The sequence below is a fragment of the Methylobacterium sp. GXF4 genome (assembly GCF_000272495.1).
Lineage (GTDB): Bacteria > Pseudomonadota > Alphaproteobacteria > Rhizobiales > Beijerinckiaceae > Methylobacterium > Methylobacterium brachiatum.
In genome coordinates this window covers 1-41,764 of record NZ_AKFK01000004.1, presented here as the reverse complement: position 1 = coordinate 41,764, position 41,764 = coordinate 1, and the positions used below count along the sequence as shown (strand labels likewise).

The following is a 41,764-nucleotide window of genomic DNA, read 5'->3' as shown; positions in this document are numbered from 1 at the left end:
GGGGGGCCGCCGCTCTCCTGCCAGGTGAGGCGCAGGCGCGGCATGCCGGACTCCGTCGTGACGAGAGACCACGAGACCCGCACGCGTCCGCCCGGTGCCGAGAGCGCGCCGTATTTGGCGGCGTTCGTGGTCAGCTCGTGGATCGTCATGCCCAAAGCCAGGACATGGCGCGGGGATAGCGCGACGTCCGGCCCGTCGAGGCCGATCTGGTCGCCGCCGGTGCGGTAGGGGCTCAGCTCGCTCTCCAGCACCTCGCTCAGGGAGGCGCCGCTCCAATCCTCGCGGGTCAGGAGGTCGTGGGTCTTCGACAGGGCCAAGATCCGCGCTTCGAGGACGCCTTCGGCGCCGCGGGACTGGCGAGCCAGGGCCTGCACGGTGGCCAGCGTGTTCTTCACCCGGTGGTTCAGCTCGTGCAACATCGTGACCTGCTGCTCCTGCAGGGCGCGGCCGCGGCGGATCTCGGCATGCAGCTCGTCGGTGTTGCGCTGGAGCGTGGAGGCCATCGTGTCGAGCTTGCGCCCGAGGCGGCCGAACTCCGTCATGCCGCGCAGGCCCGTGCGAGCGGAGAGATCGCCGTCCTGCCAAGCCGCCGCGACCCGGAGCAAGCGATCGATCGGGCGGCGGATGAACATCCGTCCGGCCAGGAGCGCCGCGGCCAGCGCCAGGACCGCGCCGAGGGCGATCAGCACCAGGCCACGGCGGGTGGCGGCATCGATATCCGCGAAGGCCGCCGCGCTGTCGCGCCCGACCATGAGGCGCACCCCGGCAAGCGCCCCGTCCGGCATCGCGGTAGCGATGATCCGGGTTCGGCCGTCGATATCCTCGGCGATGCGCACCGCGCCGTCCCGGGCCGTCCGCAGCGCGACGCGCTCCGGCGGGATCGGCTTGCCGATCCAGTCCGCTCCGTCCGGGCGGCGCGCGATGATCAGGCCGTCGCGGTCCATCACCGTGATGGCCGTCTCGGCCTGGTGCAGGGTCTGCTCCAGATGGTCGGACAGCCAGTCGAGATCCACGGCGGCCAGGAGGACCCCGGTGGCGGGGCCGTCGCTCTCGTCCCGGCCGGCCACCACCCGAGCGAAGTGGATCGAGGGCAGCTTCGACACGGTGCCCAGCGCGTAACCGCCGACCGCGAAGCCGCCCGCCTCCAGGGCGCGGCGGTGATAGGCGCGGGCGCCGGTCGAATAGGCTCCCGGCTCCGAGCCGGCGCTGTCGCAGATCACGGTGCCGTCGGGATCCGTGAGCGCGAGCAGGATGACGTGCGGAAGCCGGGCGGCGGACCGCTTCAGGTAGGCCGTGCAGGCGGCGGGGTCGCGCACCTGGACGGAGCTATCCCCGGAGATGAGGTCGAGGGCCTGCCGCATCCGCTCCGAGAGCTGGGCGAAATCCTCCGCGGCGCCGCGGACGGTGGCGAGCGCGTCGGCGCGCACCGCCGCATCGCGGCTCGCGCGCAGGGCGACCTCATTGTAGCCCTGGATCGCCAGCGCCGGGGTCAGCGCCAGCAGCACCAGCAGCAGGATGCGGGTGGTGAGCGACATCGGCGGTCAGTCGAGGCCCGCGATCATCGCGCGCACCCGGGCGGCCAGTGCCTCGACCGGAAACGGCTTGGTCATCATGCGCATGCCGGGCTCGAGATGGCCGTTGCCGAAGGTCGCGTTCTCGGCATAGCCGGTGATGAACAGCACCTTCAGGTCCGGCCGGTCCGGGCGGGCGGCATCGACCATCTGCCGGCCGTTGAGGCCGCCGGGCAAGCCGACATCGCTGATCAGCAGGTCGATCCGCCCAGGCGCGCGCAGCACGGCGAGGCCCGCCTCGGCATCCGCGGCCTGGAGCGCGGTGTATCCGAGGTCGCCCAGAACCTCGACGATCAGGTCGCGCACCACCGGATCGTCCTCCACCACGAGCACGGTCTCGCCACGCTCGGCCCGGTGCAGCTCGACGAGGCCGGATTCGCCCGTCTCGGGCGGCGCGGCACCGTGGTAACGCGGCAGATAGAGCTTGACCGTCGTGCCGCAACCCGGCTCTGAGTAGATCCGGACATGCCCGTCGGATTGCTTGGCGAAGCCGTAGATCATCGACAGGCCGAGGCCGGTACCCTGGCCGAGGGGCTTGGTGGTGAAGAACGGGTCGAAGGCCCTGGCGGCGATCTCGGGGCTCATGCCGGTCCCGGTATCGCTGACGCTGACGCAGACATACGCGCCTTCGTTCACCCCCGCGTTCTGGCGCGTATAGGCCCGGTCGAGCTGCGCGTTTCCGGTCTCGATCACGAGACGGCCGCCCTCGGGCATCGCGTCCCGGGCGTTGATCGCGAGGTTGAGCAGGGCGTTCTCGAGCTGGTGCGGGTCGCACAGGGTCAGCCACAGGCCGCCGGCCGTGACGATCTCGAGATGGATCCGCTCGCCCAGCGTGCGCCGCAGCAGGTCCTCCATGCCGGTGATCAGCGGGTTGGCGGCGGTCGGCTGCGGCTCCAGCGGCTGGCGCCGGGCGAAGGCGAGGAGGCGGTGGGTCAGCGCCGAGGCACGGTTGGCCGACGACAGGGCCGCCCGGGCGTAGCGCTCGATCGCGTCGGTGCGGCCCTGCTGGATGCGAGTCTGCATCAGGTCGAGGGAGCCGACGATGCCGGTCAGCAGGTTGTTGAAGTCGTGCGCGATACCGCCGGTGAGCTGGCCGATCGCCTCCATCTTCTGGGCCTGCAGCAATTGCTCCTCGACCCGGCGCTGCTCGGTGAGGTCCCGCCCGACGATGTAGAACAACCCGGTGCCGGGATCGGGCACCGCCGTCCACATCACGACGCGGCGCTCGCCCGCCCGGGTCAGGACGCGGTCGACGAAGCCCATCACCGTCTCGCCGGCCGACAGGCGGCCCACCACGTCGGCCATCTCGACGTGGTCCGCCGGATCGACGATGTCCAGGAACGGCCGGCCGAGCAGCTCCGCCTCGCTCCAGCCGAGCATGTGCGTCCAGGCCGGATTGACGGTCTTGAGGAAGCCGTCGAGGCCCGCCGTCCCCATCAGGTCGTTGGTCGTCTCCCACAGCCGGTCGCGCTCGCGGGTCCGCTGGGTGACCTCGGAGAGGAGCGCGGCCTCGACCCGCTTGCGGTCGGTGATGTCCTGCACGAAGACGTGGAAGCCGTCGATCGCCCCGTCGGGCCCCCGCCGGGGCAGGTAGCGGATCTCGGCGTCGCGGTGGCGCCCGTCCTGGTGAGGCCAGGGGATCTCGAACCGGACGGCCTCGCCGGCGCGGGCGCGCTCGACATAGGGGCGCCGCAGCTCGAAGGCGGCGGGCCCGAGCAGCACGCGCACGTCCCGCCCCACGATCTCCGCGGCCGGACGGAAGAACCAGTCCTGATACGCCGCATTGGCGAAGCGGTAGATGTAGTCCCAGTCGATGAAGGCGATGAGCACCGGCAGCGCATCGGTGATGAGGCGCAGCTCGCGCTGGTTGGCCTCGGCCCGCTGCTCGGCGGATTTGTGGTCGGTGATGTCGCGCACCGCCCCGACGAAGCGGATCGGTTGCCCCCCGGCATCGCGCTCGATCGCGCCCCGGCGGGCGATCCAGCGTTCCGCGCCGTCATCCGCCCGCCGGATCCGATAGGCGACGTCGGCATCGGTCAGGCCGGCGCCGCGGTCCGCCCACTGGGAGACGAAGCCGGCATCCTCCGGGATGACGAGGCGGGCGACCGCGTCGACCGGCAGCGTCTCCTGCTCGGCCAGCCCGTACAGGCGGAAGAAATGCGGCGTGGCGTGGATGATGTTCCGGTCCAGATCGATGGAGAACACGCCGACGCCGCCGGCCTCCTGCGCCCGGCGCAGGCGCATCTCGGAGGTGCGCAGCGCCGCCTCGGCCCGGACCTGGGCACCGATCTCGGTGTTGACGCCGAACCAGCGCACCACCCGGCCGGAGGCGTCGCGCAGCGGCACGATCCGCGTCAGGAACGGCCGGAACACGCCGTCGGCCCCGCGCAGGGGGAAGACCATCTCGAACGGCTCGCCGGTGGCGATCGAGGCGGCCCAGACCGCCGTCACCCGCGGCAGCGCCTCCGGGTCGTGGACGCTCTGCCAGCCCCAGCCGGCCATGGCCGCCTGCGTGGTCCCGCAGTAATCGAGCCAGCGCCTGTTGTACCAGTAGAGATAGCCGTCGCTGCGGGCGAGCCAGCACAGGATCGGGAGGTGGTCGGCGAGCCGGCGGAACTCGGAATCGTCGATCCGCGCCGGATCGGGCTCGGGCAGGATCGCGTCGATCCGGGCGGGCGCTTGCCAGAACGCACGCGCGAAGGCGGTCTCGTCCCGCGGCGGCGCCTCGGTCGCGGCCTCCGCCCGGGCCGTCGCGAGCGCGGAGCGCAGGCGGGCGACTTCGTCCTCAAGGGCGCGGTTGCGGCGCCGGAGAGCCTCTGCCTCATCCGCGCTCAGGGTGCCGCTCACGGCCTGCGAGCCGTGCGGAATCGCCCGGGCACGGCCCGCGACACCGTGAGAATGCAATCGAAGGCTGTACGCCGGCTCATCTCGGCCTTGTTGCAGAACCGGCCGACGCTCGCCAGCCCGAACGCGGGCTCGGACTCGTTTCGCGGGCGGCCTTAATGTTCGCGGCTGCGCGTGGCCCCGGCCACGGGGCGCAGATGCAGGAAGCTGCGCTCGCCGGTGGCGGCCTCGGCCACGTGCTGGATCGTGTCGAGCAACTCGGTGACGGCCTGGGGCGCGGCCGGGCGGAACTGCGCCTTCGGCTCGACCCAGCGCTTCTGCGTGCGCCTCGCGGCGATCTGCGCCTCGCTCAGCGCATCGAAATCCCGGCGTCGAGTCATGGCTCAGCCCTCCGCCCGGGACTGTGTCGGCCCATGGTTGACGAAAGGTTAACAGGGTCTCGTCGTCCGAGGACGCAGGGGCGAGGGGAGGGCCGGGGCGCACGCGCCCTAGAGCGGGCCGGCCCGAGCCGCCAAGGTGCGCGCCAGCTTGAGCAGCACAGCACGGATATGCGCACGAAGCGGAGTGTCGTCGTCCATGCGTCGATCAACGGCGCAACCGCCGAAAACGTTTCACGATCATGCCGTTGGTGCGCGTCGCTGCGCCAAAGCTCGACCGTGAGGAGAGCCCGCACGGCCGCCGGCCGATCCGGCCGTGACGCCGCGATCAAAGAACCCGCCGCGGCAGGGCCGGGCGGGTCAAAGGTGATCTCGTCTCGGAGAAGGCCCGACGCTAGACGCCGCGCCCCGTGAGCGCATCCCCCATCCGAGGGACACAAGCCACACGATTTGGCGATCTCGATCCGGTGCGCGCGATCGCGCGCGCCGCGGCAGCCGGGAAGCCCGCCGCCCCTCAGCCCCCGAACGCCCGCGGCGGGAGGCCCGCCACGCCGACATCGAGTTCGAACAGGGCCCCCGCGGACGGCTCGTGCTCGGCACCCCGGGACGCCGACGTGACGAACAGCCGGTCGAGCCCGGGCCCCGCGAAGGCGCAGCTCGTGATGTTGGTGGCCGGCAACGAGATCGCCCGCACGAGACGCCCCTCCGGATCCACCCGGCTGATCCGGCCCGCCCCCCAATGGGCGATCCAGAGGCAGCCCTCGGCATCCGTGGTCATCCCGTCGGGCCAGCCCCAGGCCTCCGGAAAGCGCAGGAATTCGCGCTTGCCCGTTAGGGTGCCGTCGGCGGCGAGATCGAAGGCGAAGACGGTCCGGGCGGCGCTGTCGCTGTGATAGAGGATCCGGCCGTCATGGCTGAAGGTCGGACCGTTGGCGACGCCGTAATCGCCGTCCATCCGCTGCCAGGTCAGGTCGGGATCGAGCCGGTGCAGGGCGCCGGAGATCGCGGTCTCGGCCTGGTGCATGCTCCCCGCCCAGATCCGGCCGGCATAGTCGACCTTGGCGTCGTTCAGGCGGTTGTCCGGATAGTCCGGCTCCGGATTTCCGATCGGCGTGACCTGGTCCGCCTCCAGATCGAACACCGCGAAGCCGCTCTTCAGGCCGATCACGAAGTCGCGCCGGCCGGCCCGGGGGATGATCCAGCCGATCGGCTCCGGGAACGGGCGCGTGCCGGTCGCGCCGCTCGCGAGGTCGAGCCAGCGCAGGGCGGGCGCCTCGATATCGACCCAGAACAGCCGCCCCCGTTCCGGCACCCAGACGGGTCCCTCGCCGAGCCGGTCGCGCTCGGCGCGGGCGACGACGCGAAACTGTGCCTCCATGGGATCGCCTTCTCTCGAGTGCCGGCCTCCGGAGCGGCTAATGGTCCGGCGGCCGGCGGGCGCGTGACATCAACGACTTGAAGCGACTTCTTGGAGCGCCTTCCGATGGCGGCGCGATCGGGAGCCGCTCCGGCCCGCCGCCCCACGCCGCATCGCGGGTGGCGGCCGATCAGGCGCGGTCGGAGGCGCCCCGACCCGGCCGGCTGCCCCACAAAGCGAAGAACAGGACGTAGAGCTCGCAGGCGGCGGTGATCAGGAAGGAATGCTGCAGGCCGAACCGGTCGGCGGCCCAGCCCTGCACCACCACCAGGGAGCCCCCGGCGATCGCCATGATCAGCAAGCCCGCGCCTTCCTCGGTCAGCGGGCCGAGGCCGCGGATGCCCAGGGTGAAGATCGTCGGGAACATGACCGCGTGGAACAGCCCCACGGAGATCAGCGCCCACATCGCCAGCGGCCCCGTCGCGAAGGTCGCCACCAGCATCACCGTGAAGGCCGCGATGGCGGCGCCGGCCAGGACGGTCTCGGCGGACCGCCCCTGCATCAGGTAGCTGCCGACGAAGCGGCCGACCATCATCCCACCCCAGAGCAGGAACAGGTAGCGCGACGCCTCCGTATGCGTGAGGTTGCCGATCTCCGGCTGCGAGACGAAGTTGATGAACAGGTTCGACACGCCGATCTCGGCGATCAGGTAGATGAAGATCGCCGGCACGCCGAATACGAGGTTGCGGTGGCGCCAGAGCGACAGGCCCGCGCGCTCGGCCTTGGCGGCGCGCTTCGTGGCGCCTCCCGCACCGATGGCGGGCAGCGGGAAGCGGGCGATCACCACGGCGAGCACGACGAGGATCGCCGCCACGATCAGGTAGGGGAGCTGCACGGACTGCGCATCGGCGAGCCGCTCGGCCGGGCTGAGGGTGGCGCCGGCCGCGACGTTGCCCGAGGCGGAGCGGCCGAGGATCAGGTAGCCGCCGAACAAAGGCGCCAGGGTCGTGCCGAACGAGTTGAACGCCTGGACGAGGTTGAGGCGCGCCGGGGCGGTCTCCGGCGGCCCGACCACAGCCACGTAGGGGTTGGCGGCGACCTGAAGCAGGGTGATGCCGCTCGCGATCACGAACAGGGCGGTGAGCGTGATCGCGTACGAGACCTGATGGGAGGCCAGGACCATGCCGAGCGTGCCCAGCGCCATGATGCCAAGGCCCACCACCAGCGCGCGCTGGTAGCCGATGCGCTCGATCAGCTTCGCCGCCGGGATCGAGGCCACGAAATACGCGATGAACCACACCGACTCGATCAGCGTGGTCTGCGTATAATCGAGGTCGAACACGCTCCGGAGATGAGGGAGCAGCGTGTTGTTGATGACCGTGATAAAGCCCCACATGAAGAAGAGGCTTGCGAGCAGCGAGAGGGCGGGGCGGTAGCTGCCCTGATCGCGCGTCGCGGTCCCCGCCGCGGGCGCTCCCATGCTCGCGATCGGTCCTGCCATCAAACGTTTCCCCTCATCGAGGCCGCCTTGCCGGGCCCCTTGTTGTGGAATTCATTTGTATGAGTATATAGCGGAATTGCGGACGTCAACCGTGGCACCCGCGAGGGCCGGCGCACGGTCGGCCAGGCGGGAGCGAGCGTCTTGAGGGGGGAGCGGATGCGTGGAGTCGGAGCTGTCGCGCTGGGCGCCTGCGCGGCGAACCCTGCGGTCGCCCAGGCATCCGAGCCGGTCCGGACCGTGTTCGGCACCCTGCCGGACGGCCGCACAGTCGAAGAGGTGACGCTCACCAACGGCAAGGGCGTCACCGCCCGGGTGATCTCCTGGGGCGCCCTGCTGCGGACCCTCGAAGTCCCGGACCGCGCCGGAAAGCCCGCCGACATCGTCCTCGGCTACAAGGATCTCGCCAGCTACCTGGACAAGCCCAACTATTTCGGGGCCAGCATCGGCCGCTACGCGAACCGGATCCGGGCCGGCCGCTTCACCCTCGACGGCCAGACCTACACGCTCGCGACCAATGACGGTCCGAACACCCTGCACGGCGGCACCGCCGGCTTCGACAAGCGACTCTGGACCATCACCGAGGTCAAGGGCGGCGCCACGCCGTCGGTCACCCTGCGTTACGTCAGCCCCGACGGCGAGGAGGGCTTTCCCGGTACGCTCACGGTCACGGCGACCTACGCGCTGGACGCCGCCAACACGCTGACCGTCACCTATCAGGCGACTACCGACAAGCCGACCATCGTCAACCTGACCAACCACAGCTTCTTCAATCTCGCCGGCGAAGGTTCGGGCCGATCGGTCCTCGATCAGACACTGACCATCCCGGCCGAGCGCTACACACCGGTCGACGCCACACAGATCCCGATGGGCGAGCATGTCCCGGTGGCGGGCACGCCGTTCGACTTCCGCACACCGACGGTGATCGGGGCGCGCATCCGCGACGGCCGCGACATCCAGATCGTGCGCGGGCGCGGCTACGATCACAACTGGGTCGTGACCGATAAGCCCACCGCCGAGCCACACCTCGTGGCCCGGGTCGAGGATCCCGCATCGGGCCGGGTCCTCGAGGTCGCCAGCAACCAGCCCGGCGTCCAGTTCTATACCGGCAACTTCATCGACGCGACCGTCGTGGGCAAATCCGGGCTCGTTTACCGGCAATCGGATGCCCTCGCGATCGAGCCCGAGCTGTTCCCCGACACGCCGAACCAGCCGGCCTTCGGCTCGGCCCGGCTCGACCCGGGCGCGACCTACCGGAACGTCATCACCTACCGCTTCTCCACCAGCTCCGCCCACCGGACCCACGAGAAATGACCGATCACCCGAAGACCCGGCCCCTGCGTTCGCGCGCCTGGTTCGACAACCCCGACAATATCGACATGACGGCGCTCTACCTGGAGCGCTACCTGAACTTCGGGCTGAGCCTGGAGGAGCTGCGTTCGGGCCGGCCGATCATCGGCATCGCCCAGACCGGGTCCGACCTGTCGCCGTGCAACCGGCACCACCTCGTCCTGGCGGAGCGCGTGCGCGAGGGCATCCGCGAGGCCGGCGGCATCGTGCTCGAATTCCCGGTCCATCCGATTCAGGAGACCGGCAAGCGGCCCACCGCCGGCCTCGACCGCAACCTCGCCTATCTCGGCCTGGTCGAGCTCCTGTACGGGTACCCCCTCGACGGCGTGGTCCTGACCACCGGTTGCGATAAGACCACCCCAGCCTGCCTGATGGCGGCCGCCACCGTGAACATCCCGGCCATCGCCCTGTCGGTCGGCCCGATGCTCAACGGCTGGTACAAGGGCCAGCGCACCGGTTCCGGGACCATCGTGTGGCGCGCGCGCCAGATGCTGGCCGCCGGGGAGATCGACCACGAGGGCTTCATCAAGCTGGTCACCTCGTCCGCCCCCTCCACCGGCTACTGCAACACGATGGGTACGGCGACGACCATGAACGCCCTCGCGGAGGCGCTCGGCATGATGCTGCCGGGCTCGGCGGCGATCCCGGCGCCCTACCGCGACCGGCAGGAAGTCGCCTACCGCACCGGCAAACGCATCGTCGAGATGGTGGCGGAGGACCTCAAGCCGACCGACATCCTGACCCGCGAGGCGTTCCTCAACGCGATCGTCCTCAACTCGGCGATCGGCGGCTCCACCAACGCCCCGATCCACCTGGCCGCTCTCGCCCGCCATGCGGGGGTCGAGCTCGACATCGCCGATTGGCAGACCCACGGCCTCGACGTGCCGCTCCTGGTCAACCTGCAGCCGGCGGGCGAGTATCTCGGCGAGGATTATTACCGCGCGGGCGGCCTCCCGGCGGTGGCCGCGCAGCTGATGCGGCGCGGGCTGCTCCACGAGAACGCCCTGACGGTGAACGGCCGCACCATCGGCGACAATTGCCGCGACGCGGTGATCGAGGACGAGGATGTGATCCGGCCGATCGACCGGCCGCTGAAGGAGGCCGCGGGCTTCCTGGTGCTGCGCGGCAACCTGTTCGACGCGGCGATCATGAAGACCAGCGTGATCGGCGAGGAGTTCCGCGAGCGCTACCTGTCGAACCCCGAGGATCCGGAGGCGTTCGAGGGCCGGGCCGTGGTATTCGACGGTCCGGAGGATTACCACCACCGGATCGACGACCCGGCGCTGGCGGTCGACGAGAACAGCATCCTGATCATGCGCGGCGCCGGCCCGGTGGGCTATCCGGGTGCGGCGGAAGTGGTGAACATGCGCCCGCCCGCCTACCTGATCCGCTCCGGCGTGCACGCGCTGCCCTGCCTGGGCGACGGGCGGCAATCCGGCACCTCGGCCTCGCCCTCGATCCTCAACGCCTCGCCCGAGGCGGCGGTGGGCGGCGGCCTCGCGCTGCTGCGCACCGGCGACCGGGTGCGGATCGACCTGAAGCGCGGCACCGCCGACATGCTGCTCGATGCGGACGAGATCGAGCGCCGGCGCAAGGCCCTGGAGGAAGCCGGGGGATACGCCTATCCGGCGTCCCAGACCCCGTGGCAGGCGATCCAGCGCGCAACCGTCGGGCAGATGCACACCGGCGCGATCCTGGAGGGCGCCGAGCGCTTCCAGCGGATTGCTCAGACCAACGGCGTCCCGCGGGACAACCACTGACGGGAAGCCCCGCCGCCATCCCGGCGGCGGGGCTCACGCTTTCAGCGAGAGCTCGGTGTCGGCGAGTGCGAGGCGGACGAGTTCGGTCATCGCCGCCCGCGCCGCCGCGGGATCCCCGGCGACGATCGCCTCGTACAGGATCCGGTGGTCCGGCATCGGGTCACGAGGCAGGGCGCTGCGACGCTGCTTGAAGATCGTCGTCCAAGTCACGGCAGCGGCAATGGAACTCGACAGGGCCATCAGCGGCCCGTTGCGGGCCGCTTCCAGGATCGTGTTGTGGAACGACTGGTCGGCGGCCCGCCCGATCTCGGTGGCGAGGCCGTAGCGGCCCATCTCCTCCAGGGCGTGCCCCATCCGGGAGATGTCGAGCCCCGAGCGCCGCTCGGCCGCCAGGGCCGCCGCCGCCGGCTCGACGATCATCCGCAGCTCGAACAGGTCCCGGATGAACGTTTCGCTGGGCTCCGCCTCGAAGGCCCAGGCGAGGATGTCGGGGTCGAGCAGGTTCCAGCGGCTGCGCTGGGTCACCCGGGTCCCGTGCGGGGCCGGCTCTCGACCAGCCCCTTGGCGCTCAGGATCCGCACCGCCTCGCGATAGGCGGTGCGCGAGACCTTCAACTGCTCCGAGAATTCGATCTCGCCGGGCAGCACGTCTCCCGGCGCGTACCGGCCGGCCAGGATCGCGACGCCGAGATCGCGGGCGACCGAGCCGTGAATCCGGCGCGAGCCCGAGGCCAGCGGCAGCTTGATATCCTCGTACCCAGGATCCCCCCTCACCCGACACCTCCAGTCCGAGCCGCCAGGACGGGGCAGGATCGCCGCGATCGTACCTGGAAGTTGTAGGAGCGCAAGCGCCGACACCCGCAGGCATCATAGTGCCGCGACGCTTGCAGCCACTGCACAACTGCTCTAAGTTATTTGTATGAGTAAAGAGCTGAGTGCGAACGCGGAGATCCGCGGCACGATCCTGATCGGCGCCGAGGATGCGACCACGACCGATACGTTCCGGGCCGTCGATCCCGCAAGCGGGGCGGCGCTGGAGCCAGCCTTCTCGGCCGCCGGGCCGGCGCAGGTCGAGGCCGCCTGCGCGCTTGCGGATGCGGCGTTCCCGAGCTTTTCCGAATCGACGCCCGAGCTGCGCGCCGGCTTCCTGGAGACCGTCGCCCAGGCCGTGGGCGATCTCGGCGATTCGCTGATCGAGCGGGCCATGGCCGAGACCGGGCTGCCGCGGGCCCGGCTCGAGGGGGAGCGCGCCCGCACCATCGGCCAGCTGCGTCTGTTCGCGCATGTCGTCCGCGCGGGCGACTGGGTCCAGGCCACGATCGATCCGGCGCAGCCCAAGCGCACGCCTCTGCCGCGCCCCGATCTGCGCCGGCGCCACGTCGCCCTCGGCCCGGTTGCCGTGTTCGGCGCCAGCAACTTCCCGCTGGCCTTCTCGGTAGCCGGGGGTGACACCGCCTCGGCGCTCGCCGCCGGCTGCCCGGTCGTGGTCAAGGGCCACCCGGCCCATCCCGGAACCGGCGAGCTGGTGGCCCGGGCGGTCCGGGCGGCCGTCGCGGCCAGCGACCTGCATCCGGGCGTGTTCTCCTATCTACCGGGGCCGTCGAACGTCCTCGGGACGGCGCTCGTCGCCGATGCGCGGATCAAGGCGGTGGGCTTCACCGGCTCGCGCGGGGGCGGCCTCGCCCTGATGCGGGTGGCGGCGGGACGCCCCGAGCCGATCCCGGTCTATGCCGAGATGAGCGCGGTCAATCCCGTCCTGCTGCTGCCCGGCGCCTTGCGGGCGCGGAGCACCGCGCTGGCGACCGGCTTCGTCCAGTCCCTGACGATGGGGGCGGGGCAGTTCTGCACCAATCCGGGCCTGCTGATCGGCATCGCCGGTTCAGATCTCGACGCCTTCGCGGAGGCAGCTGCGGCGGCGATCCGCGAGAGCGCGCCCCACGCGATGCTGACCGCCGACATCCGCACCCGCTTCGAGCGCGGCGTCGCCGAGATGGCGGCCCGTCCGGGCGTGACCGTGGCGGCGCGTGGGGCGACGGCCGGCCCGGGCGGCGCGCCCGCGGCCCTGCTGCGCACCGACGGGGCGCGGTTCCTGGCGGATGCCGGCCTCACGGAGGAGATGTTCGGCCCCGCCGCGATCCTGGTGGCGGCCGCGGATCTCGACGAGGTCAAGCGCATCGTCGCGGCGCTCCCGGGCCAGCTCACCGCGACGCTGCATCTCGACCGCGCCGACGAGCACATCGCCGCCGGCCTGGTCCCGGCGCTCGCCCGCAAGGCCGGCCGGATCCTGGCCAATGGCTGGCCCACCGGCGTGGAGGTGGCGCCCGCGATGGTCCATGGCGGGCCGTTCCCGGCGACGTCCGATGGGCGCAGCACCTCGGTCGGCACCCTGGCGATCGAGCGGTTCCTGCGACCGGTCTGCTACCAGGACCTGCCCGACGCGCTGCTGCCGCAGCCCCTGCGCCCGGACAATCCCTGGCATCTCACCCGCAGGGTCGACGGCACCATCAGCCCGGCCTTCGACCGCTGACGCGCCGGCGCGCGGCACACCTGATTTCGAGCCGGCCCGATGAAGGCCGGCCCTGGGAGAACCGAGATGGGGCAATCACTCCTACAATTCCGCGCCCCGGACGGGCGGCGGGGTGTCGCGATCCTGCAGGGGGGCGAGGCGCGGGTCGTGGTCGGCGCGGACAGCGTCCTCAACTTGGCCCGGCGGGCCCTGGCGGCGGGCGACAGCCTGGCCGAGACGGCAAACCGGCTCGGCCTGGGGGACACCGTGGATCTCGACGCCGTGCGGCTGCTGCCGCCGGTCGATCATCCGGATCCCGCGCATCTGCTGCTCAGCGGCACCGGCCTGACGCATCTCGGCTCCGCGGAGGGTCGCGACAAGATGCACCGCGCCGCGGCGGCGGACCCGGCCCCGACCGATTCCATGCGGATGTTCCAGATGGGCGTGGAGGGCGGCAAGCCCGCCCCCGGCGAGACCGGGGTCCAGCCCGAATGGTTCTACAAGGGCGACGGCGACGCGATCGTCGGCACCGGCGAGCCGCTCCTGTCGCCCGCCTTCGCCCTCGACGGCAGCGAGGAGCCGGAGATCGCCGGCCTCTACCTGATCGACGCGGACGGTACGCCGGTGCGCCTCGGCTTCGCCCTGGCGAACGAGTTCTCGGACCATGTGACCGAGCGCGGCAACTACCTGTGGCTCGCCCATTCGAAGCTCCGTCCGGCGGCGCTCGGCCCGGAACTGTGGCTGGGGGCTCTGCCCGCCGACGTGCGCGGCTCCAGCCGCATCCGGCGCGACGGCGCCGTGCTGTGGGAGAAGCCGTTCCTCTCGGGTGAGGCGAACATGTCCCACACGATCGAGAACCTCGAGCGGCACCACTTCAAATACCCCCAGTTCCGCCGCCCCGGCGACCTGCACGTCCACTTCTTCGGCACCGCGACCCTGTCGTTCAGCGACGGCGTCACGGCGCGGCCCGGGGACGTGTTCGAGATCGAGGCGGCCCCCTTCACCCTGCCGCTGCGCAATCCTCTGGCGGTGGCGCCCGCCCGCGACCTGTCCGTGAAGGTTCTCTGAGATGTCGGCTTCGAACGGGACGATCCGCATCGGTCTGGTCGGCGTCGGCAAGATCGCCCGCGACCAGCACCTGCCGGTCATCGGCGCTTCGCCGGACTACACCCTGACCGCCGTGGCGAGCCGCGAAGGCCGCTTCGAGGGCGTGCCGAACTACCGCACGCTGACCGAGATGCTGGCGGGGCAGCCCGACCTGGACGCGGTCGCCCTTTGCCAGCCGCCGCAGGTGCGCTTCTCCGCCGCCCTCGAGGCGATCGAGGCCGGCCGGCACGTCTTCCTGGAGAAGCCCCCCGGGGCGACCCTGGCGGAGGTCGGGATCCTGGTCGAGGCCGCGCGGGCGCGGGGCGTCAGCCTGTTCGCCAGCTGGCACTCCCGCTACGCCCCCGGCGTCGAGCCGGCGCGCCAGTGGCTGTCGGGCCGCCGGATCCGGTCGGTGGCGATCGCCTGGATGGAGGATGTCCGGCACTGGCATCCGAACCAGGCCTGGATCTGGCAGGCCGGGGGCATGGGCGTGTTCGATCCGGGGATCAACGCCCTGTCGATCGCCACCCACATCCTGCCGCCCTTCTTCCTCACCGGCGCGACCCTCTCGGTCCCGGAGAACCGGCAGGCGCCGATCGCCGCCGACTTGAGCTTCGCCGACGCCGCCGGCACCTCGATCCAGGCGGTGTTCGACTGGCGCCAGACCGGCCCGCAGACCTGGGACATCCGCGTCGACACCGAGGACGGCTTGCTGGTGCTCTCGGAAGGCGGCGGCGTCCTCACCATCGACGGCAAGCCGCAGCCGCTGCCGCCGGAGGCCGAATATCGCGGCCTCTACGACCGTTTCGCCGCCCTCGTCCGATCCGGCACGAGCGACGTCGACCTGAACCCGCTGATCCACGTCGCCGACGCTTTCCTGCGCGGCGAGCGCCGCACCGTGGAGGCCTTCACGGACTGACCGGAGGGATCCCGGCGGAACACCAACGCGACAGAGCCAATCAGGGCCGCGCGTTACTAAGGGGGAGTCACTGTTATGGGAAAGTACACGCGATGGGCGGCGCTCGCATTGTGCGCCGCGACACTCTCGGGGGGCATCCGCTCGGCCGAGGCTCAGGATGCGGACGCGCCTGACGGCGGGCCGAGCTTGGTGAACCCGGGCCCGAAGGCGAGCCCGGCCGCGAAGGCCAAGTATCGGGCGAATCGCGCGCGGCGGCGGACCATCCGCGAGTCGCGGAGCGCGGCCGGCGCCAGCAGCGCGGCGGCCTCGATCGACGTGCAGGGCAGCAGCGCGACACCGCCCGGCCTGCCGCCGGGGACGTTCTATCTCGGCAACGGGATCAGCATGATCCTGAACTACACCGGCGAATTCGCCGCGAACCCGTCCGGCGGCATCCGGCAGGGATCGGCCTATGCCGGCCAAGTCGTGTTCGGTCTCGACGCCGACCTCGGCCGGCTCGCCGGGATCGACGGCGGCTCGTTCCACACCATCGTGACCCAGCGTCACGGCCGCAGCCTTGCGCAAGACCGCATCGGCTTCGACGGAAGCGTGCAGGAGATCTACGGCGGCGGCCAGACGGCACACCTCACCTCGGTCTCCTACGAGCAGAAGCTGTTCGACAACCGCCTCGACATCGAGGTCGGCCGCCTATTGGCCAATCCGAACTTCCTTGGCTCGCCGCTCTATTGTAATTTCCAAAACAACGCAACCTGCGGCGCACCGAAATCGATCTTCAAGCTGACAAACTTCACCTATTGGCCGATCTCAACCTGGGGCGCCCATGCCAAGGCCTGGCTCACCGACAAGGTGTTTGTCCATGCCGGCGTCTACGAGGTGAATCCCCGCGACCAGCAGGCCAACCAGAACGGCATCGACTGGTCGACCCGGGGCGCCACCGGCGTCCTGATCCCGGTGGAGGCGGGCTACTCGACCAATTTCGGCAACGACCCGCTCCCGCGCAACTACAGTGTCGGCGTGGTCTTCGATCAGTCCGATTATAAGGATCCGGTCTACGACGTGCGCGGCGGCCTGCGCGTGTTCAGCGATCTCGACCCGCTGACGCGGTTCGGTCGGTCGGCGGTCTATGCCCGGTTCGACCAGATGGTGTGGCGTCCGGATCCGACCAGCGCGCAAGGCCTGTCGGTGTTCGGCGTCGCGTTGGGCGGCACCGGTGGGCGGCAGATCCAGGATTACTTCCTGGAGGGCGGCGCCGTCCTGACCGGCACCTTCCCGGGCCGGCCCTACGACACCCTTGGGTTCGTGTTCGCCATGGAGAAGCTCTCGCCCCTCGGCTCGGCCGGGATCCGGGCGGCCCGGGCTTCCTACGGGCTGAGCAGCCGCAACGTCGACACGCTGCAGACCATCCTCGAGCTGAGCTACGGCATCCAGCTCACCCCGGCGGTGCGGCTGATGCCGAACCTGCAATACGTGATCGGCCCGGATCAGACCCGCTTCCCGCTCCGGCCGAAGCCGATCCCGGACGCCTTCGTCATCGGCGCGAAGCTCTCGGTCGACCTGTTCACGCTGGGCGGCCTGGCCAAGGGCCCGGGGAGCCTCTGACCCCAGGCGCATCACGACACCGCCCGCGACTCCGCCCTCGGCGGGCGCGCGGGCGGATGTGGCAGCCGATCGGCGCGCGCGGAAGCCTCCGCGCGCGCCGATCCCGTTTCAGCGGAGCGCGCTCTGCGCGGGCAAGGAGGGGAGGGCCGGAATATCCGACGCCCCGGCCCGCGCGTGGAACCACGCCCCCGGTCGCAGGTTGTCCAGCAGATTGTAGCTGTTCTAATTCGCAAGAGAGAACGGCACGCCGCCGAACCGACACGGAGCATCCGACATGGCCAGCGCGAACTGCGAGAGCTGCAAGTTCTTCGACGAGCACAAGGGCAACGGCGCGAGCGCCCAGGGCGATGCCGGCCTGTGCCGCTTCAACCCGCCGGTCAGCCAGCCGGCTCCGGAATCCAAGGGCCTGTGGCCGGTCGTCGCGACCAACGATTGGTGCGGCCACTTCACGGCCGAGATGACCGCAGCCGAGTAAGCCCAGCGGCCCTCACCGTCGCGGCGCAGAGGCCGCGGCGATGGTGAGGCCGAAGGCGACCCTTTCGACGCCGTCGGACGATCAGGGCCAGCCGCCGAGGCTGGCCCTTTTTCGTGCGCCCGATCCCGGGCGCGCGCCCAGGATGAGGCGCGGGAGCGCCCGAGCGCGATCAGCGGAATCGGGCCCGACAGCAGGGCCGGCCCGACAGCACGATCGATCTCCGAACAGACCCATCGGGGGCATACGGTTCTCTCTCGAAGCCGAGCGATGGAGCGAACCCGCGTCGGAAGCGGGCCGCGCATCCTATCGGGCGGCCATTCGCCGGCGGAGCGCGCAAAACGCGAGATGAAATCACGCTTCCAATCGGCGTTTGCGAGGAGAACATTTTTCTATTCGCGCCGAATTCGAAAAGCGGTTTCATTGACGTTGTGCAGTGCAGCCAGCAATTCTAGCGGCCTATTCGGATAACCGGTCGCGTCACTGCCGCTCGTCATCGAGCAGGACGGCCGGCATTGTCGCAAGGCTTCTGCAATGACACGACCGAGACTCGTCGGGCTGAGCGCGAATGTTCAGCGCCCGTCCAAGACCCGCACGCTGGTCGACGCGGTGCTGCACGAGGCCTGCGCCCAGGCGACGTTCGACGGGCGCATCTTCGATTTCGTCGATGCCGGCACCGGGCTCGGGGCCGCCTGGACCCGCGATCAGCTGCCGCTGCCGGCCCGCCGGGTGCTCGACGCGATCGAGCAGGCGGACGGGCTCGTGGTCGGCTCGCCGGTCTACAAGGGCGCCTATACCGGCCTGTTCAAGCACCTGTTCGATCTGGTCGATCCCAATGCGCTGGCCGGCAAGCCCGTGGCCATCGTGGCCACCGGCGGCGGCGCCCGCCATGCCCTGGTGGTCGAGCACGCCTTCCGGCCGCTCTTCGGCTTCTTCGGCGCCCTGCAGATCCCGACCGCGGTCTACGCGTCCGACGCGGATTTCAGCGACGGCGTGCTGGTCGAGGCCGGGGTGCGCGCCCGCGCCGCGGAGGCCGGCGCCCAGCTCGCCGCCCTGCTGCTGCACCGGGCGGCCGCGACGACCGGCCCGGCCGAACTCGCCGCCGCCGAGTGAGCCCGGCGATGCTCGACCGCCGCACCTTCCTGGCCGCGTCCCTTGCGGCCGTTCCGGCTCTCCGGGGCGCTCGCGCGGCCGAGCCCGGCCTGCTGCGCATCGGCTACCAGAAGAACGGCATCCTGGTGGTGGCCAAGCAGCAGGGGATCATCGAGCGGCGCCTGGACTCCCTGGGCCACCGGGTGCGCTGGGTCGAGTTCTCGTTCGGTCCGCCCCTGGCCGAGGCCCTGTCCGTCGATGGGCTGGATTTCGGCCTGCTCGGCGACGCGCCGCCGATCTTCGCCCAGGCCGGGCGCTCCAACCTCGTCTACGTGGCGGCCCAGGAAGGGGGCGGTTCCGGCGCCGGGATCCTCCTGCCCAAGGGCTCGACCCTGCGCAGCCTCGCCGACCTGAAGGGCAGGCGCGTCGCCTTCGCCAAGGCGACGAGCGCGCACAACCTCACGGTGGCGGCCCTGGAGAAGGCGGGGCTGAGCTACACCGATATCGAGCCGGTCCTGCTGGCGCCGGCCGATGCCGCGGCGGCCTTCGCCCGCGGCAGCATCGACGCCTGGACGACCTGGGACCCCTATCTCGCCATCGCCGAGGAGCAGGACGGCGTGCGCGTGCTGGCCCTGGCCAGCGAGATCACCCCGCAGAACAATTTCCTCGTCGCGAACCGGGCCTTCGCGGAGGCGCACGGCCCGGTGCTCACCGCGGCGATCGACGCGCTGGGCGAGGTCGCGGCTTGGTGCCGGCAGAACCGCGGCGACGTCGCCGCAATCCTGTCGCAGGGCACCGGCGTGCCGCTGCCGGCCACCCGCCGGGCGGTGGACCGCAACGATTTCGTGATCGGCCCGATGACCCCGCGCGTCACCGCCGAGCAGCAGGCCATCGCCGACCGGTTCTACGCCCTGAAGCTGATCCCGAAGCCGATCCACGTCGCCGACGCGGTCTGGACGGCACCCGCCCGCAATGGCTGAGCGCATGCCCGATCGTCCGTCCTCCCCAAGCCCGTTCGGGCTCGCGCCGACCCGTCGCCGCCTCCTGTCCGCGGGGCTCGGCCTCGCGGCGGCCAGTACCCTGCGCCCGGCCCTGGCCGCGGGCGGCACCGTCCGGGTCGGCTACCAGAAATACGGCTCCCTCGTCCTGCTGAAGGGTCGCGGCACCCTCGAGACGGCGCTCCAGCCCCTCGGCTACACGGTGGCGTGGTCGGAATTCCCGTCCGGGCCGCCGCTGATGGAGGCCCTGAATGCCGGGGCGGTGGATTTCGGCTCGGCCGGCGAGGCGCCCCCGATCTTCGCGCAGGCCGCGAGCGCGGAGCTGCGCTACGTCGCCACCGAGCCGCCGGCTCCCCGGGGCGAGGCGATCCTGGTGCCCAAGGACAGCCCGGTCCGCAGCGTCGCCGACCTGCGCGGTCGGACGCTGGCCCTGAACAAGGGCTCGAACGTCCACTTCCTGGTGGTGCGGGCGCTGGAGCAGGCCGGCCTGCCCTACGACGCGGTGAAGTTCGCCTTCCTGGCCCCGGCCGACGCCAACGCCGCCTTCGTGCGCGGATCGGTCGATGCCTGGGCGATCTGGGATCCCTATCTCGCCGCCGCCGAGCGGGCCACCGGCGCCCGGGTGCTGGCGGACGCGCAGGGCCTCGCGCCCAACCGCCAATTCTACCTGTCCCGCCGCGGCTTCACCGATGCCAATTCGGAGATCGTCGCGATTGTCCTCAAGGCGATCGGGGAGGTCGATACCTGGGCGGCCGGCCATGCCGAGACCGTGGCGGCGGAACTTGCGCCCTCCGTGGGCATTCCAGCCCCCGTGCTCCGCGTCGCCCTCGACCGCTTGTCCTACGGGGTGACACCCCTGGATGCCGCGGCGGTGGCCGACCAGCAGCGGGTGGCCGACGCCTTCCATAGCCTCGGCCTGCTGCCGAAGCCGATCCGCGTGGCCGACGCGGTCTGGACGCAGCCCGAGCGCCGGGCGGAGAACCGATAATGCGACCGACTGCCCTCGACCGCCTGCGCGACACCGCCGTGCCCTGGCTCCTGCCGGTCGCGATCCTGCTGGGCTGGCAGGCCGCGGTCTCCGCCGGCCTCGTCTCCAACCGGTTCATGCCGGCGCCCCTGGACGTGGTCCGGGCCGGCTGGGAGGCCGGGCGCACCGGTGAGCTCTGGACCAATCTCTGGGTCAGCACCCTGCGGGCCCTGTCGGGCTTCGCGGTGGGCGGCGGCATCGGCTTCGCGCTGGGCCTCGCCAACGGTCTCTCCCGCCTGTCGGAACAGCTGACCGACACCTCGGTGCAGATGGTGCGCAACGTGCCCCATCTGTCGCTGATCCCGCTGGTGATCCTGTGGTTCGGGATCGGTGAGGAGGCCAAGCTGTTCCTGGTGGCGCTCGGCGTGTTCTTCCCGATCTACGCCAACACCCTGCACGGCATCCGCTCGGTGGACCCCGCGCTGGTGGAGATGGGCCGCGTCTACGGCATGTCGCGGACCGAGCTGTTCACCAAGGTGGTGCTGCCCGGCGCCCTGCCGTCGATCTTCGTCGGCCTGCGCTACGCGCTCGGCATCATGTGGCTGACGCTGATCGTCGCCGAGACGATCTCCGCCTCGTCGGGGCTCGGCTACATGGCCATGCAGGCCCGCGAGTTCATGCTGGTCGACGTCGTGGTGCTGGCGATCCTGATCTACGCCGCCCTGGGCAAGCTCGCGGACGCGCTGACGCGCCAGCTCGAGCGCGCCTGCCTCGCCTGGAACCCCGCCTACAGGAGCGCCTGATGCTGCTCGACGCCCTTCGCCGCGAGGCCCCGACCGATCTCGTCCCGGAGACCCGGGTCGCCGACGCGCCCCCCGCGCCGGCGCCTCGACCGGCGGACACCACCGCCCGCGGCATCGCCGTGACGGCCCGCGACCTGCGCAAGAGCTTCGACGGCCACGCCGTCATCGAGGGGCTCGACCTGTACCTGCCGGCCGGCGGCTTCACCGCCGTGGTCGGGCGCTCCGGCTGCGGCAAGAGCACCCTGCTGCGGCTGATCCTCGGGCTGGAGACGCCCACCGGCGGCCGGATCGTGCTGGAAGGGCCGCAGGCCGGCCCGCGTCGGAGCGAGCCGCCGAAGCGGATCATGTTCCAGGAGCCGCGCCTGCTGCCCTGGGCCCGGGTCGTCGACAACGTCGCGGTCGGCCTCTCCGGCCACGGCTCCCGGGCCGAGCGCCGGGAGCGGGCGCTGGCCGCCCTGGCCGAGGTCGGCCTGGCCGACAAGGCGGGACAATGGCCCGCGACCCTCTCGGGCGGCCAGCGTCAGCGCGTGGCGCTCGCCCGGGCGCTGGTGAGCCGGCCGGGCCTGCTGGCGCTCGACGAGCCCCTCGGCGCCCTCGACGCGCTGACCCGCATCGGCATGCAGGACCTGATCGAGCGGATCTGGCTGTCGCAGGGCTTCACCGCGCTGCTCGTCACCCACGACGTCGCCGAGGCGGTGGCGCTCGCCGACCGCATCCTGGTGGTCGAGGCCGGCCGCATCGCCCTCGACCTGCGGGTCGACGTGCCGCGCCCGCGCCGGCGCGGCGATCCGGATCTGGCGCGCCTCGAAGGGCGTATCCTCGATCATCTGCTCGGCGCGCAGCCGACCCTCTGACCGCGGGCCGCCGTTTCCCGGAAGCGGCGGCCTGCCCTAGCTCTTGGTGATCGCCGGATGCGAGAAGTCGGATCCGGCTTTTCCGCATCCGGCTCACGGCCGCAATGGAGACCCCGATGACCGCGACGAATGACGGGCGCGCCGACGTCCTCTGGTTCCTGCCGACCCACGGCGATGGCCGCTATCTCGGCGCCCAGGAAGGGGCCCGCGAAGTCTCGATCGACTACCTCCGGCAGATCGCCCAGGGCGCCGACGAGCTCGGCTATTACGGCGTGCTGCTGCCGACCGGGCGCTCCTGCGAGGATTCCTGGATCGTCGCCTCGGCGCTGGCGCCGCTCACCAAGCGGCTGCGCTTCCTGGTGGCGGTGCGGCCCGGCCTGATGGAGCCGTCCGCGGCGGCCCGCATGACCGCGACGCTCGACCGGGTCTCGGACGGGCGCCTCCTGATCAACGTCGTCACCGGCGGCGATCCGGTGGAGCTGGCCGGCGACGGCGTGTTCCTGTCCCACGACGAGCGCTACGCCGTCACCGACGAGTTCCTGACGATCTGGCGCGGCCTGCTCTCGGGCGAGACCGTGACCTTCCAGGGCAAGCACCTGCGCACCGAGAACGGCCGGGTGATCTTCCCGCCGGTGCAGAAGCCCTATCCGCCGCTCTACTTCGGCGGCTCGTCGCCGGCCGGGATGGAGGTCGCGGCCGAGCATTGCGACGTCTACCTCACCTGGGGCGAGCCCCCGGCCCAGGTCGCGGAGAAGATCGCCGCCGCCCGTCAGGCCGCGGAGGCCAAGGGCAAGACCTTCTCGTACGGCATCCGCCTGCACGTGATCGCCCGGGAGACCGAGGCCGAGGCCTGGGACGCCGCGGAGAAGCTGATCTCGAAGCTCGACGACGCCACCATCGCCAAGGCGCAGGAGACCCTGAAGCGGCAGGATTCGGTCGGCCAGAGCCGCATGATGGCGCTGCACGGCGGCAACCGCGACAAGCTCGTGGTCTCGCCCAACCTCTGGGCCGGGGTCGGGCTGGTGCGCGGCGGCGCCGGCACGGCGCTCGTCGGCTCGGCCGACCAGGTCGCCGACCGGATGAAGGAATATATCGACCTCGGGATCGACCGGTTCATCCTCTCGGGCTACCCGCATCTCGAGGAGGCCTACCGCTTCGCCGAGCTGGTCTTCCCGAAGCTGCCCCTGCGCGCCACCACGGGCCGGCCCACGGGCAACGCCCGCAACGATGGCCCGTTCGGCGAGATCATCGCCAACGATCTCGTGCCCGCCCGTCGCGTCGGGGCGCACTGAGACAGCGTCCCGACCTGCCGCGTCTGCGCGGGAATGGCCGCGTCATCGATCGGATGGCGGGCGGGAAACCGGGTTTCCGGAGGGCAGGACGCCCTTCGGCGGCGCTCGGGGCGTGCAGCCCCGAGCGCCGGGCGACGCCCTGACGCAGGGTTCCACCCGGCCATAGCAGGAGGGCCATGACCTTCTGAAACCAGGACTTTCCCGGCCGAAGTCGCCCGTGGACAGCGGGAAGAGCGGGGATGGCGCAGGTTCGGCACATCCGCGCCAAAGTCACGCCATCCTTGGCGCCCAGGTGCCGCGCCTATCACCGCGCGGCCCGCTCGCGCGATCACCGGATAGCGACAAGGACATCCATGACCTCGACCAAGGCGGTCCTCCTGACCATCGGCCTGTGCCTCGGCCCGGTTGCCGCACATGCCGAGCAATCCCCGGCCCGCGAGGCGCTCAAGCAGTACTGCACCGGCGACTACATGGATTATTGCAGCGCCTACGCGCCCGGCGGCCCCGAGGTCGAGGCCTGCTTCAAGGCGAACATGAAGAACCTGTCGCCCGGCTGCTCCGCGGCGATCACCGCCTACAAGCAGGAGAAGCGGGCGACCAAGCGCGTCAGCGAAGTGCGCTGAGGCCGCCGCTGCCGCACCTGTCGGGTCGGCATCCCCTCCTTGCATAGCGAAGCACCCCGGCGTGGCGCAGCACTCGGGCGTGTCGCGCTGCCATGGGTCTCTGCGCGCCGCGCGTGATGACGGCGACCGTGAAATTCTTTGAGCCCGTCGCGATGGCCCCGTGAGCGGCGAGTATTGAGATATTCTCCGCCGATCCTGTGAATGCGATCGCAATAATGCACGACATGCGTCGGTTATGAATAAAGTTCGACTTATGTCGAAGATATAGCTGTTCAATTTTAGTTTGTAAGCATTGTAAATAATTCCAAAACATCGGGATCGTGACATTCCTGCACTTTCCGAGATCGGGCGCGGCCTTAGCCTCCGCGGTGCCGAAAATCGGAGATTGCCTCGTGTCCACTGCACGTTGTTTCGCGAAGAATCCTCTCACGCGCGCGCTCGTCCTGGCCGTTCTGGCGGCGAGCGTGGCCGCCTGCGCGACCACGCCGCCGGCTCAGCCGGTGCCGCTGATCAAGAAGGGCTGAGCACCGCGTCCCGACGGGCACAGGTTCTCCCTCGGGACGACAACCACGCGCCGCCCCGGATCCGGGGCGGCGCCCTCGGCCGGCCTCACCGCACGGCGATCCCCAGCGGGGCGCCGCGGCAATTGAGATGGGCCGGATTGGTGGAGACCACCCCGGCATTGCAGCCGCCCTGCAGGCCGACATAGAGCGGCGTCCCGCCCGCACCGGCGCTCGCCAGGTAGCCGATCGGCCGCGTGCCGGCGTCGAGATGGCGCGGGTTGTTGGTGACCAGGCCGGCATCGAGCCCGGCCGCGGTGCCGGCATAGACCGGCGTGTCGGCGGGCGAGGAGGGCTGCGCCAGGGTGGCGCCGATCGGGGCCGTGGCGCAGCCCTTGTAGCCCGGGTCGATCGTCACCTCGCCGGCATTGCAGCCCTGCTGCGTCCCGACATAGAGCGCCACGCCCGGAGCCCGCGCGGCCGGCGGGGCCGCCGCCTGAGGTGCCGGGGCCGGGTCGGCGGGGAGGGGAGGCGCCCGCCCGCCGGTGAGTGCCGCCCGCAGGGCGACGAGGCCGGCCCGGACATCCTGCAGGGTGCCGACCACCACGTAGCAGGTGTAGCTGTGCGCACCTGCCGGGACGTTGTTCTCCCGGAAGACGCAGTTCCACTTCACCGTGGCGTTGCCCGGCCCCGGCAGGGTCGCGAAGTTGAACCGGCCGTACCCGGCATTCGGCACGGTCGCCTGGGGGAGGGCGGGGCTGTAGACGCCCATCGCCCGGGAGCCGTCGGGAGTGGCCAGGATCACCGGCACGCCCTGCTCGCCGGGCCCAGCCGAGAGCGGCGCGGACTGGCCCGTCGCCGGGTCGAGGTTCCAGAACGCCGTGAAGTCCGGCGGCATGTAGGCGGTCGCCGCCTCGAAGGTCGCCGATTCGTGGGGTTGCGCCGTGATGTAGGTGGCGCGGTACGCTATGGCGTTGGCCACGCCCGCCGCGCCCAGGGTGACGGTCTTGGCCAGGACGTCGTCCGAACGAGGCCCGGCATGGGGCCCGGGGCCCTTCGGGCAACTGCCGGTGACGCGGCCCGGCTCGATCCAGTAGGCCATCTGCGACCGCGTCTGGAGCGTGTCCGGACCCCGCTTCAGCTCCGTCAGCAGGGTCGTGCTGCGCGGGCCCGTGCCGTCGGAATCGCTGCCCGCCTCGGTCGGGTTCAGGCACTCGCCGTAGCCGTCGTAGGACGAGGCCGATTGCAGCTCCCGGCCGTGGTCGTGGGCGTTGATGAACTCGGTGCCGCCCCAGGTCAGGCTGTCGATCGCGCCGCCGGTCCGGGACGAGACGCCGACCGTGATCGGGGATCCGTTGAACACCCGGCTGATCGTCGCCCGGCCGCCGGGCTCGGGCCAGGCGATCGACGGCGCATCCTCGGCCTGCGCGGCCCCGGCGAGGCCGACGAGCAGGAGCGCGGCGCGCAGGGGACGGGGCAGGGGGGTCGAGGCGGACATCGGCGGCTCCTGTGAGGCGCCGGCTTAGAGCATGAGGCGGGGGAGGGGAATCCTACCTCATGATCGTGAGGCCCAGCAAAGAGATAGCCCAGTGGCCCGGCTGGGATCGCGTTCCCGCATGGTTCAGAGCGCACAAGACCTAATTGAAACCTGGGCAGTACCGCCTTATCCCCTGACCGTCAGCACGATAATTTAAGCTTCGGACTGCCATCAGATTAGAAGGCTGTGGGCAAGCCCGATTCCCAAAATTCCGCGACGCCTGTGCGTGCGACATCCGGGGATCTGCTGCACCGGCCTGGGATACATCTTCGGAATGCGGATGCCGTGCCGATGACAACCACCGATTTGGCTTCCGCCAGCGGCAGACGGACCACCGAGGGGCGCGAGGCGCTGATGCGCACGGCGCGCACGATCGCGGCGGCGGCCGTCGCCGCCATGGTGCTGCTCCTCGATCTCATCAGCTTCTCGCAGCTGATCTTTTCCGGCCCGCTCGCCGAGAGCCGCGTCGCCGGGATGTCGGCGATGCTGGCGGCCTACGTGCTGGGCAGCCTCGTCTTCGTCGCGCTGCGGCGGACCGTGGTGGTGTCGCTGTCCTTCATCGGGGCGGCCGCGATCGTGCAGGCGGCCATCGCCGCCGCGGTGGCCGGCGCGCTGCGGGATTCGGGCATCACCGATCCCGCCACGGTGGGCCGGATCGTGCTCGTCGCCTGCGGCGTCTCGACCTTCGCGACCGGCCTCGTCTTCGCGCTGCTCGGCACGCTGCGCGCCTCGCTGCTGGCGCAGCTCCTGCCCTACCCGGTCCTGACCGGCTTCCTCGGCGGCGTCGGGCTGCTGTTCCTGCGCAGCGGCGTGCAGATCGGCGCGCATCTCGACGATCCCGCCGCCGCGATTCTCGGACTGCTCGACCCGGCAGCCCTCGACCCGAGCCGGATCGATCCCGGAGCGCTCGGGCGCATCGCCCTAACCTTCGTCATCGGGTTCTGCGCCTTCTACCTGCCCCGGCGGATCAAGCACTGGAGCACCTACCCGACGGTCATCCTGGCGAGTCTGGTGGTCGTCCATCTCGGCCTCGCCTGGCAGGGCATCGACACGGCGGCCGCCCAGGCGGCCGGATGGCTGATCGAGGCGCTGCCCTCGGGATCCCTGCTGCAGGCCCCGGCGGTTCTCGCGCTCCAGGCCCTCGACCCCGCGCTGCTCCTGCCGATCCTGCCCCGGATCGCCACCGAGATCGTCGTCGCGGTCATCATCCAGATCCTCTACGTCATCAGCGTCGAGCTGGAGATGCGGCGCGAGCTCAACATCGACCGGATGTTCGTGGCCTCGGGCGCGGCCAACCTGGTCGGGAGCCTGTTCGGCAGCCCCGCCATGGGTTTCGGGCGGACCTCGACCCTGCTGCTGCACAATATCGGCGGGAGCCATTGGCTCGGCTGGTGGCTGACGCTGGCCGTGATGGCGGCGCTGCTGGTGTTCGGCGCGAGCCCGCTGTCGCTGCTGCCGCGCCCGCTCGCCGGAGGCGCCCTGATCGCCATCGGCCTCGGGCTGCTGGTCAACCTCGCACTGGCCTGCCGCACCTTTCCGGTCTGGGAGACCGGCATCGCCCTGGCGGTGTGCGGGGCGACCGCCCTGTTCGGTGCCACCGTGGGCTTCCTGGTCGGCGTCGTGCTGGCGATCCTGATCTTCGCGGTCCAGTACGGCCAGATCCCGGCGGTGCGCCGGGATCTGGCCGGCTCGGAGCGGCGCAGCAGCATCATCCGCGCGCCTGACACCGCCGCGCTGCTGCGCGAATCCGGCCACCGGACGCGGATCTACGCCCTGCAGGGCTACCTGTTCTTCCTCAACGCGCAGACGATCTACCGCCGGATTGCCGCGGAACCCGGGACCCTGCGCACCCTGATCCTGGATTTCCGCGATTGCGTCGGGCTCGACAGCTCGGCCCTGATCGCGTTCCGCAAGATCAGCCAGCTCGCCGAGCAGCGCGGCTTCGACGTGCTGCTGGTCCATCTGAGCCCGGCGGCCCGCCAGCAGGTCGCGCGCGGCGGTCTCGCCGGAGCGCGGCTGCGGATGCGTGACACCCTGGACGAGGCCCTGCGCGAGGCGGAGGCGACACTGCTGGCCGAGGCCGGCATCGGCGGGGAGGGCGCCGTCGCGCTGTTTGCCGAGCACATGGCCGACCGGCTCGGCTGCCCCCTCGCGCCGGCCGATTTCGCGCCCTATCTCGGCGTCCGCACCCTCGCGGCCGGGGAGGCCCTGCTCCGCCAGGGCGAGGCGGCCGACACCCTGTACTTCCTCGAACAGGGCGTCGTCTCCATCGAGATGGAGGTGCCCGGCCGCCCCAACCTGCGCCTGCGCACCACCACGGCCGGCACGGTGATCGGCGAGATCGGCCTCGTGCAGGGCGGACGGCGCACCGCCACCGCCATCGCCGAGAGCCCCTGCCGGGTTGTCGGCGTCGACCGGGCCGCGCTGGCCCGGATGGAACGGGAGCGCCCGGACCTCGCCCTGTCCCTGCAGCGCTTCCTGATCCTGGAACTCGCCGGCAAGGTCGCCAACACCAATCTGCTGCTGGAGGCCGAGCTGACCTGAGGCGCCCGGGGGATCAGGCCGCCGCCAGCAATACGGCGAGCCCGATATGGGTCACCTGGTGCAGGAACTGATCGATCCCGATCAGCCACCAGAACCGGGCATCGGTGGTCGGGAAGCGGGCCCGCTGGCAGATTACGGCCTTGCCGCGGTCGATCGCCGTGTGGATCACGAAATCGACGGGCGCCAGCCACCACAGGGCCGGCTTGACCGCCAGGGCGATCAGCAGGGTCCCGAACCCGTGCAGGCCGGTATGGGCGCAGAGCGGCCAGAACCAGGCGGACGCCCGCTCCTTGCCCTGCGCCATCCAGTTGGTCTGAAGGAGGAAATCGGCCGCGAGGTGCTTCACCGCGAAGGCGACGAGCAGGAGCGCGAAGGCCCCCACCGGAACGGGCGTGTCGACGGACGGCATTCCGGCCCTGTCTCTCCTGGCGGAACCGCGCGGGGTGATCCGATCCCGCGCCTCGAATCGTAGTACCCTTTCATACACCCGCGCTGTGTCCCGCCCTTGTGATGGCTCGCACAGGCCACCACCGGACGCGGGGCGAATCGGGGTTTTCAAAAGGCCCCGGCCCTCCGCCCTAAACCGTGAGGACGACGCGCCCCGTCGTGCGTCCGCCTTCGAGGTCGGCATGGGCCCGGGCCGCGTCCCGGAGGTCGTACTCGGCTCCGATCGGGCTGGTCAGGCCGTCTTGCAGGGCCGCGATCAGGTCGGCGCTGCCGCGGCGGTACAAGTCGGGATCGTTGGCATAGGCGAGCACGCTCGGCCGTATCAGCGCGACCGGGCGGCCGGCTCCCAGGGTCTCGACCCGGAACGGTGGAATCGGTCCGGCCGGCTGGCCGAGGCTCGCCACGATCCCGAACGGCCGGACCGCCGCGAAGGTCCGGGCCAGCATGCCGCCGCCGATGCCGTCGATCGCCAGATGCACCCCCTGCCCATCCGCCAGGATCCGCGTCCGCTCGGGCCAGTCGCCCTCGCCGTGCAGGAAGACCGCATCGGCTCCGGCCTCCAGGGCCGGCACGCGCTTTCCCGCGGAACCGACCGTGCCGACCACATGCGCGCCGAGGCGCTTCGCCCAGCGGGTGACGATCTGGCCGAGCCCGCCCGCGGCGGCATGGACGAGGATCCAGTCGCCGGGTCCGACCGCCCGGACCGTGTGCAGCAGCATGTGGGCGGTCAGGCCGCGCAGCATCGTGCCGCCGACGACGCGATCGGGGAGGGCGTCGGGCAGCCGCACCAGACGTTCCGCCGGCAGGATCCGGGCCTCGGCATAGGCGCCCATCGGTGCGCCGTGATAGGCGACCCGGTCGCCAGGCTTCAGCGACGTGACCTCCGGCCCGACGGCCTCGACCATCCCGGCCCCCTCGAATCCCAGCACCGCCGGATAGGTGTCGAGCGGGTAGAGGCCGGTTCGAAAGTAGATGTCGACGAAATTCACGCCGATCACGGATTGGCGGATGCGGACCTGCCCCGCCCCAGGCTCGCCCAGGTCGATCGCGCTCGCCGTCAGGACTTCCGGCGCGCCGGGTTCGCTCATCATCATCGCTGTCGTCATGGTTCATCTCCTGCCCGGGCAGCGAACCGCGTTTTGATCTGTGAGAGAATTCGGGATCTCTTCACCGGCCTCGTGCAGAACTGCACCGATGGTCGATTGGCAGGATCTCCACCACTTCGCAGTGCTCGCGCAGGCCGGCTCGCTCTCGGCCGCGGCGCGGGCGCTCGGGGTCGATCACGCGACGATCGGCCGGCGGGTCGCGTCCCTCGAGGACGCCCTGGCGCTGAGGCTGATCGAGCGCCTGCCGCGCCGGGTCACGCTCACCCCGGAGGGGATCGCCATCGCGGCCTTGGCGTCGGAGATCACCGGAACCGTGCAGGCGATCGAGCGCCGTGCCCGGGGCTACGCCGAGGCGCCGGTCGCGACGGTCCGGATCAGCGCGCCGCCCGCCGTCGCGGCCCGCCTGATCGCGCCGCAGGTGGCGGGCTTCCATCGGGCGCATCCCGGCATCACCCTGGTCCTGTCCGGCGCCGCCAGGATCGCGGCGCTCGATCGCGGGGAGGCGGAGATCGCCGTGCGGCTGACGCGCCCCGACGATCCGGATCTCCTGATCCGCCGGATCGGCGCGATGCGGTTCGGGCTCTACGCGACCCCGGGCGAGGCGACGAAGCCTCCGGCGGACTGGACCTTCATCGGCTACGATTCCGCCCTGGAGCACGTCCCTCAGCAGGCCTGGCTGCGGAGCCTGCTGGCCGGCCGGCCGATCGTGTTTCAGGCGAGCGACCTGTTCGGTCAGCAGGAGGCGGCCCGGGCCGGCCTCGGCGCCGTGGTCCTGCCCCGCTTCCTCGGGGACGGGGATTCGGCCCTGGTCCGCCTCCCGGTCGAGGGGATGCCGCCATCCCGGGACATCTGGCTCGTCACCTATCCCGACCTCAAGCGCTCGCCCGTGATTCGCGCAGCGCTGGCGTTTCTGGCGCGGGTGATCGGCCAGGGATGTCCGGTGACTGCGCGAGCGGATGAGATCGGGGCGCCATGACCGGTTCGCCGAGGCGCGGCCCGGGCCGGTCTGGTCAAGCCGTCGGACCCGCCTTCCGGACTTCATGATCCCGCGCTACGCCGGGGGCTTCGACGAACGGGGGGAGCCAGGATGATCAAGGATCGCGTCTACATCGTCACCGGCGCGGGCTCGGGGCTCGGCGCCGCGGTGGCGCGCAGCCTCGTGGCGGCGGGCGCCAGCGTGGTGGTGGCCGATATCGCCCGGGAGGCCGGGGCCGGCGTGGCGGCGGAGCTGGGCGCGCAGGCGCGGTTCGCGGCCACCGACGTCACCAGCGAGGCGGACGGGCAGGCGGCGGTCCAGGCGGCGCTCGACGCATTCGGGCACCTGCACGGGCTCGTCAACTGCGCCGGGATCGCGCCGGGCGAGAAGGTGGTCGGCCGCGACGGCCCGCACCGGCTCGACAGCTTCGCCCGGGCGGTGTCGGTCAACCTGATCGGCACGTTCAACATGATCCGGCTCGCCGCCGCGGCGATCGCCAAGGAGGCGCCCGATGCGGAGGGCGCCCGGGGCGTGATCGTCAACACCGCCTCGGTCGCGGCCTTCGACGGCCAGATCGGGCAGGCGGCCTACGCGGCCTCGAAGGGCGGCGTGGTCTCGATGACCCTGCCGATCGCCCGGGAGCTGGCCCGCCACGGCATCCGGGTCGTCACCATCGCGCCAGGGATCTTCGAGACCCCCATGATGGCCGGGATGCCCCAGGAGGTGCAGGACGCCCTCGGCCAGAGCGTGCCCTTCCCGCCGCGCCTGGGCCGCCCGTCGGAATATGCCGACCTTGTCCGGCACATCTGCGAGAACCCGATGCTGAACGGCGAGACGATCCGCCTCGACGGGGCGCTGCGGATGCCGCCCCGCTGAGCGCGTGAACGCAGCGTCCCGGAAGCCGGCGGCCGCCGTCCGGGACGACGCTCTAGCCGATCGAGACGCTGGTCAGGAGCTCGGCGGCCCGGCGCACCTCGGTGACGATCAGCTCCTCGCTCGGGCCCTCGACCGGCATGTCGGACAGGATCGCGGCGACGTCGCGCTTCACGTCCTCGCGGATCTCGGGATTCTCCTCCGACAGGCGCCCGATCAGGACGCCCAGGACGATCTCCAGGGCGGAGAGCTTCGCGTGCACGCGGGTGAAGTCGTCCAGCGGTTCCGGCTCGTTGTCGGTCATGGGTTGCTCCGTTGGGGGCGCCTGCTCGGGTGTCGTACGACAGCAGGCTTCAATTCGGCCGCTCGCCGGCGGGCGGGGTCAGCATCGCTTCCATCTGGTTGATGGCGCTGCGCAGGGCTTCGAAGGCGGGCAGCGGCCCGCGCAGATGCGCGACGACCCGCCGGCGCGTCCGGGACGGGGCGCCGGGCTCGGTCGGCTCGTAGACTTCCATCTCCAGGGTCATCCGCCCGATCCCCGCCCCGACCCCGAAGGCCGAGACGGTCTCGAAATAGACGATGGGCGCCTCGATGACGCCCTCGACCTGGGGCGGCGCAGCGGCCTCTCGCGTATCGGGCATGCGGGATCTCCCGGACCAGGGCGCCGCACCGTCCGGGGGACGGGCGACGCATCGCGTCAGGCATACGCTCCCGCGGCCGGCTTGGTCGATCCCGGGGCGAGCCGCGATCAGGCCGCCGCGCTCTCGCTCCAGGCGGCCAGGGCCGCCGCGACGCCGGCGCCCGGCGGGACGGAAAACCCTTCCGCCCGCAGGACCGCCTCCAGGGCGCCCAGGGTGATCAGAACCTTGTGCTTGCGGGCATTGTAGCCCATCGCGCCGATCCGCCAGACCTTGCCGGCCAGCGGCCCGAAGGCGGTGCCGATCTCGATCTCGAAATCCTCCCGCATCCGGCGCCGCACCGCCTCGCCGTCGACCCCGTCCGGGATGTAGAGCGCGGTGACGTTGGTCATCCGGTAGCGGTCGTCGCCGAACACGGTGAGCCCCATGGCCCGGATGCCCGCCGCGACGGCGCGCCCGGCGGCGGCGTGCCGGCGGTAGCAGGCCGCCAGCCCCTCGCCCAGCACCACCCGGGCGCATTCCCGCGCCCCGTACAGCATCGTGGTCGCCTCGGTGTGGTGGTTCAGGCGCTTCTCCGACCAGTAATCCATGATCATGGCGAGGTCGAAATAGTTCGAGCCGATCCTCACGCCCGAGCCGTCGTCGATGTCGTCCCGGCGGATGCCGTGCTCGACATGGCGCCGGGAGAAGATCCGCTCGGCCGCCGCCGCCGAGACGGTGATCGGCGACGAGCCCGAGGGGCCGCCGAGGCATTTCTGCAGGCCGCCGGTCACCACGTCGACGCCCCAGCGGTCGGCGGCGATCTCCATGCCCCCGATCGTCGCGGTGGCGTCGACGTAGGAGAGGGCGCCGGCCCGGCGGCAGAGGTCGCCGAGCCCGTCGAGGGGCTGGGCCATGGTGGTGGAGGTGTCGCCGTGCACGGTCGCCACGACCTTCGGGCCGAAGCGCTCCACCGCGGCGGCGATCGCCTCCAGGGGCACCACCGCGCCCCAGGGCGCGTCCACGGTCTCGACCACGGCGCCGACCCGCTCCAGGATCTCGGTGAGCAGCAGGCCGAACCGGCCGAAATTGACCACCAGCACCCGCTCGCCGGGGGCGACCAGGCTCACCAGGGCCGCCTCGATCCCGGCCCGCGCCGTGCCGTCGACCAGGAAGGTCCAGCGGTTCTCGGTGCCGAAGATCGGGCGGTAGAGCGCCATCACCTCGTTCATGTAGGCGGTCATCTCGGGGTCGAACTGCCCGAGCAGGTCGGCCGACATGGCGCGCAGCACGCGCGGATGGGCATTGACGGGTCCCGGCCCCATCAGGAGCCGCTGGGGCGGGTCGATCTCGCCGATCTGCTCGAGCACGGGCTGACTTCCTTCGCTGTCGCGCATTCCGGGCGGGGCGACGCAATCCTCCGGCCAAATCCCTCCGGCCAAATCCCTCCGGCCATGTCGCGCTCGCGCATGCTGCTACGGATCCGCGGCGGTTCGATCAAGCAGAGCGTTTTTTCCCAAGGACGGAAACCCTGCACGCCCCTCGGCGTTTCAAGGTCCCGACATCGACCCAACCCAGACCGAACCCGCAAAGGGGGATACCCGCCATGATGAAACGCTTCGCCACCGCGGCCGGACTGCTCGCCCTCTCGACGAGCCTCGCCCTGGCCCAGACCACCACCCAGACCGACAGCAACCAGAAGGAATGGCAGGTCGCCAAGGTCGCCAAGGTCGGCCTCGCCCAGGCGCTGACCACCGCCGAGTCGCAGGGCGACGAGAAGGGCGGCCGCGCCATCGACGCCGATTTCGAGAAGGCCGACAGCAAGAACCCGGCGCATTACGCCGTGAAGGTCGTCTACCCGAGCGGCAAGCTGGTGGAATACGGCATCAACGCCGATACCGGCGCGCTGTACAAGACCGAGAACCAGCCGATCGAGCGCTACTTCACCCGGCTGAAGCCCGCCGATTTCCAGAACGCCAAGACCTCGCTCAAGGACGCGCTCGCCATCGCCGAGCAGAAGGCCGGCGGCGGCAAGGCCTACGAGGCCGAGGTCGAGAAGGACGGCTCCGCGGTCCAGTACGAGATCAAGGTGGCCGGCGCCGACAAGGACCAGAAGGTCAAGGTCGGCCCGGACGGCAAGGTGGTCGACTGATCCCGTAGGATCACCACCCGACGCGGCGGGGCCGTCCCAAAACCGCCCCGCCGCTGCATGGTGTCGCCCCGCCGCCCGGCCGCGGAGCCGGGCGGCCGCCTCGGCGATTGCTCCCGGACGATATGGCGGACCGGGAGCGCGAACATGGAATCAGGCACGCGGGGCGCCCAACCGATCCTCGGGACGGCCCGGACCCGGGTCGAAGGGCCCGACAAGGTGACCGGCCGGGCGGTCTACGCCTCCGACCGCCCCGGGCCGGAGACGATGGCCCGCGCCGCCCTGGTCACCAGCACCATCGCGTGCGGCCGGATCACCGGGTTCGACCTCGGCGCCGCCGAGCGGGTGCCGGGGGTGCTGGGGATCTTCACCCACCGGGACTTCGCCGGGGCGGTGGCACCGGTGAAGCACCTGATGGCCGGCGGCTACGCCAACAGCTCGCACCGGCCGCTCGACTCCGACGCGGTCGCCTATGCCGGCCAGATCGTGGCCCTGGTGGTGGCCGCCACCCAGGAGGCCGCCGAGGAGGCGGCCGGCGCGGTGCGGGTCGCCTACGCGGAGGAGCCCGCCGCCGGCGGCTTCGACGCGCCGGGGGCCGAGACCGTCCGGCTGGCGGATCTCAAGGCCCAGCACGAGGACATCGCCCGGGGCGACGCCGAGGCCGGGTTGCGAGCGGCCGCGATCCGGATCGAGGCGCGCTACGAGACCCCGATCCAGCACCACAACCCGATCGAGCTGTTCACCACCCGGGCCGCCTGGGACGGCGACAGGCTCACCGTGCACGAGCCGACCCGCTATGTCGGCGCCGTGCAGCACGGGCTCGCGGCGCAGCTCGGCCTCGATCCCGCGCAGGTGCGGGTCGTGTCCGGGCTGATCGGCGGCCATTTCGGCTCGAAATTCGCGCTGTCGCAGCACACGGCCCTGGTCGCCCTGGCGGCCCGGCGTCTCGGCCGGCCGGTCTCGCTGGTCCCGACCCGGCGGCAATGCTTCACCATCGCCAATTACCGGCCGGAATCGCGCCACGCCATCCGGCTCGGGGCCGAAAGCGACGGCCGGTTCACCGCCCTGGTGCACGAGGCCGAGACGGTAACGTCGCGGTTCGACCCGTTCGTCATGGAGGGGGCCGAGGTCACGGCGAGCCTCTATGCCTGCCCGGCGATCCGGACCGAGGAGCGGGCGGTGCGGGTCGATCGCAACACCCCGGGGCCGATGCGGGCGCCCCCGGAGGTGCCCTACCTGTTCGCCCTGGAGAGCGCCGTCGACGAGATGGCCGTGGCCCTCGGGATGGACCCGATCGCCCTGCGGCGGCGCAACGACACCGCGATCGATCCGGTCTCCGGCAAGCCGTTCTCGACCCGGCCGCTCATGGCCTGCTTCGACGCCGGCGCGCGGGCCTTCGGCTGGGCGCGGCGGGCGCCGCGTCCGGGAACGATGCGGGACGGGCCCTGGCGCGTGGGCCTCGGCTGCGCGGCCTCGGTGCGGCCGGTGAAAATCGCGGCCGCGACCCTGCGGGTGCGGCTGAACCCGGACGGGACCGCGGAGGTCGCCTGCGCCCATCACGAGATCGGCAACGGCATCACCACGCTGCTGGCCATGGGGGCGGCCGAGGGCCTCGGCGTGCCGGTGGAGCGGGTGACGGTCCGGCTCGGCGACACGGCGCTGCCGGCGGCCGGCATCTCGGGCGGCTCGAGCACGACCACGAGCCTGATGAACGCGCTTGATCTCGGCTGCAGGCAGATCTGGGAGAACCTGGCCCAAGCGGCGACCGCCTCCGGCGGCCGTCTCGCCGGGCGGGACCCGGGCGCCCTGTCGCTGGCGGGCGGGCGGCTTTCAGCCCCGGACGGCACCGGCATCGTGCTGGCCGAGGCGATCGGCCCCGCGGGGGTCGAGACGCTGGCCGAGTTCGTGCCCGCGGGCGGGGACCGGGAGAAGGCGCTGGCGGGCCTGCGGCAGGGCCATATCGGGCTCGCCTTCGGCGGCGGCGGGCGCGCGGTCTCCTGGGGGTTCGGGGCGCAGTTCGCGGAGGTCCACATCCATGGCGAGACGGGAGAGATCCGGGTGGCCCGGCTCACCGGCGCCTTCGCGGCGGGGCGGATCCTCAACCCGCTGACCGCCCGGAGCCAGCTCACCGGCGGGATGATCTGGGGCCTCGGCTCGGCGCTGCTGGAAGAGACCGTGCTGGACGGGGCAGCCTACCGCAATCCGGATCTCGCCGAGTATCTCGTCCCGACCTCGGCCGACGCCCCGGAGGTCGAGGCGCTGCTGGTGCCGGACCCGGACGACCGGGTCGACGCCCTCGGCCTCAAGGGCCTGGGCGAGCTCGGCATCATCGGCGTCAACGCCGCCATCGCCAACGCCGTCCACCACGCCACCGGCCGCCGGATCCGCAAGCTGCCGATCCGGCTGGAGGACGTGGCGTGAGGCGATCACTCAACGGAAGATCGTTCTGAGAAAGCCTGGGACGACGCAGGTCCTGCTGCGATCGATGATGCAGCCAGGGCAGGATAGACCGCCGTGTCATCCCGGGGCGCCGGAGGCGAACCCGGGATGACGTGGTGGATGATCGAGGCAACCGAAACATTTTCGGGCTCTGAAAAGCCCTCCCCGGGGAGGGCTCACTTCGCCTTAAAACCCTACTCCATCGTCGGCGCGAGCTTCTTCACGCCCTGCACGTCCTCGCCGAGCCAGGCCGCGTTCTTGGCGGTGCCGTCGAAGGTCGCGCTCGTCTTGAACAGCTCGTACTTGCCCTCCAGCGCGTAGGGCTTCGAGCGCGCCAGCAATTCGGCTACCGTCGCCTTGTCCATGGGCTTGAAGGTCTTCACCGCCTCGAAGGCCTGGTCGAGGTCGCGCTGGTTCTGGATGCCGGTGATCACCACCGAGACCGGCAGGTTCAGCGAGAAGTGCAGGTATTCCAGCGGCTTGATCGGCGCGTCGGCCTTCAGGATCACCCCGTCGCCGAAGGTCTTCATGGCGAGCGGCGCGATGCCCTCGGCCACGAGGTGCGGCAGCACGAGATGGCCGAACGAGCGGAAATGCGCGTCCATCACGTTGAGCGGCATCTGGCAGGAATCGAAGTGGAAGCCGTGCTCCTGCGCCACCGCCAGCATCTGCAGGTGGATGCGCGGGTCCTTGTGGCCGGTGAAGCCGATATAGCGCAGCTTGCCCTGCTTCTTGGCCTCGAGGAAGCCCTCCATGGCCCCGCCCTCCGCGAAGACGCGGTCCGGGTCGTCGTAGCGCAGGATCTCGTGGTGCTGGACGAGGTCGATCCGGTCGGTGCGCAGGCGCAGGAGCGACTGGTCGATCTGCTTGAGCGCCTCCTCCTTGGTCCGCCCGTCCATCTTGGACATCAGGAAGACCTTGTCGCGATAGCCGCCCTGGGCCAGCGCCGCGCCCATGCGCAGCTCGGAGCGGCCGTCGTTGTAGTCCCAGCAATTGTCCATGAAGGTGATGCCGCGATCGACGCCTTCGTGGATCAGCCGGGTCGCCTCGTCGTCGGTCACCGCACTCTTGCCGAGGTGGAACCCGCCCATCCCGATCGCCGAGATCTTTTCCGCGGTCCGGCCGAAGCTGCGGTAGAGCATCTCGCCCCGGCGCTCGCCCGGATCGGTGATCAGCGGCAGGTCGGCCGGGTCCTGGGGCCGGGTATTCGGAAGCGGCGGGACGTTCACGGCCGCACCTGCGCTGCCGGCGCCCGCGAGGCCCGCGCCGAGCACGGCGCCCTGGAGGAAGCTGCGGCGTTCCATCGGATATCTCCGTTCGGGAGGGGATTCGGTTCGGAGGGTAACGGGTGGCGGGACATCATCGTTCGACCTCCTGGGCGAGGCGGCTCGCCGCGTTGAGCAGGCGCAGGGCGGCGCAGGCCGCCCCGTAGCCGTTGTCGATATTGACCACCGTGATCCCGGGCGCGCAGCTCGCCAGCACCGCATCGAGGGCCGTGCGCCCGCCCGCGGCGACGCCGTAGCCCACGGAGGTCGGGACCGCGATCACCGCGCCGGCCACGAGGCCGCCGACCACGCTCGGCAGCGCCGCATCCATGCCGGCGGCGACGATCACCACCGGATGCGCCCGGATCTCCTCCAGCCGCGTGGTCAGCCGCCACAGGCCGGCGACGCCGACATCGGCGAAGAGCGTCGCGGCGCGGCCGGCATAGCCGAGCGTGCGCAGGGTCTCCCGGGCGACGGGCACGTCCGAGGTGCCGGCCGCCACAACGGCGACCCGGGCCGGGCCGGCGACGGCCGGGGGCTGCCCGAACACCGCCGTGCGCGAGACCGGGCAATAGTCGAGCCGCGCCGCAGCCCCGAGCCGGGAGCACTTCTCCGGGTCGAGCCGGGTCAGGAACAGCGAGGCGCCCCGGTCCCCGGCAGCGACCAGGATCGCGTCGATCTGCTCAGGGCTCTTGCCGGCGCAGAAGATCGCCTCCTCCAGGCCGATCCGCTCGGGCCGGGCGAAGTCGAGGGTGAATTCGTCCGCGACGCTCATATGGGCGAGGCTCCGGTCAGGAAGGCGCTGCCGACCCGGTAGGGGGCGAACCGGACCGGGCCGGCGAGACGCGGCGGCGCGATCTCCCGGATGCCGGCCCCGAGTTCTTCGCGACGCCCCGGGTCGAGGGCGGCGAGGCTGCCGGGATCGAGTTCCACCACCACGCCCTCGGCCCGCACCCGGCAGCGGACGGCCCGCCGGGCGCCCGTGCCGGCATCGAGGGCGCCGCCGACCAGCCGCTCGACCGCGTGGATGAAGCCCAGGGTCTCGGGCTCGATCGGGATGCCGGTCTCGACCCGGCTCGACAGGCAGGGCGCGGACGGCAATTCGGCCACGGTCCCGAGGCCGAGGTCGCGGGCGAGCGCCCGGACGGCCGCCTTGTCGAGGCCCGCCTCCACGTAGGGGTGGCGCACGCCGTGCTCCCGGGCGGCGTCGAGGCCGGGGCGGTACTCGCCGAGATCGTCGCGATTGGCGCCCGACAGGATCTGCCGCTCGGTGACGCTGCGGATCGCCCCGTACAGGTTGGTCTTGCAGAAGAAGCAGCGGTTGACCGGGTTGGCCCGGTAGGCCGGGTCGGCGAACTCGCCGGCCTCGATCACCCGCAGGTCCCAGCCCTCCCGGGCGGCCTCGGCCCGGACCCGCGCGGTCGCCTCGCCGGGCACGGCCGGGGAAACTGCGTGGACCACGAGGACCGCGTGCGGTGCCAGGCGGTGGGCGAGGGTGGCCAGCGTCAGGCTGTCGACCCCGCCGCTCACCGCCACCGCGACGGGCCCGAGTTCCGCCAGCACGGCTTCGAGCTGCGCGCGCATCACCGGTCCACCTTCGTGATCTCGTGCTTCGTCATCTCCTGCAACGCGAGGCCCTCGGCCTCGGCCCGCAGGCGCGCCCGCTCCGCCTGGCCCGCCTGGTCCAGGGCGTCGTCGGCCTCGGCCTTGGCGGTGCGCCCGCCCGGCCGGTCGACCACCTTGACCCGGACCCGCCGCCCCTCCGGCGCGACCGTCACGGCCTCCCGGTCGAGCATTGCCCGCGCGACCCGGTGGTGGCGCAGCCCGATCGTGGTGGTCTCGCGGAAGCAGGCCGCGATCGCCGCCTCCAGGCTCTCGGGCTGCACCAGGGCCTGGATATGGGCCATCATCCGGCCCTTCTTGCCCAGGACCGGCATCTGCACGACGTCGCGCACGCCGGGCTCCGCGCGCAGGCGGTCGAGGCCCATGGCCAGGTCCTCGCCCGACTGGTCGTCGATCTCGAAGGCGATGACGGCCAGCTCGGCCCGGTCCGGCCGGGATGCGGCCGCCGCGTCGAGCACGAGGGCGCGCAGGCAATTGCTGAGGCCCGGCAGGCTCTTCGTGCCGAAACCGATGCCGCTCCGCCCGATCGTGCCGGGGGGCCGGCCGCGCCCGGGCTTGAGGCCGCAGAGATGGCGCAGGATCGCGGCGCCGGTGGGCGTCACGCGCTCGCCCGGGATCCCGTCATCGAGGGTCGAGAAACCTTCGAGCAGGAGCGTGGTGGCGGGGGCCGGCACCGGCAGGGGGCCGTGCTGGGTCCGCACCCGGCCGGAGCCGAGCGGCAGCGCCGAGACGCTCCAGCTCCGCACCTCGAGGGCGGCGATCAGGTGGGCGGCGGCGACGATGTCGGCGATCGAATCGAAGGCGCCGACCTCGTGGAACGCCACGGCGTCGACCGCGATGCCGTGGACCCGCGCCTCGGCGTCGGCGAGGTGCCCGAAGATCGCCAGCGCATGCGCCCGGACGGCCGGCGCGAGCTCCGCCCGCTCCAGCTCCGCGCGGATCTCGGACCAGGGCCGGTGGCCGTGCGGCGCCGGATCGTGCGCATGGCTGTGCGGGTGATCGTGCGGGTGATCGTGATCGTGATGATCGTGATGGTGGTGGTCCGCATGGGCGCCGTGGCGATGCGGCGTGGGGACCGTCTCCGCCCCCGGGGCCGAGACCGCGAAGCGCAGCCCCCGCAGGATGCCGTCATTGTGCTCGGACGCGGCGCAGGCGATGCGCGGATCGACGGCCCGCACGCTCGCGCGCACGCCCTCCAGATGCTCGGGAAAGGCGTCGAGCAGCGCGGCGGCGAACATGTCGCCGGCCACGCCGCCGAGCGCGTCGAGGTGGATATGCATGTGTGTCGGTCGGCCCGAACCGGTTCCTGATGCCGCTCAGATCGTCCGCGGCGGGCACAAGGCAAGGGAGGCGGTGCCGGTCCGGCGACGCGGCGTATCGCCGTCACGCCCGACCAGCTCCCCGGCGCACAGGCGCGGGGACCGGTCTCGGAGGCGCCATCCGCCAGGATCGGAACCCAATTCGCTTGTGCGTAGGGCGTCTGCTTTCGCCTCATGCCAGCCATACAGAAAGGCGTCGGAGCATCCCGAAAGCAGCCATTGGCCTGTCGTCCGGCGACTTCAGCTCTGAGAGAGAGACAATCTCAGGCTTGGCGGAAGGCTTCCCCCCCAATGGCCGAATTTGTCCTCTGCTTGGCCGCCTTGGCGCTTTCCCGCAAGCGTCTAATCGCAGATGCGGAGTGGCACCAGCTAGTTCAAGGCAGCGACCTCTGATGGGGGGGG

At 71.5% G+C, this 41,764-nt stretch carries 37 protein-coding genes; 20 read left to right on the top strand and 17 right to left on the bottom strand.

Going from position 1 to position 41,764, the window contains the following annotated elements:
• The 5 genes from WYO_RS01135 to WYO_RS01115 form a co-directional block, all read right to left on the bottom strand.
• Positions 1–1,535 (bottom strand): HWE histidine kinase domain-containing protein (locus tag WYO_RS01135; protein ID WP_007558023.1); only part of this gene is annotated, 1,535 nt, incomplete at its 3' end.
• Between the two features lie 6 nt (positions 1,536–1,541).
• Positions 1,542–4,418 carry a PAS domain S-box protein gene (locus WYO_RS01130; protein ID WP_007558021.1) on the bottom strand — a complete coding sequence of 959 codons (2,877 nt, stop codon included), beginning with the start codon at positions 4,416–4,418 and terminating at the stop codon, positions 1,542–1,544.
• A 152-nt stretch (positions 4,419–4,570) separates the two neighbouring features.
• A complete protein-coding gene (locus tag WYO_RS01125) occupies positions 4,571–4,795 on the bottom strand; it encodes a hypothetical protein (protein ID WP_007558018.1) in 225 nt (74 codons plus the stop codon).
• Between the two features lie 511 nt (positions 4,796–5,306).
• Positions 5,307–6,170, bottom strand: a complete 864-nt coding sequence (locus tag WYO_RS01120) for an SMP-30/gluconolactonase/LRE family protein (RefSeq protein WP_007558017.1) — start codon at positions 6,168–6,170, stop codon at positions 5,307–5,309.
• A 169-nt stretch (positions 6,171–6,339) separates the two neighbouring features.
• Positions 6,340–7,650, bottom strand: a complete 1,311-nt coding sequence (locus WYO_RS01115; RefSeq protein ID WP_007558015.1) for a sugar MFS transporter — start codon at positions 7,648–7,650, stop codon at positions 6,340–6,342.
• Between the two features lie 156 nt (positions 7,651–7,806).
• Between WYO_RS01115 and WYO_RS01110 the strand changes: the two genes are divergently transcribed.
• Complete coding sequence (locus WYO_RS01110; RefSeq protein ID WP_007558012.1) at positions 7,807–8,961, top strand: aldose epimerase family protein; 1,155 nt, start codon at positions 7,807–7,809, stop codon at positions 8,959–8,961.
• A complete protein-coding gene (locus tag WYO_RS01105) occupies positions 8,958–10,757 on the top strand; it encodes an IlvD/Edd family dehydratase (RefSeq protein WP_007558009.1) in 1,800 nt (599 codons plus the stop codon). The genes WYO_RS01110 and WYO_RS01105 overlap by 4 nt, the downstream gene beginning before the upstream one ends.
• 33 nt (positions 10,758–10,790) lie before the next feature.
• On the opposite strand, the gene WYO_RS28850 is transcribed toward WYO_RS01105, so the two are convergent.
• Entirely contained in the window at positions 10,791–11,282 is a 492-nt protein-coding gene (locus WYO_RS28850; RefSeq protein WP_244424020.1) for an FCD domain-containing protein, read from the bottom strand.
• The gene (locus WYO_RS32065) at positions 11,279–11,530 is read right to left on the bottom strand and encodes a GntR family transcriptional regulator (RefSeq protein WP_244424019.1); all 252 of its coding nucleotides are present in this window, start codon (positions 11,528–11,530) and stop codon (positions 11,279–11,281) included. The genes WYO_RS28850 and WYO_RS32065 overlap by 4 nt, the downstream gene beginning before the upstream one ends.
• 145 nt (positions 11,531–11,675) lie before the next feature.
• Here WYO_RS32065 and WYO_RS01095 point away from each other — a divergent pair, with 145 nt between their 5' ends.
• The 13 genes from WYO_RS01095 (at position 11,676) to WYO_RS32320 (ending at position 24,491) form a co-directional block, all read left to right on the top strand.
• Entirely contained in the window at positions 11,676–13,283 is a 1,608-nt protein-coding gene (locus WYO_RS01095) for an aldehyde dehydrogenase (NADP(+)) (RefSeq protein WP_007558008.1), read from the top strand.
• A 66-nt stretch (positions 13,284–13,349) separates the two neighbouring features.
• The gene (araD1, locus tag WYO_RS01090) at positions 13,350–14,330 is read left to right on the top strand and encodes an AraD1 family protein (protein WP_007558006.1); all 981 of its coding nucleotides are present in this window, start codon (positions 13,350–13,352) and stop codon (positions 14,328–14,330) included.
• A 1-nt stretch (position 14,331) separates the two neighbouring features.
• Positions 14,332–15,267 (top strand): Gfo/Idh/MocA family oxidoreductase, encoded by a 936-nt coding sequence (locus WYO_RS01085; RefSeq protein ID WP_007558003.1) that lies wholly within the window; start codon positions 14,332–14,334, stop codon positions 15,265–15,267.
• A gap of 75 nt (positions 15,268–15,342) precedes the next feature.
• Positions 15,343–16,866 carry a carbohydrate porin gene (locus WYO_RS01080; protein WP_007558001.1) on the top strand — a complete coding sequence of 508 codons (1,524 nt, stop codon included), beginning with the start codon at positions 15,343–15,345 and terminating at the stop codon, positions 16,864–16,866.
• A 274-nt stretch (positions 16,867–17,140) separates the two neighbouring features.
• Positions 17,141–17,341 carry a hypothetical protein gene (locus tag WYO_RS01075; protein WP_007557999.1) on the top strand — a complete coding sequence of 67 codons (201 nt, stop codon included), beginning with the start codon at positions 17,141–17,143 and terminating at the stop codon, positions 17,339–17,341.
• 531 nt (positions 17,342–17,872) lie between these two features.
• Entirely contained in the window at positions 17,873–18,451 is a 579-nt protein-coding gene (msuE, locus tag WYO_RS01070; RefSeq protein ID WP_007557997.1) for an FMN reductase, read from the top strand.
• An 8-nt stretch (positions 18,452–18,459) separates the two neighbouring features.
• Positions 18,460–19,410, top strand: a complete 951-nt coding sequence (locus tag WYO_RS01065) for an aliphatic sulfonate ABC transporter substrate-binding protein (protein ID WP_007557996.1) — start codon at positions 18,460–18,462, stop codon at positions 19,408–19,410.
• Positions 19,411–19,414: 4 nt separating this feature from the next.
• Positions 19,415–20,416 (top strand): sulfonate ABC transporter substrate-binding protein, encoded by a 1,002-nt coding sequence (locus WYO_RS01060; protein ID WP_230365363.1) that lies wholly within the window; start codon positions 19,415–19,417, stop codon positions 20,414–20,416.
• On the top strand, positions 20,416–21,198 hold the full coding sequence (ssuC, locus tag WYO_RS01055; protein ID WP_007557992.1) for an aliphatic sulfonate ABC transporter permease SsuC: 783 nt from the start codon (positions 20,416–20,418) through the stop codon (positions 21,196–21,198). Before WYO_RS01060 ends, ssuC begins: the two co-directional genes overlap by 1 nt.
• Positions 21,198–22,052 carry an ATP-binding cassette domain-containing protein gene (locus WYO_RS01050; protein WP_007557991.1) on the top strand — a complete coding sequence of 285 codons (855 nt, stop codon included), beginning with the start codon at positions 21,198–21,200 and terminating at the stop codon, positions 22,050–22,052. The genes ssuC and WYO_RS01050 overlap by 1 nt, the downstream gene beginning before the upstream one ends.
• A gap of 116 nt (positions 22,053–22,168) precedes the next feature.
• On the top strand, positions 22,169–23,344 hold the full coding sequence (gene ssuD / locus WYO_RS01045) for an FMNH2-dependent alkanesulfonate monooxygenase (protein WP_007557989.1): 1,176 nt from the start codon (positions 22,169–22,171) through the stop codon (positions 23,342–23,344).
• Positions 23,345–23,697: 353 nt separating this feature from the next.
• Positions 23,698–23,967, top strand: a complete 270-nt coding sequence (locus WYO_RS01040) for a hypothetical protein (RefSeq protein ID WP_007557987.1) — start codon at positions 23,698–23,700, stop codon at positions 23,965–23,967.
• Between the two features lie 392 nt (positions 23,968–24,359).
• Positions 24,360–24,491: a hypothetical protein gene (locus tag WYO_RS32320; protein ID WP_279889706.1), complete on the top strand. Its 132-nt coding sequence runs from the start codon at positions 24,360–24,362 to the stop codon at positions 24,489–24,491.
• Between the two features lie 85 nt (positions 24,492–24,576).
• Here the strand turns inward: WYO_RS32320 and WYO_RS01035 are convergent, their stop codons facing one another.
• Entirely contained in the window at positions 24,577–25,965 is a 1,389-nt protein-coding gene (locus WYO_RS01035) for a hypothetical protein (protein ID WP_007557984.1), read from the bottom strand.
• Between the two features lie 330 nt (positions 25,966–26,295).
• Here WYO_RS01035 and WYO_RS01030 point away from each other — a divergent pair, with 330 nt between their 5' ends.
• On the top strand, positions 26,296–28,548 hold the full coding sequence (locus WYO_RS01030; RefSeq protein WP_007557981.1) for a cyclic nucleotide-binding domain-containing protein: 2,253 nt from the start codon (positions 26,296–26,298) through the stop codon (positions 28,546–28,548).
• Positions 28,549–28,561: 13 nt separating this feature from the next.
• On the opposite strand, the gene WYO_RS01025 is transcribed toward WYO_RS01030, so the two are convergent.
• Together WYO_RS01025 and WYO_RS01020 are read right to left on the bottom strand one after the other, a co-directional pair.
• The gene (locus WYO_RS01025) at positions 28,562–28,957 is read right to left on the bottom strand and encodes a DUF3307 domain-containing protein (RefSeq protein WP_007557979.1); all 396 of its coding nucleotides are present in this window, start codon (positions 28,955–28,957) and stop codon (positions 28,562–28,564) included.
• A gap of 169 nt (positions 28,958–29,126) precedes the next feature.
• Positions 29,127–30,101 (bottom strand): quinone oxidoreductase, encoded by a 975-nt coding sequence (locus WYO_RS01020; RefSeq protein WP_007557977.1) that lies wholly within the window; start codon positions 30,099–30,101, stop codon positions 29,127–29,129.
• Between the two features lie 88 nt (positions 30,102–30,189).
• Here WYO_RS01020 and WYO_RS01015 point away from each other — a divergent pair, with 88 nt between their 5' ends.
• Positions 30,190–31,077: a LysR family transcriptional regulator gene (locus tag WYO_RS01015; RefSeq protein WP_007557975.1), complete on the top strand. Its 888-nt coding sequence runs from the start codon at positions 30,190–30,192 to the stop codon at positions 31,075–31,077.
• Between the two features lie 111 nt (positions 31,078–31,188).
• The gene (locus WYO_RS01010) at positions 31,189–31,953 is read left to right on the top strand and encodes a 3-hydroxyacyl-CoA dehydrogenase (protein ID WP_007557973.1); all 765 of its coding nucleotides are present in this window, start codon (positions 31,189–31,191) and stop codon (positions 31,951–31,953) included.
• Positions 31,954–32,005: 52 nt separating this feature from the next.
• On the opposite strand, the gene WYO_RS01005 is transcribed toward WYO_RS01010, so the two are convergent.
• From WYO_RS01005 to WYO_RS00995, 3 genes are all read right to left on the bottom strand, one after another.
• Complete coding sequence (locus WYO_RS01005; protein ID WP_007557970.1) at positions 32,006–32,254, bottom strand: hypothetical protein; 249 nt, start codon at positions 32,252–32,254, stop codon at positions 32,006–32,008.
• Between the two features lie 49 nt (positions 32,255–32,303).
• Entirely contained in the window at positions 32,304–32,591 is a 288-nt protein-coding gene (locus tag WYO_RS01000; protein ID WP_007557968.1) for a hypothetical protein, read from the bottom strand.
• Between the two features lie 107 nt (positions 32,592–32,698).
• Positions 32,699–33,937 (bottom strand): alanine--glyoxylate aminotransferase family protein, encoded by a 1,239-nt coding sequence (locus tag WYO_RS00995; protein WP_007557966.1) that lies wholly within the window; start codon positions 33,935–33,937, stop codon positions 32,699–32,701.
• A 236-nt stretch (positions 33,938–34,173) separates the two neighbouring features.
• Here WYO_RS00995 and WYO_RS00990 point away from each other — a divergent pair, with 236 nt between their 5' ends.
• Both WYO_RS00990 and WYO_RS00985 read left to right on the top strand, forming a co-directional pair.
• The gene (locus WYO_RS00990) at positions 34,174–34,719 is read left to right on the top strand and encodes a PepSY domain-containing protein (RefSeq protein ID WP_007557963.1); all 546 of its coding nucleotides are present in this window, start codon (positions 34,174–34,176) and stop codon (positions 34,717–34,719) included.
• Between the two features lie 144 nt (positions 34,720–34,863).
• The gene (locus WYO_RS00985; RefSeq protein WP_007557961.1) at positions 34,864–37,137 is read left to right on the top strand and encodes a xanthine dehydrogenase family protein molybdopterin-binding subunit; all 2,274 of its coding nucleotides are present in this window, start codon (positions 34,864–34,866) and stop codon (positions 37,135–37,137) included.
• A 212-nt stretch (positions 37,138–37,349) separates the two neighbouring features.
• Here the strand turns inward: WYO_RS00985 and WYO_RS00980 are convergent, their stop codons facing one another.
• The 4 genes from WYO_RS00980 to WYO_RS00965 are packed head-to-tail and all read right to left on the bottom strand — an operon-like array spanning position 37,350 to position 41,323.
• Positions 37,350–38,459, bottom strand: coding sequence for an aldo/keto reductase (locus WYO_RS00980; RefSeq protein ID WP_007557959.1), 1,110 nt, complete (start codon positions 38,457–38,459; stop codon positions 37,350–37,352).
• Between the two features lie 55 nt (positions 38,460–38,514).
• Positions 38,515–39,195 (bottom strand): nickel pincer cofactor biosynthesis protein LarB, encoded by a 681-nt coding sequence (gene larB / locus WYO_RS00975; protein ID WP_007557957.1) that lies wholly within the window; start codon positions 39,193–39,195, stop codon positions 38,515–38,517.
• Entirely contained in the window at positions 39,192–40,004 is an 813-nt protein-coding gene (locus WYO_RS00970; protein WP_007557956.1) for a hypothetical protein, read from the bottom strand. The genes larB and WYO_RS00970 overlap by 4 nt, the downstream gene beginning before the upstream one ends.
• Positions 40,004–41,323 (bottom strand): LarC family nickel insertion protein, encoded by a 1,320-nt coding sequence (locus WYO_RS00965; RefSeq protein WP_007557954.1) that lies wholly within the window; start codon positions 41,321–41,323, stop codon positions 40,004–40,006. Before WYO_RS00965 ends, WYO_RS00970 begins: the two co-directional genes overlap by 1 nt.
• Between the last annotated feature and the right edge of the window lie 441 nt (positions 41,324–41,764).

Bases quoted from the DNA above. Each gene is read 5' to 3' on its own strand.
- WYO_RS01125 (WP_007558018.1), bottom strand. From the start codon at position 4,795: ATGACTCGACGCCGGGATTTCGATGCGCTGAGCGAGGCGCAGATCGCC.
- WYO_RS01105 (WP_007558009.1), top strand. From the start codon at position 8,958: ATGACCGATCACCCGAAGACCCGGCCCCTGCGTTCGCGCGCCTGGTTC.
- msuE (WP_007557997.1), top strand. From the start codon at position 17,873: ATGACACGACCGAGACTCGTCGGGCTGAGCGCGAATGTTCAGCGCCCG.
- ssuD (WP_007557989.1), top strand. From the start codon at position 22,169: ATGACCGCGACGAATGACGGGCGCGCCGACGTCCTCTGGTTCCTGCCG.
- WYO_RS01060 (WP_230365363.1), top strand. From the start codon at position 19,415: ATGCCCGATCGTCCGTCCTCCCCAAGCCCGTTCGGGCTCGCGCCGACC.
- WYO_RS00990 (WP_007557963.1), top strand. From the start codon at position 34,174: ATGATGAAACGCTTCGCCACCGCGGCCGGACTGCTCGCCCTCTCGACG.
- ssuC (WP_007557992.1), top strand. From the start codon at position 20,416: ATGCGACCGACTGCCCTCGACCGCCTGCGCGACACCGCCGTGCCCTGG.
- WYO_RS00985 (WP_007557961.1), top strand. From the start codon at position 34,864: ATGGAATCAGGCACGCGGGGCGCCCAACCGATCCTCGGGACGGCCCGG.
- WYO_RS01030 (WP_007557981.1), top strand. From the start codon at position 26,296: ATGACAACCACCGATTTGGCTTCCGCCAGCGGCAGACGGACCACCGAG.
- WYO_RS00980 (WP_007557959.1), bottom strand. From the start codon at position 38,459: ATGGAACGCCGCAGCTTCCTCCAGGGCGCCGTGCTCGGCGCGGGCCTC.
- WYO_RS01110 (WP_007558012.1), top strand. From the start codon at position 7,807: ATGCGTGGAGTCGGAGCTGTCGCGCTGGGCGCCTGCGCGGCGAACCCT.
- WYO_RS01115 (WP_007558015.1), bottom strand. From the start codon at position 7,650: ATGGCAGGACCGATCGCGAGCATGGGAGCGCCCGCGGCGGGGACCGCG.
- WYO_RS01010 (WP_007557973.1), top strand. From the start codon at position 31,189: ATGATCAAGGATCGCGTCTACATCGTCACCGGCGCGGGCTCGGGGCTC.
- WYO_RS01075 (WP_007557999.1), top strand. From the start codon at position 17,141: ATGGCCAGCGCGAACTGCGAGAGCTGCAAGTTCTTCGACGAGCACAAG.
- WYO_RS00965 (WP_007557954.1), bottom strand. From the start codon at position 41,323: ATGCATATCCACCTCGACGCGCTCGGCGGCGTGGCCGGCGACATGTTC.
- WYO_RS01020 (WP_007557977.1), bottom strand. From the start codon at position 30,101: ATGACGACAGCGATGATGATGAGCGAACCCGGCGCGCCGGAAGTCCTG.
- WYO_RS01035 (WP_007557984.1), bottom strand. From the start codon at position 25,965: ATGTCCGCCTCGACCCCCCTGCCCCGTCCCCTGCGCGCCGCGCTCCTG.
- WYO_RS00970 (WP_007557956.1), bottom strand. From the start codon at position 40,004: ATGCGCGCGCAGCTCGAAGCCGTGCTGGCGGAACTCGGGCCCGTCGCG.
- WYO_RS01025 (WP_007557979.1), bottom strand. From the start codon at position 28,957: ATGCCGTCCGTCGACACGCCCGTTCCGGTGGGGGCCTTCGCGCTCCTG.
- araD1 (WP_007558006.1), top strand. From the start codon at position 13,350: ATGGGGCAATCACTCCTACAATTCCGCGCCCCGGACGGGCGGCGGGGT.
- WYO_RS01015 (WP_007557975.1), top strand. From the start codon at position 30,190: ATGGTCGATTGGCAGGATCTCCACCACTTCGCAGTGCTCGCGCAGGCC.
- WYO_RS01000 (WP_007557968.1), bottom strand. From the start codon at position 32,591: ATGCCCGATACGCGAGAGGCCGCTGCGCCGCCCCAGGTCGAGGGCGTC.
- WYO_RS01050 (WP_007557991.1), top strand. From the start codon at position 21,198: ATGCTGCTCGACGCCCTTCGCCGCGAGGCCCCGACCGATCTCGTCCCG.
- WYO_RS01040 (WP_007557987.1), top strand. From the start codon at position 23,698: ATGACCTCGACCAAGGCGGTCCTCCTGACCATCGGCCTGTGCCTCGGC.
- larB (WP_007557957.1), bottom strand. From the start codon at position 39,195: ATGAGCGTCGCGGACGAATTCACCCTCGACTTCGCCCGGCCCGAGCGG.
- WYO_RS01080 (WP_007558001.1), top strand. From the start codon at position 15,343: ATGGGAAAGTACACGCGATGGGCGGCGCTCGCATTGTGCGCCGCGACA.
- WYO_RS01065 (WP_007557996.1), top strand. From the start codon at position 18,460: ATGCTCGACCGCCGCACCTTCCTGGCCGCGTCCCTTGCGGCCGTTCCG.
- WYO_RS01005 (WP_007557970.1), bottom strand. From the start codon at position 32,254: ATGACCGACAACGAGCCGGAACCGCTGGACGACTTCACCCGCGTGCAC.
- WYO_RS01095 (WP_007558008.1), top strand. From the start codon at position 11,676: ATGAGTAAAGAGCTGAGTGCGAACGCGGAGATCCGCGGCACGATCCTG.
- WYO_RS01120 (WP_007558017.1), bottom strand. From the start codon at position 6,170: ATGGAGGCACAGTTTCGCGTCGTCGCCCGCGCCGAGCGCGACCGGCTC.
- WYO_RS01085 (WP_007558003.1), top strand. From the start codon at position 14,332: ATGTCGGCTTCGAACGGGACGATCCGCATCGGTCTGGTCGGCGTCGGC.